Here is a 55,772-nt window from a genome sequence, read left to right as displayed (position 1 = left end):
CCGTAGAAGCTTGTAACAACTACTCGATTCTCAGCACCAAGCTCTTCAATTAAACGCCATAGTTTAGATGGCATTAAAGTTCCTTCATACGTATCTGGCGCATCTTTAATATCAATATTTACTAACATGTTTGGATAAGATTCTAGAAGTTCGCGTAAAGTTACAACGTCTATTTTTTCATCTCGATAAGGAAATTCCCCATCCAAATCTTCAAATTGATAACCGTGGTTTAATGCATTTATTTCTGCTAAAGTCATGTCTGCAACAAGTCCATAGCCATCTGTCGTACGATCAACAGTATCATCATGGAAAACGATAATTTCCTCATCTTTAGTTAAGCGAATATCTATTTCAAAGCCCTGAACACCTAACTGCATGGCTTTTTCAAAAGCAGGTATTGTATGCTCAGGTGCTAAATGAGCACCGCCACGATGTGCGAGAATAATTGGGTGATCAAATTGTAATGCTTGTTTACCTTCTCGTTGTTGAGGTTTAGAAATAGCTTTACTACCTGCCCAAGCCGCTGCACTTGCCGCTGCACTTGCCGCTGCGATTGCAAGCGCAATTTTTGTTTTCTTACCCATATTCGTCCTCCTTAACAATTAAATTAATATAAATAGTACTGACAATTTCACTTTTAAATTTTCAGTGAGCAAACAAAAAATTATAACTTAAACTAGTGCTCTATTAACTTGCATAAGTGAATGTAAAAATCTTAGTCAACGTTGTATGCTTTTCCATTATAACGGAAAATCAAGCGTTCTGTCAGCTAAACTCTGTTGCTATCATTTTCCGGTCTATGGTATTCTTTTATGTAAGAAATGAGGGGAATACTATGAACGAACGCCAAGGACTAATCGTTTACGTCCATCAATTAAAACATGCGAAGTCTCTTCGAAAATATGGTCATGTTCTTTATATTTCTCGGAGGCAAAAATATGTAGTTCTTTATTGCGAGCGAGAGGAAATTGAATCAATGTCAACAAAACTACAACGCCTTCCATTTGTGAAAGACGTTGTAAAGTCTTATCGTCCATTTGTTAAAACTGAATTTGAAAATGCGAAACCAGATAAAGCGAAAGAATATGACTATAAAGCGGGTCTATAATACTATGTTAAAGCCGGTATATAGTGATGAAGTCTCATTATTCCGATTAAGTATTGATAAAATAGTTTTGATTCCGAAAATATAGAAGAGTGCTTTATTTCTACAACAACCGCTTTTCTATCTAGTCGTTTAATACTTTCTTCAAACATTTTTTGTCGCTGTGAAGGCTGCTCTTCATTATAAGGGATGCCTTCTCGACAAATATAAATCGGCATGAATTTACTTTCACCGACTGGTTTTAAAGCGATTGCTAAAGAAGCAAACTTTTTTTGTTCTTTAGTGGATGTTAGTATAAAAGCTTGGTGGAAGCGATCTTGATTGGTTTTTACTATTTCAAGTAGCTCATAAACATCACCATAGCCTTCACCTAATTCTATAAATTGTTGTGGCATAAAAATTGCACATCCTTTCCAATACACATAGTATCATGCTGCGGGAGGTCAAGCACATGAAATTTGCAATGAGTTTTTTTTCCATTCTAGCACTAATCATTACCGGAACATTATTTTTTCAGTACCATGCCTATTCATCTGATTTAGAAGCAGGCAATGGCGAATTCCGTTATTCACAGGAGATAGAAATTGTCTATCGAGAAAATAGCTTGGATATTCGTCAACATTTTAAAAACTTACCAAACCAAAATGTGAAAATAAAGTGGCCGGAAAATGCAGTGAACCCTAGTTGCTTTATCGATAACGAAAAAAGCTGTGAGCGTTTATCAGAAGAAGTCTCTTATTTTAAAAAAGGAGAGACTAAATCACAATCTGTTTCATACATAATTCCGATTGAGGGTGGCTTAAAAGATAAAATGCTCATCCAAAATGCTTTTGCCACATTAACGAATGGTGAAGCATCTTATTCTGTAGTACATATTTCAACCGATAGTAAAATTGTTGGTCAGTGGATCACGGGATTGCCTTTAGTAGGTCAGCAAAAGCTATCACTTGTTAACTATACAATGTTTAGTGGAGATGGTACAGTTCGTGATATTTATTGGCAAACAGGTAATTTAAAAGCACAAGAGCAAAATTCTGTGTTATCTATTTATGCACGAGGAACTATTTCGAAGGATCTCTTGAAGTCACTGGAAAACATTAAGTTTTTGAATGATCAACACATTGCTATTATTCAAGAAAAAAATCCGGTGAAAGTTCATGATGACCGACTTTTATTTATGCCTGAGCTAACTGAACAAGCAGTTGCACAGGAAGTTATACTGTCACAAATAAAGTCACAATATAAGTTTAAAGATTCACCAACATGGTTGCCAGAAGTTGTGGCATCCTATTTAGTGAAGGATACGATTGGTTCCGATAAAGCAAAGAAAATTGTGAAGACGTTAAAAGAATATATGACAGCAGATCAAGAGTCAGCATGGCAAGAATCTTTGGATAAGCTTGGGGAAGAACCGATTTCTCCTGCATTAATGGACGATCTTTTATCAAAGGTATTAAATGCAAAAACGTCTTATTTTAAGTTGAATGCAGCCCAAGTAAACGGGACATATCCTCTTTTATTTGAGGATGATCGAAATGTTTACGTGAATGATGTTTTGAGAAAAGATGTTCATGTGATTCTTTCTGAAGGACAAGTATTGTATACTGCTGATACATTGTTACCGTATCTAGGATATACGGTTGGTGAAGGGAAAAATGGATATTATATCAATAGTGATAATCGCACCTTCCGATTCCCGAAAGAGCCTGGATTTTATGTATTTAATCAACGTAGATATTCTACAATTTCAGAACCAATTATAAAAATTGCCAATCATTATTATGTTGAAGAAGCTTGGCTACAGCGATTATTTTTAGTAGAATTACAAAAAAGTGATGGTCGTATTAATATTAAGATGTTAACACAAGAGGAAGAATAAATTTTTTGCAGCGGAGGTTCGTCTTTCGCTGCAAAAATACTTTTAACTTCTTTAAAGTGGGTGCCAAACACTCGCTGAATCGAAAGCGAAGCGACAGCAACAATGTTTTGACTGTGCGAAAGCAAAGCGACAGCAACAATAAGTAATAACAATTACGCCAAGGTGAAATTGTTATATGGAATAAGAAAGTACGGTGATTTGCCTATGAGAGTTGTAGCAGGAGAACGTAAAGGAATGCCGTTAAAGGCGATTGTAGGGAACACGACGAGACCTACAACTGATAAAGTTAAGGAATCCATCTTTAATATTATTGGTCCATTCTTTGATGGAGGTATAGCGCTTGATTTATTTGCTGGGAGCGGTGGCTTAGGGATCGAATCTTTAAGTAGAGGAGTTGAGCACGCCGTTTTTATTGAAAAGGATGCAAAGGCGTTCCAAGTGCTACAGGAAAATATAAAGAAATGTCGTTACGAGGATTGTTCTGAGCTATTTCGTATAGATGCGAAGCGTGCTGTGAAAGCGCTATTAAAACGTGATATTTCGTTTAAATTAGCATTTTTAGACCCTCCATATCACCACAAAGAATATTATGACTTAGTGCAGATTCTTGTCGACAATGATAAAATCCAACCTGATGGCGTAATTTTATGTGAGCATGCAAAAGAAGTAGAATTACCACAGAGGTTTGGTGATTTTGTATTAAAAAGACAAGAAACATATGGCGGAACGATTATATCCGTTTATCTTCATTCGTAGGGTATCCCAATACCTGCTGAATAGAGGAACTCGGGCTAAGAACTTCATCCTGTGAAAACGCAAGAGTGGCCACGTCATGCAGCCAAGGTGAAATGGATCGTTATGCAAAAGAAAGAGGGGAATAGATTGTCAGAGAAAATTGCTGTAGTTCCTGGGAGTTTTGATCCGGTGACATATGGTCACTTAGATATTATTAAACGAGCGGCAGATGTATTTGACACAGTTTATGTTGCTGTATTAAATAATTCATCCAAGCAGCCATTATTTTCAGTAGAAGAGCGTATGGCATTAATGGCTGAAGTGACTAAAACATTGCCTAATGTACGTATTGAAAGTTCATCTGGACTATTAATAGACTATGCCAAGGAAAAAAAAGCAAAAGCGATTGTCCGTGGTTTACGTGCTGTTTCGGATTTTGAATACGAAATGCAAATTACTTCGATGAACCGTTTTCTTGATAAAAACATTGAAACGTTTTTCATCATGACAAAAAATCAATATTCATTCTTGAGCTCAAGCATTGTCAAAGAGGTTGCGAAATACGGTAGTGATGTAACCGAGCTTGTTCCTGCTTGTGTTGTAGAAGCTTTGAAAGAAAAGTATGGTTTTAATAAATAAAAGAAACAAAGAGGATGTCTTATTTTTAAGACATCCTTATTTTAGTTTGAGGAGCAATTTGTTTCCTACGTATAATGTTGAACCATGCAGATGATTATTTATTTTAAGAAAAAAAGAGCATAAATAGTAGGTACAATGATTATGCTAAGTAGGCGGAATTTTATATAGGGTCGAACAGACAGCTTGGCTGATTTTGCAATGACGAAAATTTGTAAGTGAATGCTTATACTTTGCATGGTCAACAACATAACAACAAGTAATGGCAAATACGAAAGATTTGGAAAAGCTGAGACGGTCATTTTAAGACCGTTTGTAACTTCAAGAATTGCGGCTATGGAAAGCTCCGCTGCATAGGGAAGTTTAGGTAGCAGTGAATCTAAGCCTTGTTGGACAATCGTCTGGATGGTAGTGAAAAAAATTATCGTCGTTCCAACTAATAGTATTGTCGGGGCTGTTTCTTTTATGCTTTCAGAGAATGGTGCTGTATTCAAAGCTGTATTGTGTATTGAGATGCTAGGAGGATCTGTTTTACGAAATAAAAAGTAACCAGTTAGTAAGCAGCAAATATTAAAACTATGTAGTAAACATAAAAACAACCATCCGAACGTATTACTGTGTAGTAAATCAAGGCTTACAAAGCCTAGCACAAAAAGAGGGCTTGGTGCATGACATACGGCTAATAAAAAATTTGCTTCTTTAGCGTGTAATTGCCCACTGTTTTTTAAGTAAACAATGGTTGTTGCTCCAGACGGATATCCTCCAAGTGCACTAATAATGTAGGCTTGTACGTATAAAGAAGCTCTTTTTGTTTTTGTGCGCATAGGAGCCGTTAAACGGAGAAGCCATTGCGTTAAAATAAGATAAGGTAATAAATACGGGAATAGAGCATCCATAAAAAGGTTTAAACCTAAATCAGTACCTGTATGAGCTGTTTGTGGGAATAACAAGAGTAATAGAATAAGAACTATGCAAATCGCTATTTGAATTGTCGCGTACATGTTATCATCTCGTTTCAACTTTTTGTCATTCACATAGGCAAATGCTAAAATCAATATATGTAAAAAAGGCAAAAAAATGAACGTAAGGTTTTGCAAGCGTCCTAGGAGGTTTTTTCTTATGAAGAAAAAAATTAGTATTTATGCAATGTTATTAGTCGTGATTTGTTTTTTAATGTTATACCGATTAGACGCTTATATTATGAAGCCTGGAAGTGCTTATGATGTCAGTGAATTTGTTAACGTTGAAAATAGCCACACGAATGATAAAGGTTCCATGAGTTTAATGACGGTGGCTATGCAGCAAGCTACGCCTTTTTCGTATCTTTGGGCAAAAACTCAAAAATACCAAAAATTAATGGATATTACCCAAGTTCGAAATCCGTTAGAGGATGAAGAAGAATATAATGTTCGACAGCTTAAATTAATGACTGATTCTCAATTTAATGCAAAATATGTAGCTTTTCAAAGAGCTGGCCTTCAAACAAAAATTCTTTTTAACGGTGTTTTTGTATTAAATGTCCTTGAGGGCGGTGCTTCAGAAAATTTATTAAAAGCTGGTGATGAGATTATTGAAGTTGATGGACAAAAAATTAGAAATCAACAAATGCTTGTAGATCTTTTAAAGCCGAAGCAGCTTGGAGAGAAAGTGACAATTCAATTTATACGTAATAAAAAAGAACAAGAGGTAACGATAACATTAAAGGAAATCCCTAGATCAGAAGAAACAAGGGCTGGTTTAGGTATTACTTATGCTGAAAGTAAATCTATTGAAACAAATCCAAATGTGTCTATGAAAACTGAGGATATTGGAGGTCCTTCTGCTGGACTAATGTTTACTTTAGAAATTTTAGACCAACTTCTCGAAGAAGATTTAACGAAGGGCTATGCTATAGCTGGGACAGGGGAGATGCTGGTTGACGGCACTGTTGGAAGAATTGGTGGGATAGACTATAAAGTCATTGCTGCTGATCGTGATGGTATGGAAATCTTTTTCGCGCCAGATGATGAAATTACTCCAGAAATGAAAGCCAAATATCCTGAACTAGAATCTAATTATGCAACAGCAGTAAAGGTAGCAAAAGAAATAAAAACAAAAATGAAAATAGTTCCGGTTAAAACTGTGGATGATGCAATCGAATATTTAAAACAGTTACAGCCGAAATAAGAAACAAAAAAGGTGCTAGAAGAATCTCTGGCATCTTTTTATTGTGTTGAAAATCTTTGTAAAAAAAAGTAAACCGCTGCACGTAGATAAAATATTTTACTTTCGTACAGAAAATATTTATTTATGGCTCTTCACCAAAGCGAGTAGCCAGGAATGGAAATCACCCTCATTTAAAGCGGTGCGACATTCCTGAACAATTTTTTTAACAACATAAAAAGATGCTAGAGGAATTTCTGGCATCTTTTTATTGTGATCTCGTATTACTTAAAAACGAATGGGTGGTGTTTGATAATCTTTAGGTAAACTTTCCCCTTTTGATCTTTGCTCTATACTTAAATTGTATACCTCTGCTGCATGGATATCTACAGCGAGCATAGCATCATCTATAGCTGCAACACGACTGATTAAAGGTAAAGGTATGTCTTTTTTATGCATGCCCAAATACGCTTGTCCCTGCTTACTCATACCAAGTAAACGTATACTAGAAGGCGCATCAAAGCTTTGCAATTGTTCCTTTGTAAATCCAGTATAAATATGCGTGAGCATACGTTGAAGTCGTGTCCAAGTATAGCGTTTAGATTTAATTTTCTCCATAAAGCTACCGAAAGAATGACTCGTTTTCGCTGCTTTAATAAGTGCATTCTCAATGCCTTCTGTTACCTCGGCATAGCGCGTCAGTTCACTAGGTGTGTGCCGAATAAGTGTAAACTGTAATAATGGCCAAAAAGTTTCCCAACTTGCAAATTCACCATATTTTTCTTGCCAATCCGCTAAATGAACGAATGATGCTTTAGGTAGAAACTCTTGCACATTTTGTAGAGCGCTTGTTGTTGCTAGTGCCTTGCGTATTCCTGTGGCGCTAGCAATGGATGCACCTTCTTGTATAGCGTCATGATAACCTGCAACGATGCGAGGGATCGTTAAAGGTTTAATGTTACTACCTAAAGTTTTGGCAGCCTCAATGTAGTGAAAACCGAGTATATTGTTCGGTTGACCTAAATCAATGTATGCAGCAGGGAACTTTTGAGAAAGCTGTTCATAGGCGTAATGTAGACTTTTAGGATAGCTTGCACCCGTTTTAAGGCTTTCTTTAATAAGAGCGTTATATTCAGTGCGGTGATTATTAATGAGCTGAAACGTATTCATAAAGGGTTGTATGGAGCCATCTTCGCTTCCGAAAGCAAAAGAATCGCAACCAATTCCAGAAAGTAAGGAAATGGCTCCTTTTGCGAAATCAGTTGCAGGTGCGGTACTATATACGTAAGGTAGTTCAATGACAATATCGACACCACCTGCGAGAGCCATTTTTGTGCGTGTCCATTTATCGACCATGGCTGGTTCACCACGTTGCAAAAAATCCCCGCTCATGACAGCGATGACAATATCCGCTTGTGCTACTTTCTTCGCCTGTTCCAAATGATAGGCATGTCCATTGTGAAAAGGATTGTATTCAACAACTATTCCAACTGCTTGCAAATGTAAGCCCCCTTTATCTATATCATTTGCTTCTCGTTCTAAGGAGCATTTTTGCTTATAAAGAACGGTTTGGAGCAAATACACATTTAATAATATATAATTATAGGTGGGTTTTATTGTGGTGACAAGAAATTATCTTGACATCTATTTTTACACATTATATAATCAACAGTGTTGTCTCGAGGTGATTAAACGAATGAAATGGTCAATTCATCAATTATCTAAATACCGCCAAAACGGGATGCCAATCGATGCCTATGTCCAGTTGGACGAGGTGATGGAGCGAAACCAGGATATTCGAGCAATTTCGCCCGTTCATGTAAAAGGGCTATGTACTTTCGGTGCATCGCAAATGACATGTCAGCTAACAGTGACAGCGACGTTAACACTTCCATGTGCACGCACGTGGGAAGATGTTGAGTTTCCTATCGAAGTTGATACAGTTGAAATTTTCAGCTGGGTTGACGAAGAAAATCGTGGGGAAGATGGCGGAGATATTCACTACATAGTTGGTGAAGTAATCGACATGAAGCCGGTTCTTGAGGAGTTAGTGCTTCTTGAAGTACCTATGCAAGTGTTCAAGGAGAATACCGAAGGGCAAGTGCATAGTGGTAAAAACTGGTCTTACGCAACAGATGAAGACGTTCAGCTACACAAAAAAGCTGACGAAAAAAAAGTGGATCCAAGACTGGCTGATTTAGCTAAGTATTTTGATCAAACAGACGAATAGACGATCTGTAAGGAGGTGCCATCAATGGCTGTACCATTTAGAAGAACTTCTAAAACTGCAAAAAGAAAGCGTCGTACGCATTTCAAACTATCTGTACCTGGTATGGTAGCTTGCCCAAACTGTGGTGAAGCAAAATTATCACACCGTGTTTGCAAAGCTTGCGGACAATACAAAGGTAAAGAAGTAGTAAGCAAATAATTCAGTGTTTGCTCACGTCAAAGGCTAGTAAAGAGACCATGGCTCTTTACTAGCCTTTTTGTTGACTAGAAAAGACGGAATCTTTCGGCAATAATGAAAAGATATATAGTACTATAATAATTGTATGATACAATTTATCCATCGGGACAAAGGGGGAAATGGTATGGCATATATAATTGATAACAAAGATGGTATTATGACGTTTACGATTAATCGGGAAGAAAAAAGGAATGCGGTTAATGATGAGGTTATGGATGGGCTTCAAGAAGTTATTACATATATTCGACATCATGATGATGTCCGTTTTTTAGTCGTGACGGGTGCGGGAGATAAATCATTTTGCTCAGGGGGCGATTTATCTGAATTTCATTCGCTTGAAACGGAGGATGAGGCGTTCGGGATGTTGAGTAAGATGGGCAAAATATTATACGACCTTGCGACTTTGCCTGTGCCGACGATTGCGTTAATTAATGGAACAGCGGTTGGTGGAGGTTGTGAGATTGCAACAGCTTGCGATTTTCGTCTAGTGGCAAGTCATGCGAAATGTGGTTTTATACAGGGGACATTAGCAATTACGAGCGGCTGGGGAGGCGGTACATACTTATTCGAACGTGGATTACGCCATGACCGTGCAATGAAGATGCTAGTCGATGCGAAGCCTTATCCAGCAGAATTACTATATGAAATTGGTTGGGCAATGCGCGTTTTCGAAGGTTCGAAAGAAGAGGCGTTGAATGATTTTATCGAACATATGCGTAAAATTCACCCTTCTGTTCATAAGGCTTATAAAGAAATTGAGCTTCGAAAGTGGCGTGAGCGTAATATGTATGAACGTGTTATGGAGGAAGTTCGTACATGTGCGAAATTGTGGGAAAGCGAAGCTCACCACGAGGCAGTTGCTAATTTCCTAGCAAAGAAAAACAATAAATAATGTATAACGGCAGTGATTATAATAAAACATAATCATTGTCTTTTTTATTTCGATGATTCTATTTTGCTCGCCCATGCATATAGTAGTAAAAAATGCGAGGGTGATAGATTATGGAATTGAAAAAAAGAAAAGATCAATGGACAAAGGAAGACGATGAAAGATTAGCAGAAATCGTGTTGCATAATGTGCAAAATGGCAAAACACAGCTAGAGGCTTTTGAAATGGCTGCTAATGAACTAGGTCGTACAAAACAGGCATGTGGTTTCCGTTGGAATAAAACATTACGTAGTCAATATAGTCAGTCGCTACTAGCTGTGCGAAATCAGCCGCAACAATCTATGCGAAGTCATTTGAAATTGGCATTAACAAGTTTCGATGAATTAACAGAGGCCTATCAAAGTCTCGAAATAAGACACCGTGAATTACAAAATGATCATGAAAAATTAGTGAAATGGTTACAGCAAGGATATTCTTTAATGAAAGATTAAAGTAAGGAAGCAGATGAGGGTTACAAGTGCGGTAGAGTAAGTTACTTAGAAAGAATATAAGTTAGATTAAAACATAATGCTGCGTTAAGTGAATTTATAGGTAATAATTTATCTGTACCGAATGCGAAGCGCCAGGTACAAATCACACACCTTGAAATGTAACGAAAGTTAAGAAGTTAGGTGTGAGAGTAACTGCCTGTAAAAGTCCGATTGGTGAAGGCTTATGGTTAGTGGAAAAAACCCGCTGATTAAAGTTTCACTTTATATATTGTCGTAAACACTTAGCCAATCTTGTATAATAAAAGAACCTGCATGGGAGGTGCCTTAGGAATCATTCTAAGGCACCTCCTTCTGTAGAGTGGGGTAAAATAGATTGTATAATGATGGATGGTAGTGGCTGCCAAACATTCGCTGAAATAAGGTGAAGCATCGGTGGATGTCACGGAATCGAAATGGAGTTATTAGGGGATGTTAGTATCGCATCCATGCGATAACGGCTGACTGACCTGCATCGGTAAAAACGCCACATCCTGTGGCATTACCGAAATGACCGATATCGTGTTGGCTCTCAAGTAGGTCTGAGCGCAAAGTCGATTTCGGACGCAATTATGCTGAGAGAGGGCGTTCTCTTATGTTTGATCGTTCGTTGTAAATGTAGGAGGTGTGATGTATTTTGGGTGTAACGATTATTGGTGCCGGGGCAGTAGGGCAATTAACGGCAAGTTTTATAGCTGAGTCTGGTATATCTGTAACGTTGGTTGCGAGAAGGCAGGAACAGTTAGATGAACTTCATGCAAAGTATTTAACACGAGTGAATGTTGATGGAACGAAAACTGTACAAAAAGTTGCTTCAACTACGAAATTAGAGGAACTACCGCGACAAGATTTAATTGTAATTGCTGTTAAATACGGTCAATTACAAGAGCTATACAAACAATTATCTGCATTACCGAGTACGGTACCGTTGTTGTTTATGCAAAATGGATTGGCGCACTTTAACGAGGCACTACGTTTGCCGCAAAAGAATATTGCTTTTTGTTCTGTAACATTTGGTGCTCAATTGATCAATCAGACAACTGTGCAACATAGAGGTGTAGGTGCTTGTAAAATTGCAATAGAGCGAGGGGATAGTAATGCGTTTGCCGATTTGTTACAGCTAAGAAATTCCTTATATCCAGTTGAACTAGTTGCTAATGCGGAACAAATGTTATTTGAGAAAGCTGTATTCAATTGCTTAATTAATCCATTAACGGCTATACTGCAACTGAAGAATGGAGAGTTAGTTACGAATAAGCAAGCGTTTCTATTAATGCAAACTCTTTATCGAGAATTTACGGGAGCTTTTGAAGGCATAGAACAAACTATACCTTTTTTCAAGGTGATAGACTTATGTGAACAAACAGCAAGTAATACATCCTCTATGCTAGCGGATCGGGTGCAAGGAAGGAAAAGCGAAATTGACACGATTGCAGGAGTAATACTAGAAAAAGCTCTAGCGAATGGTCACGATTTGCCAACTTTACGTACTTTATATCACCAAGTACTTGCGATAGAGGAGAGCGGTGAAAGACGTTGAAAGATTTTTTACATATTATGATAAGTGTCATTATTTTTTGTCCATTCCTCCTTTTTATGATTGTCTATTTATTTGGTCGAAAGGTTAAAATTCGAGGCACTCATGCTTTTGGAGTAGCATCGGACGTGACAACATTGTGTTTGTATTTTTCAGTACCGCTAGCAATTAGTGTGCTGTGGAATGTCGATGTTAGCGCACTATTAGTTACATTGACGGTAGTGATGGCAATAATTTTTACATATATTGATTGGCGAACAAAAAAGGAAATTGAAGTAAAACCGCTACTTAGGAAAATTTGGCGCTTTCAATTTTTAGTACTAAGTACGGCGTATATTGTTATTTGTTTAGTAGGTGTTATACGATCTGTTATAGAATATTTACAGGCAGTCTAAGCATTTTCTTTTCATGTTGAAGCCATAAGCGTTAAAATAATAGCATTATAAATTGTTTTTTTTAGTAATAACTCTAGATGTGCAAAAATATGAAGTGAAATTCCAAAGTACTTAAGCGTTTGAGGTTTGTTGAAAATTGTACCTTAACTTTTTTCTGGGAGTTTATTTTATTTTGCTTATTAAAGAGTAAGAAGATGATTTAGGTAGAGGAGTTTGTGTTAAATGAAACTGGAGTCAATCCAAGTACCCATAAAAAATCGTTTGCTAGCAGATTATTGGTCACCGAATACTGCCATCCATGAGTTTTTTGAATACGAATATAACGATAAATCTTTTGAGAAACGTGCGCAATATCTAGATCAGCAGGCGTATGATCAAAAAGAATTAACGGCCATCATACGTCAATTTATGGAGCCTCTTGGTATTTCGAAGAAAGCGAATGAACATTTGCAACAACTAGAGCAAGGAGCTGTTACGGTTGTTGGTGGGCAACAAGCGGGTATCTTAACAGGCCCTCTTTACTCGGTGCATAAGGCGATTTCGGTTATAGCATTAGCGAAAGAGCAAAGTGTAAAGCTACAGCGACCAGTTGTTCCTGTTTTTTGGATAGCTGGAGAAGATCATGATTTAGAGGAAATTAACCATACGTATACAGTGCATGGTGTAGATATTAAAAAACGTGCATACAGTGAACGCTCAAGACGTAAAACAATGGCTTCTGAAACAAGAATAAACAAAGAATCCATGACACAATTAATAAATACTATTGTGAAGGATATGGGTGAAACAGAATTCACTGAAATGCTTATTAAACAATTAGTAGATACTCTAAATAAGAGTGAAACGTTTACGGACTTCTTTGCGCAACTTATGAACCACTTGTTTAAAGATGAAGGTTTATTGATGATAGATGCAGCGGACTTTAAATTCCGTCAATATGAGAGTGGGAATTTTACCCGTATCATTCATAAAAATGAAGAAATTGCTAGAGTGGTAACGGAGAGGGAAGCGGAGCTTGAACGTGCAGGTTATGGCCAGCCTATTTTGGCAACAAACGAAGCGGCCAATTTATTTTATGTAGAAGATGAAGAGCGTCTTCTTTTAGAAAGAAAAAATCAGCATTTTGTCAATCTAGCTGCAAATATCAAACTATCTCGTGAAGAAGTTTTAAAAATTGCTGAAGAACATCCTGAGCAGTTAAGTAATAACGTTGTGACGCGTCCGTTAATGCAGGAAATGACATTGCCTGTGCTAGCATTTGTTGGTGGACCAGGGGAGCTTGCCTACTGGGCGACATTGAAGGATGCATTTTCGGTATTAGGCTTACAAATGCCGATTTTTGCTCCACGCCTTCATATTACACTTGTTACACGTCACGTAGAACAACTTTTACGTGAATATCGTTTAACTGTTGCTGAAGTTTGGGATGGTAAAGTATTGCAACTTAAAGAGCAGTATATTGCTGACGTACAGGACACTGAAGCGAAGCGTCAAATTCAAACGATGCAACGAGACCTTTTAGAAAAATATGATGCACTTCAACTTTATTTAGAAGAACAACAGCTATTATTAGATAAAATACTTGAGAAAAATAAAGAGAATCACCTAAAGCAATTTGAGTATTTACAGCAAAAGGTTGAACAAACTGTTCTTAACAAGCATGAAACGACGATCCGAAAATTTATGACGTTACAAAATGAGCTGTATCCAAATGAGGGATTCCAGGAAAGAACTTATAGTCCGTATCAATATTTTAATGAGTTTGGACCTATGTTAATTACTGAAATGTTGAAACAAAATTATAGCGTTGGCAATCACCACTATATAATTTATTTATAATCCAATATTTGTATCTATATACCTAATTAACAATTTGATACAATGTGAATTTGATGGATAATGTCGATATAAATAGTAAATAGAGAGCTATCCTACTAAGGATAGCTCTTTTTTTGAGTCATTTAGCATAGTTTCAATAATTTGTTAAAGGCCTAATCACACATTAATTGTTAAAATGTCAAGTTTTTTTTAAAAAAAGTGGAGGAAAGTGGGGGGATGTGGTACATTATTTAATAAAGTGGGGTGAATAGCATGTTCATGGGAGAATATCAACACTCTGTTGATGCAAAAGGACGATTAATCGTGCCCGCAAAATTTCGTGAAGCCTTAGGTGAAACGTTTGTTGTAACACGCGGACTTGATAATTGTTTATTTGGCTATCCTATGGATGAATGGCGAAAACTCGAAGAAAAATTAAAGGGCTTACCGATGACCAAAAAAGATACACGTGCATTTGCAAGGTTTTTCTTTTCTGGAGCAACGGAAGTAGAGATAGACAAGCAGGGGCGCATTAACATTCCTTCAACTCTAATGCAGCATGCACATCTTGTGAAAGAATGTGTCGTGTTAGGAGTTTCGAATCGGATTGAAGTATGGGCGAAAGATGCTTGGGAGACTTACTTTAGTGAGTCGGAGCAATCCTTTAATGAAATTGCAGAAAATATGATTGGCTTTGATTTTTAACTTTTTTAGACACTTAAGTGTCAGCTAGATGAAGTTAAGGCCTGAAGGGAGCGAGTGGTATGTTCGATCATACAACCGTGTTATTAAGAGAAACAGTTGATGGGTTGAACATCGATCCTGATGGTGTGTATGTGGACTGTACGTTAGGTGGAGCAGGACACAGTGAATATTTAGTACAACAATTATCTGAAAAAGGTCGTTTAATTTGCTTTGATCAAGATATGACAGCTATTAACAATGCAAAAATTCGATTGGCGCCATATATTGAACGTGTGACATTTGTTCATTCGAATTTCCGCTATTTAAAAGAAGAGCTATTGGCGATTGGTATTGAGCAAGTTGATGGTGTTTTATATGATTTAGGCGTATCTTCGCCACAGCTTGATACACCAGAACGAGGCTTTAGTTATCACCACGATGCACCTTTAGATATGCGCATGGATCAAACGGCATCCCTTACAGCATTTCACGTCGTAAATGAATGGGCATATGAAGATTTAGTACGTATATTTTTCCGTTATGGGGAAGAGAAATTTTCAAAACAAGTTGCTCGTAAAATCGAAGAGGCACGTAAGGCAGCACCGATTGAATCAACTGGCCAACTTGTAGAACTTATTAAAGAGGGTATTCCAGCAGCGGCACGCCGTAAAGGTGGACATCCAGCGAAGCGCATATTCCAGGCAATACGAATTGCTGTTAACGATGAGCTAGGCGCAGCAGAGGATTCATTAGTCGATGCGATTGATATGATAAACGTAGGTGGACGCATTAGTGTCATTACGTTCCATTCATTGGAGGACCGCCTATGCAAGACTATTTTTAAGGAAGCGTCATCATTACCGGAATTACCACCGAATTTACCAGTAATTCCTGATAACATGAAGCCAACTTTAAAGCTTATCTCGAGAAAGCCGATCGTTCCTTCTGATGAAGAACTAGCTGTAAACAATCGCGCCCGCTCAGCAAAGCTTAGAGTGGTAGAGAAAATTAACGACAAAGGGAGTGAGTAAATGGCAGCAGTTCGTGTAAGGCAGCACCAGCAACAGCAAGTGCAACAACCAATAACACCCCCTAGCCCACAACCCACTATCAAACGTCGTAAAAAATCGAACCAGAAGTTTGAAAAAACAATGCTAATTGCTTTAGTTAGCATTATCGCTGTAATGTCAGTACTAGTGTTAAATAAGCAAGCAGCCATTCAGACAACCAGCATGGACATTCAAAAAATCGAAACTGAAGCAGAAGAGATTACTAAACAGAATGTTGACTTGACAGTTCATGTAAGTGAGCTGTCTACATTCGACAACATATGGAACAAAGCTAAAGAACTCGGTTTAACTCAAAATGAGAAAAATGTAAAGGTAGTGCCGGGAGAATGAAAAAAAAGAGATTTCGATTCCAATGGGGAGCCTTTCTATTATTTATTTTTTATGGAGGGCTCTTTTTTCTATTGTTCACGAGAATGGTGACGTTACAAGCGACAGGTGAAGTGAAAGGTCAAGAGCTTGCGGCAAAGGCAGCTGCAAAATATAGCAAAGAAAGTGTAATAACAGCAAATCGGGGAAAAATTTTTGATGCAAAAGGACAAATTATTGCGGAGGATACACTTAGTTATCGACTAATCGCAATTGTCAATAAAGAGGCCACGACGAATTCAAAAAACCCTCGACATGTAGTAGATCCAGATAAAACTGCAAAAATATTAGCAGAATATATCCCTATGGACGAAAAAAAAATCTATCAACAGCTTACTAGAGTAAAAGATGATGGCGAAAAGCCTTATCAAGTTGAATTTGGCGGTGCGGGACGTGGATTAAGTCATGAGACGATGAGTAAAATTAAAGAAGAAAATTTACCAGGGATTTTATTTGTAAATGATTTAAAACGTTATTATCCAAATGGTATCTTTGCCTCACACTTAATTGGTTTCGCACTAAAAGAGGAAAATAAGGATGGTACGCTTACAACAAAAGGGAAAATGGGTTTGGAGCTTACCTACAACAAAGAACTAACTGGAAAAGACGGTAAGGTAGAATATGAGACAGATGCTTTCAGTTATTTATTACCGAATAGCGAAAAAATGGTGACGCCTGCCGAAAATGGTGATGACATTTATTTAACACTTGATAAAACAATTCAAAGCTTTTTAGAGGAAAAGATGACAGAGGTTGAAAAGGAATATAACCCTGAAGCGATGACAGCTATTATTGCGCGTCCAAAAACCGGGGAAATCTTAGCGATGTCACAGCGACCTACGTTTAATCCTGATACACGTGAAGGCGATAATATGAAGTGGCTGAACGAGGCTATTGAAGAGACTATAGAACCAGGTTCGACGATGAAAACATTCACGCTCGCTTCTGCTATTGATACAGGGGTTTGGGATCCAAATGCATACTATCCGTCAGGTCAATACAGAGTCCATGATCGTGTAATTAAAGATTATAATAGAGTTGGTTGGGGGTATATTAGTTATTTACAAGGCTTCCAACGTTCATCCAATACTGCAATGGCACACTTATTAAAGCTAATTGGTGAGGATAAATTTTTTACCTATTTAGATCGATTTGGTTTTGGTAAAAAAACAGGTATTGATTTACCGAATGAAGCATCAGGGAAACTTTTATCGAATTATCCAGTGGAACGAGTGACAACAACGTTCGGTCAAGGTTCTACGGTAACGCCGATTCAATTAATTCAAGCATTGACAGCGATTGCGAATGACGGGAAAATGATGCAACCGTATGTGATTGATCGTATTGTTGACCCTTCGACAGGAAAAACGATTAAAAAGCATGAGCCGATTGTCAAGGGAAAACCAGTTTCAGCCGACACAGCCAAGCAAGTAAAAGAAATCCTTGCCTCTACGTTAACAGCTAAGGATGGTTCGGCGAGCGACTTTATTCTTGATGAATATGAAGTTGCAGGGAAAACCGGTACTGCTCAAATTCCTTTAGGAAATGGTAGGTATTCATGGGGATCAAATGAATTTCTATATTCTTTCTTAGGGATGGCTCCTGTAGATGACCCTCAGCTCATTATGTATGTCTCCATAAAAAGGCCAAAGTTAAAGGGTGAAGCTGGTTCTATACCAGTTTCGAAAGTATTTAACCCTGTTATGTTAAATAGTTTAAAGTATTTAAATGTTAACCCGGAAGATGTAAAGCAAGTTGATGATACAAAAATACAAGATTACACAGGTCAAAGTGCTGAAGCTATACAAGTAGAGCTTCAAAATGATGGTCTGCAGCCAATTATTGTTGGTGGTGGCGGTAAAATTATTGACCAAAATCCTAAAGGTCCACAGAAACTTGTGAAAGGTAATTTTGTGTTTTTAAAGACAGCAGGCGATGTAGTACTTCCAGACTTCACTAACTGGTCGTTGCGTAATGTACTTGCTTTTAAGGCATTGGCAGAGTTAGAACAACTTGAAGTCGTTGGGGAGGGCTTTGTAGATAGTCAGAGCAAAACGGCAGGTACTGTAGTATCAGATCGTTCACCGATTGTCGTGAAGCTGAAAACGCCAGCTGAAAGCTTTATCAAAGATGTAGAAGCCCCAACTGAGGGTGAAACTGAATAAAGACTGAATAGAAGCCCACTTTATTTCATACGTTGTAAAAAACAAGGTGTGATGTCGAATGAAGTGGATTTCTATCCATTCCAAAAAGCGTTTGCGTGTTTTATATGTATTGTTAATGTTTGTAGCCGTTGCGATTGTTATTAGGCTTTTCTTCTTGCAAGTATTAGATCAAAAAGAACTGACAAAGAAAGCCGAAGAGAATTGGGACCGTGAAATTCCTTTTGCCAATGAGCGAGGGCATATTACGGACCGTAAGGGGAAAAATATTGTCACAAATAAGCTTGCACCAACTTTATATTTCATGCCTTCTCAAAGTAAGGATATTGAAGGTGCAGCGGCAAAAATTGCACAAGTTTTAGGTGTAGATGAACAAAAGCTTTTGGAAAAAATGAAGAAGAAAGTGTACTTAGTAAAGCTGGCACCTGAAGGAAAAAATATTCCTTATGAAAAAGCAGTGGAGTTACAAGCTATGCAGATTGAAGGATTATATAGTGGTGTCGATTATTCAAGGGATTATCCATACGGTACCCTATTATCTCGTTTTTTAGGTTTCACAGGCTATGATGCACAAGGTTTAGCGGGAATTGAATATGAATACGATAAGCTGTTACAGGCTAATTCTTCGGCTATACGAATCTTTACAGACGCGAAAGGGAATAATTTACCGAATGTAAAGAGTGCCTGGAAGGCTGGTGAAGATGGCGCAACGGTCGAGCTAACGATAGATGTAGATGTACAACAGGTCGTTGAACGTGAATTATCACAGGCGATGAAGCGTTATGATGCTGACCAAGCAATGGCTATTGCCATGAATCCAAACAATGGCGAAATTTTAGCATTAGCCTCATACCCTACTTTCAATCCAGCAGAATATCAAACGGTAGAGCCAGCAATCTACAATCGAAATTTACCTGTTTGGATGACATATGAGCCGGGGTCAACGTTCAAAATTATAACCCTTAGTGCTGCTTTAGAAGAAAATGTAGTGGATTTAGAGAAGGATACTTTTTATGATCCAGGCTATTCAATGGTTGCAGGAGCAAGATTGCGTTGTTGGAAGCGAGAAGGTCATGGATCTGAAACCTTCCTTGAAGTGGTAGAAAATTCTTGTAACCCAGGCTTTATTGAATTAGGTCAGCGAATAGGTAATGAAAAACTACTACAATATGTTAAAGATTTTGGTTTTGGTACAAAAACAGGTTCTAACATTGCTGGTGAGTCTTCAGGGATTTTATTTTCCAAGGACGCTTTTGGACCTGTTGAGCAGGCTACAACTTCATTTGGCCAAGGGGTCGCCGTTACACCAATTCAACAAGTGCAAGCAGTAGCCGCAGCAATAAATGGGGGCAAGCTGTATACGCCATATGTTGTGAAAAAGGTTTTTAACCCTAATACTGGGGACGTTATAAAAGAGACTAAACCAGAAGTTAAAAAACAAGTTATTCGTGAGGAGACGTCTGCAAAGGTTCGAGGTGCATTAGAATCTGTTGTCGCAAAGGGCTCAGGACGTCAAGCTTACCGAGATGGATTACGAATCGGTGGTAAAACAGGTACGGCACAAAAAGTAGAGAATGGCCGTTATAAAGACGGCGAATATATCGTATCGTTTATTGGCTTCGCACCTGCGGATAATCCGGAAATTGTCGTTTATGTAGCAGTAGATAACCCGAAAAAGGGAACACAGTTTGGCGGTGTGATAGCAGCTCCAATCGTTGGTCAAATTATTGAAGATATTGCACCTTTTGTTGGCATTGAAAAATCGAAGGAACAGCTTGAAAAAGATTATCGATGGGGTGACCCAATCACTATGAAGGTACCAAGTTTTATTGGTCAAACGAAGGACGATATTGCCAAGCAACATTATCCATTCCGCATTGTATGGCATGGGGAAGGGACTAAAATTGGCAATCAGCTGCCTGAAGTGGATAGTGTTATCAAACAAGATGGCACCATTCATCTTTATTTAGAAAACTAATTAACTTTACCTTTAAAAAATGGGAAAGAACCACTATTATTATGAAGGGTAGTAATAAATACATGAAAGTTTGTGCTTTTTTCTTCAAGAAGAAAGTGAAACAAGATTTAAAGGAGATTTTTCAATGAAACTCGCAACAACGCTTACCATTTTAGCTCTTGCTTTTATAGTAACAGTTATCCTGGCACCAATTATTATTCCACTTCTTCGCCGATTAAAGTTCGGTCAAAGTATTCGTGAAGAGGGGCCAAAATCCCATATGAAGAAAGCTGGTACTCCAACAATGGGAGGCATTATTTTCTTAATTGCCATTATCCTCACTACTGTTGGAGTAGGTAGCTATTTAGATTTATTTACAACACAAACCATCGTACTGCTACTAGTATTAGTAGGGTTTGGGTTGATCGGCTTGTTAGATGATAGCTTAAAAGTTGTTTTTAAACGTAATTTAGGACTAACATCACTTCAAAAGCTTATTGGTCAAATTGTCATTGCAGTCTTGGCTTATTTCTTACTACATGGATCGTTTGATACATCAATTGCAATACCATTTACAGATTGGACGATCGATCTTGGTATTTTCTATGTAGCCTTTTTAATTTTCTGGTTAGTTGGCTTCTCAAATGCAGTGAATCTAACAGATGGCATAGATGGCCTTGTAGCAGGTACTGCATCCATTGCCTTTGCAGCATTTGGTGTTATTGCTCTGTTCCAAGAGCAAGCTGATATCGCCTTATTTTCATTCGCAGTAACAGGTGCATTATTAGGGTTTTTACTTTTTAATGCGAATCCTGCAAAAGTATTTATGGGAGATACAGGTTCTCTAGCATTAGGTGGAGCATTAGCTATGGTCTCTGTTTTAGAAAAAGCAGAATTCTTACTGTTATTAATTGGATTAGTGTTTGTTATTGAAACATTATCCGTTATTTTACAGGTAGGTAGCTTCAAACTTCGTAAAAAACGTATTTTTAAAATGAGTCCTATTCATCATCATTTTGAATTATCAGGTTGGTCAGAATGGAAGGTAGTACTTGTCTTTTGGTCAACGGCTTTAGCAGTAGCATTGATTGGAGTTTTATCGGAGGCGTTCTTATGAAAAAATTTACAGATTTACAACATAAAAAAGTCCTTGTTTTAGGTCTAGCTAAAAGTGGTGTGGCTGCAGCTGAGATTTTACATGAGCTTGGCGCCTTTGTGACGGTGAATGATTCAAAACCATTTGACGAAAGCCCAGATGCGCAAGGTCTATTGCAAAAGGGGATTACAGTTATTTGTGGGCGTCATCCAGAAGACTTACTAGATGAGGGCTTTGAAATAGTTGTGAAAAATCCAGGAATTCCTTATAGCAATAAAATAGTAGCAGATGCAATAAGCCGTGAAATCCCTGTTTGGACAGAAATTGAGCTTGCTTATTTAATTAGTGAAGCGCCATTTGTCGGTATTACAGGGTCAAACGGTAAAACAACTACGACAACGTTAATTTTCGACATGTTGAATAACGGTAGTTTAAAACCGTTAATTGCAGGGAATATAGGAACAGTTGCGTGTGGTGTTGCAAGAGAAGCACAAAAGGATAATGTAATTGTGACAGAGTTATCATCTTTCCAATTAATGGGGACTAAAACGTTTAAGCCGAAGATTGCTATATTAACTAATCTTTATGATGCACATCTTGATTATCATGGGACATTTGATGACTATGCTGAGGCAAAATTTGGTGTTACACGTAATCAAGATGAAAGCGATTATTTTATTTATAATGCAGATCAGCCGGTTGTTGTTGGCTATGCAACAAAATCAAAGGCTCAAAAGGTACCATTTAGTTCTAAGCGACGCACGGATGAAGGAATTAGTGCGGATGATACAACAATTTATTGGCAAGGAGAGCCTTATTTAGATCGAGCGAATATCGCTTTGCCTGGTAAGCATAACTTAGAAAACATTTTAGCAGCTGTCGCAGCTTGTATTTTAGTTGGCTGTGACAAAGCTAAAATGGAAGAAGTGCTAGCGAAATTTGGAGGCGTTCGTCACCGTACTCAATTTGTGCGTGAATGGAGCGGACGCAAAATTTACAACGACTCCAAAGCAACAAATTGCTTAGCTACAAAAAGTGCTTTAGATGCATTCCAAGCACCTGTTATTTTACTTGCAGGTGGATTAGATCGAGGACATTCGTTTGAAGAATTGCGTCCATGTATGAGCCATGTAAAAGGTGTTGTTGCCTTTGGAGAAACAGGACTACGTTTTGTAGAATTTGCAAAATCATGTGGTGTACAGCAAACTGTCATTGCCCAAAATGTTGAGGATGCAGTACACTATGCTGCGCCGATGTCAGCAGAAGGCGATGTTATTCTGCTATCTCCGGCTTGCGCAAGCTGGGATCAATATGACAGCTTTGAAATAAGAGGCGATGTTTTTATTGATGCTGTAATGAAGCTGTAATGAGCCTGTAATTATTTTAGAATATACTTGACTTGGAAGGATGGCATTACTGAGAGGGAAAGAAAGCTATTTATTGCTCGTCACAACATTGATGCTTTCAATAATCGGCATTATTTTCGTCTATTCTGCAGGTACCTATTGGAGTGCCGTTCATTATAGTGGAAAAATGCCGTTTTATATGAAGCAAAGTCTATACTTTGCCGTAGCTATTGTAGTGTTTTTAATCACTGTTCGATTAAATATTTTGAAAGAGCAGTCCTTTTGGAAAATGGCCTATATATTTTCGTTAGTTTTACTAGTCCTTGTACTTATACCGGGAATTGGACTTGTACGAAATGGCTCTCAAAGCTGGATTGGCGTAGGTCCTCTAACAATTCAGCCAGCTGAACTAGCGAAAATTACCGTCATTGTATACATGAGCCATATTTTAGCGCAGCATAAAACGGGTACGTCGATTATTAATTGGCGGCATGGATTGATCTTATTATTGCCCGTTGTACTTATTATGCTACAGCCCGATTTTGGTTCAGTTTTTATTCTCGTTGTTTCTGTGTTTTTATTGTTTTTTGTGGCAGGGTATCCTTTAAAGCTTTATGCAATGTTTATGATTGCTGGGATTGCTGGATTAGTAGTCTTGATTGTCACAGCGCCATACCGACTAAAGCGAATTGAAGCATTTATTGATCCGTGGGTCGATCCTTTAGGAAGTGGGTTTCAGGCTGTGCAGTCGTTAATGGCTATAGGTCCGGCTGGGATTTTCGGGCATGGCTTTGGACAAAGTAGGCAAAAGTTTTTATATTTACCCGAACCACAAAATGACTTTATTTACGCAATAATCCTTGAAGAGGTCGGATTATTTGGTGGGCTTGTTATTTTAGCACTTTTCGTACTGACGATTTATGCAGGCTATAAATTTGCAGTGCAGGCTAAAACAAGAACATCTTATTACGCGATCATTGGACTTGTAACAATGTTAGCCGTACAAGCATTTCTAAATATAGCAGTAGTGATTGGTTTAGTGCCTGTAACAGGTGTCACATTACCTTTTATCAGCTATGGAGGAACATCTTTAGTAACAATGTGGCTAATAATAGGTATTATTTATCAATTAGCGAAATAAATATAAAGGAGGAGTACTTTTTGGAGAAAGTAATTGACATAGAAGATCGCATACCTACGCTAAAAAAGCGACGAAAAAAGCGTACAAATCGGAAATTTATAGTGCTAATATTACTTTTCTTTATCGTGTTAGCAGTACTCCTTTATTTTCAATCTCCTTACAGTAAAATCAACAAAATTACAGTCAATGGCGCTCGATTAGTAGAAGAACAATATTATTTGAAGTCAAGTACTCTTGCAACTGGGAAGTCAATGTGGGGATTTAAAGAAGAAGAGGTAGAGAAATTATTACTAAAGGATAAATGGGTGAAAGAAGCACATGTTAAACGTAATTGGCCTCAAGGCGTGGCAATAGAAATTAAAGAATGGAAAAAGGTTGCGTACTTAGCTGGTGACGGTACTTATTATCCATTACTTGAAAATGGCAAGCGCTTTGATCAAGCTGGAGATGAAATCCCGATTGATGCACCTGTATTTATCGGCATATCTGGCGAAAAGACAATTAAGAAACTTGTAAAGCAGTTAGCGCAATTAAATCCAGAAGTATTAACTCTCATTTCTCAAGTCAATACTGACAGCAATAACTCAAACCCTAATGCAGTCAAGCTCTATATGAACGATGGCTATGAAGTTCGAGCTGTTATTCAAACATTAGCAGAAAAGCTAAATCATTACCCTTCACTTGTGGCACAAATTTCAAATTTGGAGAAGGGAGTTATCGATTTAGAGGTAGGCTCGTATTATCGTCCTTTCAATAATGAGTACAACCAAACAGCTATTGATATAGATACCGATGCGGCCGACCAGGAAGTGGAAAAAGATGAACAAGAAAAAGAATAGCAAAGAAAATTTCTTTTCAAGAAAACAATTTCAGTTGCTTATTGTTTGTGTGACTATGGGGTTTATCATTGGCTATTCCTACAACCAGGCAAAAGATAATCGAGATGCAGGTTCGACCAATCCAAAGCTTTTGGAGCAAGAGGATTCATATCGTGAGGAGTTAATTGCACAGCAAGAGCGCAATAAAGAATTATCAGAAGAAGCGAATGCTTTGCAGGAAAAAATTCGTAAGTATGAAAAATCATTCGTCGCTAGCAAAAAGGATTATACAAAGCTTGTTGAAGAAGCAGAGGATTTACGTTTGTTGTTAGGCGATTTAAATTCAGAAGGAAAAGGGATACGTATAACTCTTCAAGATGGTGATTACGATCCAAAATCTGCTAATCCTAATGATTATATCGTGCATGAAAGCCATATTTTTAAATTACTCAATGAGCTTAAAATTTCTGGCGCTCAAGCAATTGCTATTAATGGTCAACGTGTTTTGGCGAATTCTTATATACGCTGTAATGGACCAGTCATTACGATTGATGGCAAGCAACATCCAGCTCCATTTGTCATCGAGGCTGTAGGAGATTCAGCAACATTTAAAGCTTCCTTAAACTTAAAAGGTGGCGTTGTGGATCAATTATTAAATGACAATATTGTTGTATCATTTGAAGAAGAGCAAAAGCTAACGATGCCAAAAGCAAAAGTAGAAAGTTAAACGATTTTTCTAATTTAAGATCTAAGGCGTAAATCTGTGAGGGGTTACGATACGTCTAGGAGGGGCTATTTTGAAAAAAAATATGTATACCCGAATAACGATCGTGCTATTTATTATCGGTTTGATGATAGCGGTACAATACAATACCATAAAGCAACCAGCTGAGCGAGATACACGAGATATTTGGGCCATAAGAGAGGAATTAGCAGAAGAAAAGCAAAGGCATTCCACATTATTAGCAGAAATTCGTTCACTTAATGAAGTAGTGGGTCGCTATGAGCAATCTGAGAAAGCAAATTTACAGTCGGCATTATATCAAACGCTGAATCGTTTAAAGCAACAGGCCGGGTTAACGGAAGTGACAGGGCCCGGAGTTGTACTTCGTGTTGAACCAGCGCCCGAATTAGTAGAAATGGGGTATGAAATCAAAGAAATTTCGCCTGATTTACTAACCCAATTACTAAATGCTCTGTTTAAAAACAATGCAGCGAGTGTCTCGATAGATGGAAATCGAGTTGTCCAGACTACAGCCATTCGAGACATAAATGGAAAGACGACAGTGAACAGTGTACCACTGTCCGCTCCACCCTTTGAAATTTATGTTGGGACAAGCTCATTTAAGGAAGCACAAAAAATGTACAATTCATTACAGGCTTCCACATTTATTGATTCCTTTTATTTGGACAACTTTAACTTAATAATAGAGGAACCAACAGAGCATTTAATAATCCCAGCATTTGATCAGCCATTGACAAATGATTATTTAACAGAGGTGAAAAAAGGAGAATAATATATGTGGCTACCATTTTTAGGTTTGATATTTGGACTTGCCCTTGGCTTGTTAACAAATATGCAAATACCCTCTATTTATGAAAATTATCTGTCAATAGCTGTTTTAGCAGCCTTAGATACATTATTTGGCGGTATTCGTGCTCAATTACAGCAAGTATATGACGATAAAGTATTTGTATCTGGATTCTTTTTTAATATAATTCTGGCAGCGGGATTAGCCTTTTTAGGTGTGTATTTAGGGATAGATTTATATTTAGCGGCCATTTTCGCTTTCGGAGTACGTTTGTTCCAAAATATAGCAATTATTAGGCGTATTTTACTAACTAAGATAGATGAGAAACGTCACAAAAGGAACAAAAATTCCATAGAATGAGAGAAAAGTTGAGCTAAATGCTCGATTTGCTTAGACATTATGCCGAATTTACAATAGAATGAGAATAAGAGCATTTTTTCGAGGAGGTGCAGCGAATTGAATCAGCAAGATTTATATATTTCTCTTGATATAGGATCATCCTCTATCAAGGTATTAATAGGTGAAATGAGCGATGGTCAGTTACATGTAATTGGGGTCGGAAATGTAAAATCGAATGGAGTTCGAAAAGGTGCGATTGTTGATATTGATGCAACAGTTCAATCAATTCGAAAAGCAATAGATCAAGCTGAACGAATGACAGGATATCAAATTAATGAAGTCGTTTTAGGTGTTCCAGCTAACCAGACGATGTTACAGCTGGTTAAAGGTGTAGTCGCTGTAAATAGTGAAAATAGAGAAATTACAGATGATGACTTAGATAGAGTAGTAGAATCTGCACAAGTCATGTCAATACCTCCTGAACGTGAATTAGTGAATATTATTCCAAGACAGTTTATTGTGGATAATTTAGATGAGATTAAAGATCCACGAGGCATGATTGGCATCCGTTTAGAAATGGATGCCACAATGATTACTACTTCAAAAACACTTTTACACAATGTTCTACGTTGTGTAGAACGTGCAGGTCTAAGCATTCGAGAAATATATTTGCAACCATTAGCAGCAGGTTTTTTTGCATTATCGGAGGATGAAAAAAACCAAGGAACCGCGTTTGTTGATCTAGGAGGCGGTTCAACTACTATCTCAGTATTTGAAGAGGGGTTATTAACACATACAGGTGTCATTCCAATTGGTGGCGATCATATTACAAAAGATATTTCAATCGTCTTAAAAACACCAACGGAACAGGCAGAGCAAATTAAACATCAATTTGGACATGCCTATTATGATGATGCATCTGATGAAGAACTATTCGAAGTACCGGTTGTAGGGACAGATTCAACAGATCAGTACAGCCAGCGCTATATTTCGGAAATAATTGGCGCTCGTTTGGAAGAATTATTTGAATTAGTCATTGACGAGTTAGCCCGTCTAGGTGTTAGAGATTTACCAGGTGGTGTTGTTTTGACTGGAGGCGTTGCAAAGCTTGACGGTATTGCTCAACTGGCACGTCAAATTCTGCAAACTCGTGTTAGAATATATACACCTGATTATATTGGCGTTAGAGAGCCTTCATTTTCGACGGCAGTTGGACTTATTCGTTACGCCTATTTAGAAGATGATTTTTATGGAAAAAGTGCTAATACGCAACCTATTGAATATGCAGTTGTAGGATCTCCTGCAGCCACATCTAAGAAGCAAGAATATGCTACACCTTCAGAGCCAAAAGGAAGCGTAATCGGAAGAGCAAAAAAATTATTTGATAAGTTTTTTGATTAACTTCTTTCAGCAGGTGTCCAAACACCCGCTGAAAGAAGTTAAAGCCTACGGCGGATGTCACGGAATCGGAAAGGAGTTCTACATCGGATGTTAGCCTAAAACATCGCATCCATGCGATAACGGCTAACTGACCTGCATCGGTAAAAACGCCACGTCCTGTGGCATTACCGAAATGACCGACATCGTGTCGGCCCTCAGCAGGCCTAAGCACAAAGCCGATTCCGGACGCAATTATACCGAGGCATAATTGATCTTGAATGCGTAATGAATGATACAGAGTCGAGTTACCGTGGGAGGAAAAAGAAATGTTAGAATTTGATACAAGTGTTGATCAACTTGCAGTAATAAAAGTCATTGGTGTTGGTGGCGGCGGTAACAACGCTGTCAATCGAATGATAGAACATGGTGTACAAGGTGTTGACTTTATCGCAGTAAACACAGATGCACAGGCCTTAAATTTATCGAAGGCAGAAATAAAGCTACAAATTGGTACAAAACTCACACGTGGATTAGGTGCAGGTGCTAATCCTGAAGTAGGGAAAAAAGCAGCAGAAGAGAGCCGTGAACAATTAGAGGAAGTTCTTCGTGGTGCAGATATGGTATTCGTTACAGCTGGAATGGGCGGAGGAACTGGTACTGGTGCCGCGCCAGTAATCGCACAAATTGCTCGCGATTTAGGAGCTCTTACAGTCGGTGTTGTAACGCGTCCATTTACGTTTGAAGGTCGCAAACGACAAACACAAGCTATCGGTGGTATCGGTGGCATGAAAGAGTCTGTTGATACTTTAATCGTTATTCCGAACGACAAGTTATTACAAATTGTTGATAAATCTACACCAATGCTAGAAGCATTCCGTGAAGCAGATAATGTTTTACGACAAGGTGTACAAGGTATTTCAGATTTAATTGCAACGCCAGGTCTTATTAACTTAGACTTTGCAGACGTAAAAACTATTATGTCTAACAAAGGTTCAGCGTTAATGGGTATTGGTATTGCTACAGGTGAAAATCGTGCTGCAGAAGCGGCTAAGAAAGCTATTTCAAGTCCATTACTTGAATCATCAATTGATGGCGCTAAAGGTGTCCTTATGAACATTACTGGTGGCTCAAATCTTAGCCTATTTGAAGTACAAGAGGCTGCTGATATTGTAGCATCAGCATCAGATGAAGAAGTAAATATGATTTTCGGTTCGGTAATTAACGAAAATCTAAAAGATGAAATTATTGTGACAGTAATTGCAACTGGTTTCTCAGAGGAAGCTTTACAGCAACAGCGTAATACTCCACGACCGACGTTAAATGCAAACAGACAAGCTACACAACAACAGCAAGCTCCGATTCGTGAGCAACGTCAAGAAGTGCATGTGCATCAAGAACAACCACGTCAAAATCAACAAAATTATGTACAGGATGACACGCTTGAAGTACCGGCATTTTTACGCAATCGTAAAAATCGCGGATAAGTCAGCATCCACTTTAAAAAGCTCGTATTTTACATTATGTGAAATACGAGCTTTTTTGTGTTGTTGAAACTGCAAAACGAAGGGGTGATTTCCATTCCGACTGGACGCTTTGCCGCTGACGCTTCGCTTTCGCGCAGATAAAACATTTGTAGCTGACGCTTCGCTTTCGCACAGATAAAACATTTGCTGCCGCTACGTTAGCACTACGCTTTCGCACAGAAAACATCCGCTTCGCTGCAGGGTCTCGGGCCAACAGATGTCTTTTGCGCGAAAGCGTGAGTGCAACGTAGCGACAGCAGCACGATGTTGGTCACGAAGGCGTTATCACAGGATGTGATGATTTTAGCCTTCGTTCCTCTAATGCTGATCCCCGAGGAGTCGCCCAATCTCCACTCCAATCAACCATTTTACATAGAATGTGTCTATTTGTATATCACTCTAATTTAAAGTGTGATAAGTGATAAAAAAACTAAAGTAACAAATGTTTCTAGTGCAAAAGCGAAGTGTTAACGAAGCGGATTGATGCTCACCCTCTAGGAAAACGAGTAGCCTGGAACAGAAATCATCCTCATTTAAAGTGTTACTACATTATAAAAATTCCCTTGATATTTTCAGTGACATAAAAATTAATTATGTTCAAATGTGTAGGGAAAGGATGTATTTTGTCAAAACATTTTTATGAAATGATGCGATTGTTTGACAATATTTGTGGGTGTAACATGCTAACTTTGTAAGTAGGAGGCGGCTGTTATGTATGGAGAATGGCTGGTGCTCATTAATACACTTTTTAATCTAGCGATACTTACGTTTACAGCGAGAGTAACAGGGGTTTTTGTAAAGAACACGAGATTATTAATGAGTTCTATTTGTAGTAGTTTTGTAGCTGTAATAGGTGGTCAAATGCTGTTAATGACGATACTGAGCTTTATCTTACTAATCGGCATAGCTTTTCGCTTTAAGATTCGAAGTTTTCAAAAGCAAGGACCGATTGTTTTAACAGCAACAATCATTATTGGTGGATTATTAACAGCGTTACAACCGTATTTAAAAAATCTTTCTGCTGTCCATTTTATAATTATTTGCCTACTATTAGCAGTTGGTAACCTTGTTGCTTTTTATAAGCAATGGGGATTTGTAAAGCTTGAGCGGTTAAGTGGTCAGTTTGTGTTTGATACGAATTTAAAAATTTTTGATATCACGATACCGCTTTCTGCATTTGTAGATACAGGGAATCAAGCAATTGAGCCACTATCAGGAAAACCTGTTCACTTTGTCTCTTATGCAGCATTACGCTCACATTTACCTGCAGCATTTTGCAAATCATTAATAGAATGGCAAGAAACTGATCCGTATAATGTATCCATGTTTTCAGAAGATTATCAGCGTTATATTCGATTTATTCATGTTAATACAGTGCAACAGCAGTCAGTTGTACTAGGTTTCCGCTTTGATGAGTGGCATATAAAAGGGGAGCACTCACAAGTGAAAACGAATGAATATATCGTATTAACAAGAAAGGCTAAAAATTTTCCGCACAGCACAGCAGCAATTTTACATTTTTCAGCGCTTTCAAATAACTCATAGAGGGGGAGAACTATTGCTTCTTAGGCTACTTGCTAGCTTGAAAAAATTTTGGAGTAAGTTTCGGAGTCGTGAAACGTACTATATAGGGGGAAATGATTCATTGCCAGTGCCATTAAGTCGAGAAGAAGAAGTTACAGTCATTGCATCCTTTATGAATGGTGATTTAAGAGCTAGAGATACACTAATTGAACGTAATTTGCGTCTTGTTGTTTATATTGCTAGACGTTTTGATAATACGGGAACACCGATTGAGGATTTAATAAGTATTGGCTCGATCGGTTTAATTAAGGCGATTGAAACGTTCAATACTGATAAAAATATTAAGCTTGCCACATACGCATCACGTTGTATTGAAAATGAAATTTTGATGCATTTACGTAAAACAAGTCGCATGAAGGGTGAAGTTTCATTAGATGAACCATTAAACTCAGATGCTGATGGAAATGAATTGTTATTGTCTGATATTTTAGGAACGGAAGAGCATATTATTTTAGACAATGTAGAGAAGAAAATTGAGCGTCAACATATGTTTCATGCGATCAATTTACTAGGCGCGCGTGAAAGATATATTATGGAATGTCGTTTCGGCCTCAATGGAAAAATTGAAATGACTCAAAAAGAAGTTGCTGATCATTTAGGTATTTCGCAATCATATATTTCCCGATTAGAGAAGAAAATTATTCAAGATTTACGTGAAAATCTGAATCAGCCAATATCTTAGAGAGGGAAATTTACCCTACCTAAAATTGGTCATAGCTTTTGTGCATATTCTCGTTTCTCTCGGACAAACTGATGTAACGGTTTAGTCAGAGAATAACATCCGGAGGAATCGAATATATGCGAACTAAAGTAGATCTTTGCGGCTTAGATACATCGACTTTGCCAATTTTAAAGCACGAGGAAATGAAGGAACTATTTATTCGTTTACAAGCTGGAGAAACTGAGATTAGGGAAGAGCTTGTAATGTGCAATTTAAGGTTAGTGCTCAGTATTGTCGGTAGATTTGCCTATAGGGGTGAACAGGCAGATGATTTATTTCAGGTAGGCTGTATTGGCCTCATGAAAGCCATTGATCATTTTGATTTGAAGCATAATGTACGATTTTCAACATATGCTGTGCCAATGATCATAGGTGAAATTCGTCGCCATCTGCGTGATCATCATGCATTGCGCGTTTCTCGATCTCTAAGAGATATTGCATATAAGGCGATGCAGGCAAAAGAGCAATGGATAACCGATAATTTACGAGAACCAACGATTGAAGAAATTGCTGAAATGATTGACATGAAAAAGGAAGATGTTTTATTTGCTTTAGATGCCATTCAAGACCCAGTTTCCTTACAGGAGCCTATTTATTCAGACGGCGGAGACGCTGTTTATATGATGGATCAATTACGTGATGATGATGTATCAGAAGATCAATGGGTTGCCTACGTGTCGGTAAAGGAAAGTTTACAAAAGTTAGATGATCGTCAACAAATGATTGTTGCAAAGCGTTTTTATTACGGTGAGACACAAACTGAAATTGCAAAAGAATTGGGGATTTCTCAAGCGCAAATTTCACGTCTAGAAAAAAATGCTATTGAAACAATGCAGAAAGATTATAAGTAAAAACACAATGCGCACCCGAATCTCGGTGCGCATTTTAATTTATGTCACAATGAAATTAAAATGTCATATTAGGTGGATGTCGATAAAAAGTAAAAGTAGGGTGATAAAACGTGAAAGTTAATCGATAAAAAGTAAAAGTTGGGCGATAATCTTTGAAAGTGTTTCGATAAAATTAAAAAGTTGAGATATCGTTTTGTCAAAGAGCCAAATTAATTTAACTATGACAGTTTTACAACATTCACTTAATCATTTCATTTTCATTTAAACAACAATAAACACATAAATATAAAGAGAAAACATAGTTTGTTGAGATAAAAACGATGTTGAGAGTAATTGATTTAGGAGGGATAAAATGCGTTTCTCGATGTTACAGCAAAAAGAAGTAATTGAAGCAGGGAACGGACGCTTTTTAGGATTTGTGGTAGATGCAGAGGTATCCAAAGAAACAGGCTATGTAACGGCTTTTATGATTGCAGAGCCCCGAAAATATTTAGGCCTTTTTCGCGGGGAAGAATCGGTTAGGAAAGTGTATATGAAAGATGTACTTGTAGTTGGAAAGGATGTCATTTTAGTAAAAGCGATATCCTAAAAGACAAAATTATTATGCATATTAAAAATCTAAGCATTTTAAAGCATTGCCAGGGTAAAATGTACTTTCACATAGGTCAGGCTATTCATTGATAATTCAAGCATTGCTTGTTACAATATAAGAAACTATTGTTGTAAAGTTGGGAAAAACATTGACAAAAATCTTAACAAATTTGAAGAAAATTAATGATCTTATACAAGCAGCAAAAAAACGTGCAAATCGTGAAGCAGAGAAAGTTCAAATTATTGCAGTGACAAAAGAAGTTTCTGTAGAAAGAACACAAGAAGCAATTGATGCAGGCCTTATTCATTTAGGAGAGAACCGTCCTGAAGGCTTAAATCGTAAAACTGAAGCTATTCAAGCCGATGTACATTGGCATTATATTGGTTCTTTACAAACACGTAAGGTCAAACAGGTCATTAACAGTTTTGATTATTTACATTCACTAGATCGTTTGAGTTTAGCGCAAGAAATTGAAAAAAGAGCAGACAAACCTGTTAAATGCTTTGTACAAGTTAATGTATCGGGCGAAGAGTCAAAACATGGTTTATCGATTGAAGAAGTCCTACCTTTTATTGAATCATTAAAAAGTTTTACGAAAGTTCAAGTCGTTGGTTTAATGACAATGGCACCGAATACAGCTGAGGATACAATTATTCGCTCTGTTTTTAAGCAATTAAAACAATGTCAACAGCAAATAGCCGAGCAAGGATTCGCACATGCACCTTGTACCGAGTTATCAATGGGCATGTCTAATGACTTTGAAATTGCGGTAGAAGAAGGGGCTACTTTTGTACGAGTTGGAACGGCTCTTGTTGGAAATGAAAGAGGGGAACAGGATGAGCATGAAAAATAAAATTAAAAATTTCTTTTATCTTGAGGAAGAAATAGAAGAAGAAATCACTCAAGCTCCTATTCAACAGCAACAACCCGTACAACAACAACAGCAACAGATCCAATCGGTGAAGCCTAAAAAAGTTATGAAGGAGCGTAAGGCACCGGTTCAGGAAATTTTTCCGCAAAGTACCACATCTACAAACAATATTGTCAGTTTGCAGTCAGCAATGAATTCTAAAGGTTCAAAAGTTGTATTAGTTGAACCTAGAGTTTATGCAGAAGCGCAGGACATTGCAGAACATTTAAAAAATAGGCGTGCAACGATCGTCAATTTACAACGAATTGAGCGAGAACAAGGTGTACGGATTATTGATTTTTTAAGTGGCACAGTGTATGCACTCGGCGGTGATATTCAAAGAATCGGCAAAGACATTTTCCTATGCACACCTGAAAATGTAGAAGTATCTGGCGAAATTTCGAATTTTATTTTAGACGATAATTAATAGCGAGGATTGTAGTTTATATGACATTTTATTTAATCTTGAAGTATGTGTCTATAGCATTTTATGTATATTCACTAATGCTAGTCGCATATGTGTTAATGTCCTGGGTGCCTGCTGTTCAAAACACATCTGTTGGACGTATTTTAACAAAATTATGTGAACCTTATCTTGGAATTTTCAGAAAGTTTATTCCGCCAATCGGCATGATTGATATTTCACCTATCGTAGCAATATTTCTCCTTAACTATATTCAAAAAGGGCTGTTTATTGTTATTTTAAAAATTTACGAAATGTTTATTTAAAAAAAATCCTCACGAACGGTGGGGATTTTTTATTTATGGGGAATACTACATTTAACAAAAATAGTTGCATATTTAGTGGTGATTCCTAGAATGCATAAGAATAAGTAGGGATCGAGGTATGAACTATCCCTGCAGAAAGCGTCCTACTAGCGTATAATGTGCAATCAAGTACATATTTTTATGAAATATCAAAAGCCTGGATAACGTTTGTTGAAACGTATCTATGTATATAAGTTGATCTTCGTTTCGACTGGGCGACTCCTTGGGGATCATCGAACGCCCCCAGGAAGCTTTGCTCTGTGCGAAAGCGAAGCGGCAGCAAATGTTTTATCTGTGCGAAAGCGTAGCGACAGCAACAACAAAGCGCCCAGCTGGAACGAAAATCAACCTCACGTTATGATTATGAGCATTTTATAAAATCCTTAAAATACCAATGAAATTGTACAAGTATAAGAGTGATAATAGAGGTGAGGTTATATGGAGCATTTAATACAGCATTTTAGAAAAGATGAACAGCCATTTATTGAACAGGTTGTGAGCTGGCAACATGAGGTAGAGGATCGATACGCTCCAAAGCTTACTGATTTTCTAGATCCTCGTCAACGTTTTATTGTTACATCGATTATTGGACAATATGACACATTGAAAACAGCTAATGCTGGGCTCTTTGATAATGCAGAAAGACAACGCATGTTGATTTATCCTACTTATTATGAGCCTGTGGAAGAAGATTTTCAGCTTACCGTATTTACGATTCAATATCCTGTGAAATTTGTCCAACTACGACATCCTGATGTTCTTGGAGCTTTATTATCTTTAGGACTGAATCGTGGCAAATTCGGTGATATTCGAGTGAATGAACAGCTAGTACAATTTGTAGTAGCGAATGAGGTAGCGGAATATGTACGCTTACATTTAACAGGCATCGGCAAAGTAAAGGTACATGTAGAATCGATTAAAGAGACAGAGACGCTGCTACAAAACGAGGAAGAGTGGTTAGAAGAATCTCATACTGTTTCCTCAATGCGTTTAGATGTTATTATTTCAACGATTTTAAAAACTTCTCGCCAGAAGGCACAAGCATTAATTACAGGTAAAAAGGTTCGTGTCAATTGGGCTGAACGGGATACAGTTGCCTTTGAATTACAAGAAGGAGATATTTTATCTGTACGTGGAAGCGGTCGAATAAAAATTATGATGACGGAAGGCCGTACAAAAAAAGATAAAATTCGATTACAAATCGGTCGATTGACCCAAAAAAGCTGAAAATCAAGTAAATTTCATTAATTTTTACTGCTAAGTTGTTGGAACAATTGTATAATAGAAAGTATGAATGTACATGTAAAGGAGAGAAGGATCGTATGCCGTTATCACCTATTGATATACATAATAAGGAGTTTACTAAATCCTTCAGAGGTTATGCTGAAGATGAAGTAAATGAATTTTTAGATCAAATTATTAAAGACTATGAGATTTTGTTACGGGAAAAGAAGGAAGTAGACAGACAACTGGAAATTTCCTTAGAACAAGCGAGACATTTTAATTCTTTAGAGGAAACGTTACAAAAGTCAATTGTTGTTGCGCAAGAGGCAGCTGACGAAGTACGAAGAAATTCTCAAAAAGAAGCTAAACTCATTGTAAAAGAAGCAGAAAAAAATGCCGATCGTATTATCAATGAGGCTTTAACGAAGGCTCGTAAAGTAACAATTGAAATTGATGAGCTGAAAAAGCAATCAAAAGTATTCCGTAATCGTTTTAAAATGCTTGTAGAGGCACAGCTTGATTTACTAAATGCAGATGACTGGGATCATTTGCTACAATATGATATTGACCTTACTGAAATTCAAACATCTGTCGAAGAAGCACAAGAAGCCGATCAAGTTTAATCTATTTAATTGTAGACATTGGGAAGCAATAAGTGAAACTTGACGTGAATGTATGATTTTCATATACTATGGTAATAGTAATTATTTTGAACACATATGCAAACAGGCAAAGACGAAGACAGTATTTGTTAGGCGTAGTTAAGCGATTTGGGGATAGTGTGAGCCCAAACAAGCAAATAACAATGAACATCACTTCGGAGCTAAATAACTGAATGTAGTAAGTTATTTCGTAGTGCACGACGTTAATGTGCTTTAAGTGGTAGTGAAATTTTTTGCTACAATTAGGGTGGTACCGCGAGTATAAGCTTCTCGTCCCTTTCAGGGATTGAGAGGCTTTTTTATGTTCAAATGACGGTTGGCTTCATTTCTATTAGTATGAAATGGCTAAATCCTATGTTTGAACTTATACATCCATTGTTAAAACGTGTTGATTTTGCCGATAACTAGAACTTGAGGGCATTTCCCGAAATGTATCTATGTAGCTGCCCAGTCGGAACGGAAATCAACCACACGTTATAATAATAAGCCTAATAACTGTCGTATGTGATTGAGCGCCTATGTGCATTTGTTTTTGTTTGTAAACATAAAGGAGGAATTGAACAATGGTTGAATACAAAGATACTTTATTAATGCCAAAAACAGATTTCCCAATGCGTGGAAACTTACCGGCAAATGAACCGAAGATGCAAGAAAAATGGGACGAAATGGACATTAATAAATTGCAGATGGAGCGTACAGAAGGACGTCCTGAATATGTGTTACACGATGGACCTCCGTATGCAAATGGTGATATCCATATCGGTCACGCTTTAAATAAAGTGCTGAAAGATATGATTACGCGTCATCGCTCTATGAATGGTTACCATGTAAACTATATTCCAGGTTGGGATACTCATGGTTTACCAATTGAGCAAGCACTTACGAACAAAGGTGTAAAACGTAAAGAAATGTCTGTTGCTGAATTCCGTAAATTATGTGAAGAGTATGCTTACGAGCAAATTGACAACCAACGTACACAATTCCGCCGTTTAGGTGTTCGTGGTGATTGGGAAAATCCATATATTACATTAAAGCCTGAATTTGAAGCACGTCAAATCGAAGTATTCGGTAAAATGGCTGAAAAGGGCTATATTTATAAAGGTTTAAAACCAGTTTACTGGTCTCCATCATCTGAATCTGCACTGGCAGAAGCAGAGATTGAATATCAAGATGTTAAATCGCCTTCTATTTATGTAAGCTTTGCGCTTAAAGATGCTAAAGGTGTAGTTCCAGCAGATGCTAAAATGATTATTTGGACAACAACGCCTTGGACAATTCCTGCGAACTTAGGGATTTCTGTAAACCCTGAATTTATTTATGTTGTTGTGGCAGTTGCAGATAAAAAATTCATCATTGCAAAAGAATTATTAGAAAAAGTTGCTAACGAACTTGAATGGGAAGCATATGAAGTTGTTCAAGAAATTAAAGGTGAAGCGTTAGACAGAGTTGTTGCACAGCATCCATTCTATGACCGTGAATCTCTTGTAATGGTTGGAGAGCACGTAACTGCTGAAGCGGGTACTGGCTGTGTTCATACAGCACCAGGGCACGGTGAAGATGACTATCATATTAGTAAACAATATGGTCTACCAATTCTTAGCCCAGTTGATAATAGCGGCTGCTATACAGATGAAGCACCTGGTTTTGAAGGTGTATTCTATAATGATGCTAACAAATTAGTCACTGAAAAATTAAAAGAAGTAGGCGCTTTAGAAAAACTTAACTTCTTTACACACTCATATCCACATGACTGGCGTACGAAAAAACCAGTTATTTATCGTGCTACACCACAATGGTTTGCGTCGATTGATGCATTCCGTGATGAGTTACTAGGGGCTGTAAAATCAACAGCATTTACACCTGCTTGGGGTGAAACTCGTCTTTATAATATGATTCGTGACCGTGGAGATTGGGTAATTTCACGTCAGCGTGCATGGGGCGTGCCAATTCCAATTTTCTATGCTGAAAATGGAGAACCAATTATTACACCAGAAACAATTGCTCATATCTCAGCTTTATTCCGTGAACATGGGTCAAATATTTGGTTCCAAAAAACAGCTAAAGAATTATTACCTGAAGGCTTCACACACTCTGGTAGCCCGAACGGTGAATTTACAAAAGAAAACGATATTATGGACGTTTGGTTTGACTCAGGTTCTTCTCACCAAGGTGTGCTAGTAGAACGTGGTATGAAGTATCCAGCTGATCTATATTTAGAAGGTTCTGACCAACACCGTGGATGGTTTAACTCATCATTAATTACTTCTGTAGCTATTAATGGCTATGCACCATATAAGGGACTATTAACACATGGTTTCGTACTAGATGGTGAAGGTCGTAAGATGAGTAAGTCTTTAGGGAATGTTATTATCCCGAAAAAAGTGATGGACCAATACGGGGCAGATATTCTTCGTTTATGGGTTGCATCTGTAGATTATACAGCAGACGTTCGTATCTCAATGGATATGTTGAAGCAAGTTTCTGAGGTTTATCGAAAAATTCGTAACACATTCCGTTTCTTACACGGAAATGTAGCTGATTTTGATGCGACGAAAGATCGTGTAGCATATGCAGACCTTCGTGAAATGGATCAATACGTTTATATGCGTTTACAAGATGTTTTAAAAACTGTTCGTGCTGCATATGATCGCTATGATTTCGCGGCTGTGTATCATGCAGTGAATAACTTTGTTGCTGTAGAATTATCTTCATTCTATTTAGATATTGCAAAAGATGTTGTGTACATCGAAGGTCATGACAACAAAGACCGCCGTGCAATGCAAACGGTTATTTATGACACATTAATGACATTAGTAAAAGTAATGTCACCTATTATCCCTCACACAAGTGACGAAATGTGGTCTTACTTACATGCTCAAGGTGTTGTAGAAGCGGTATCTGTACAATTAACAGACTTCCCAGAGGTAGAAGAACATGAAAACTTCGGAAGTCTACGCGAAAAATGGGTAAAAATTATTGATGTTCGTGATGATGTTTTAAAAGCATTAGAGGAAGCTCGTAATGCAAAAACAATCGGTAAATCACTTGAAGCGAAAGTGACAGTTTATGCGAAAGAAGATGTGGCAGCATTATTAAATGATGCAAGCATTAATTTTGCACAGCTTTCAATCGTTTCTGCCTTTGAAGTAGCATCAATAGAAGCTGCACCAGCAGATGCATTAGCTTTAGAACATGCTTCGATCGTTGTAGAAAAAGCAACAGGTGAAAAATGTGAGCGTTGCTGGTCAATTTCTGAAACAGTCGGTTCGAATGAAGCACATTCAACAGTGTGCGCGCGTTGTGCAGAAGTTGTAGAAACGTATTACGCTTAATTTAAAAATAAGAATCTGCATTCTATGTAATTAATAACGCAAGTCTCCTTGATGATGGGGGGCTTGCGTTTTTTATTTTATCACCTGAGGTCTAGCAGATTCTTTTTTGTCATGGAGTGATTTCTTAGAAGTTTGAAGCACTATTTAAATAATATTTCTTGTGTATTGCGGTAGTCAGTTGGGGATATACCGACATATTTCTTAAACGTAAGGCTGAAATAATTAGGTGTGTTGAAGCCACAGAGGAAGGAGATCTTTTCAATGGTGTAATCGTATTTTCGCAAATACGGTAGTGACTTTATGATACGTGTAAAAGCTACATAATCAACAAAATTACGGCCAATCTCTTTTTTAAACAATCTGCTAAAATGAGTAGCGCTAAAATTGCTATATTTGGCAACGTCACTGATTGCAAGTTGTTCATCATAGTGCTCCTCGATATATTGGATAGCTTTTTGGAGCTGTTCTTGCTTTGTTAAATCCTCATAAAATCGTACATGAACGCTTTGAACAGGAGGTTTCCTTCGAGCCTTTCGAGCTTGGCTATAGGATTCCTTGACGTGCATGGCGTCCTGAAAAACGCCACCAATCCCCATAAAAAGATGGATGCAATAATCTTTTTTTAACGTTTCAATAACCTCAAGTAAACAAGCTACCCCCTCCGACCAATGTTTAAATGATGTGTATTCATTAGGAATGCGCATAAGCAATAGTAAATAACGTTCAAAATGTAAAAAAGATATAGGTACTTTATTAGCAAAGTTTTGGTGGAACACATTGGTGATCACACTGCTTGCATCATGAGGGTAAGGTCGATCTTCATTCACATCTATATAACCCTGGATTAAAAACACGATATTTGGGATACAATGCCTCGATAAAAAAGAGGAAGACTGGATTATTTCCTGCTCACTTTCAACCTCTCCACGTATAAGTCGTTTTAAAAAAGCTTCTCGGAATGGCGAAGTATGGTCTTGCGAAATTTGCTGTGATAACTCAAGCATTGTAAGAGTACTTGCTTGTTTTGCTTGATAGGCCGTATAAAGCTTTTTAACAATTCGTAGAAATTTTGCTTTCTGTAACGGTTTAATGAGAAGTGCAGTCAAGTTAAGCTCAATGGCTATACCAGTTGAGTAGGTAAGGTGTTCTGCAACAATAGGGACGATTATACTATTAGGATAATTTCTTTTTAACCGGTTTATCTTTACCCAGTCAAATAAACGGTTAATTTCATAGACAATGATAGCGGAAATCTCTGTTTTAGGTTCTTCGCAATTAATAAAAGTATTAGGTAGGAATTCCTCTAGCCAGTAGCTCATTTGTTGTTGTTCATGTGAATTTTCAATGTACCAAACAATATTTAAAATGCTAACATCACCCTTCTATTATAAATGGGGAATAATAAAAATATTTTAACTTAAAATAGCATTTTTTTGTACTAATACAGCAATATTTTGTAACTATTTTATAGATTAAATAGAATAGAATAATTGTAGTGAATAATAATTTGAAATTTCAGACAATTATTCGCTGAAACAGGAAGGGAGAGCTGAAATATGGCAGAAGTAGGGAGTCATGATTATGAATACGTGGAAGCTGGAACTATCGATGTAAAGGATCTTCCACCACTAGATGCAACTACTAACAAAATTATGAAAGATGAGTTTACTACAGGATTTAGCTTAACGGTATTTTATTTCATTTTAATTTTTAGTATTCCGGTAATGAACTGGTTCGCTCCAGAGCTCGCTTTCAAGAAAATTTTGGGCGGTATGACAGTAACGTGGTTTGTGACAACCGTCGTGATGATGGTAATGGCTTTTATTATTGCATATGTGCATACAACGTTGTACGAGAAGCGCCTTAAGAAATACGAAATACTCAATAAGTAGTTTTAGCTAAGGGGGATATGTAGAATGATGAAAGCTCTATTAGAACCGAAGATGTTAATGACTATTGCTTTAATGGGGACAATTGTATACATTACGTACTTAACGAAAAGAAATGCAACGGCATCCGATTTCTTTGTTGGGGGACGAAGTTTTGGGTGGTTTACAAACGGTTCGGCAATTGGGGGAGACTATTTAAGCGCTGCTACATTTCTCGGGATAGCCGGTTTGACTTTCCAATTAGGGTATGACGGTGCTTACTATGCATTTTGCTTCTCCATTGGATTGACGTTGCTAGCTATTTTTGTGGCAGGCCCGTTAAGACGATTTGGAGCATTTACCGTTGCCGATTTTTTAGCTTATCGTTTTCATAGTAGACGAGCTCGGCTAGTAGCGGTAGCTGTGGTTTTGGCGATTTCTGGTTTTTATGCAGCGCCCCAATTATTAGGGGCGGCACAAATTTTAAGTATGTTTTTCGGGACTTCATATGAATTCGGCATTATCTTTACATGTATTGTAATGGTTTTCTATGTAGGAATAGGCGGTATGAAAGGAACAACAATCAACCAAGCTTTAGAGCTTTGGATTCGCCTTGGAGCGTTTGTTGTTATGTTGATTGCAGCAATTTACAGTGGTTTGCATTACGATAAGATTTTAGCTGCTATTAATTCATTCAGCGGTCCTATTACAGGAACATCACCATATGCTTTAGATGGAAATAATGTCAATTTTGATGGTGCCGCTTGGACGGGAACAGGTTTCTACTTCCCAACATTTTGGCAAACTATCAGTATGACAATTGGTTTAGCGCTAGGTACAATTGGTCTGCCACATATTCTACTTAGATTTTATACGAATCCAAGTGCGAAGGCGGCTCGTAAATCAGCATTGATGGCTATTGGGATTGCTAGTACGTTTTTCTTATTAGCAGTATATTTAGGTGTTGTAGGTCGTTCTATTTTTATCTCGGGTACAGCAAGTGAGGAAGTCATGCGTGATCTAGTGCTTGGTGGGAACAATATGGTGATTCCTACAACAGCACTTGCGCTAGGAGGTAAGTGGCTGCTTGGACTAGTCATAGCAGGTGCGTTTGCGGCCATATTCTCAAATTTATCAGGGTTATTTATTACAAGCTCAGGTGCATTAGCCCACGATTTATATGCAAGCGTTATGAAAAAGGATATTACAGAAAAACAACGAGTAGTTGCGGGGAAAGTAGCCATCGTTTTATTAGGTATTTTATATGGAGCATTGGGTTTATTAGTTAAGGATGCATCCATTGGCCATTTAGTGGCACTTGCTTTTACTGTTGCGGCGAGTACATTTACACCAATATTTATTTTAGGTATTTGGTGGAGAGGAATGACAGAAAAAGGAGCAATTGCGGGTTTACTCATTGGTCTTGGTGTATCGATGTGGATGATTTTTCTTCCAGGAACATTACCAAGCTTCTTACAATTTAAAATCCCAGGCATTATCACAGTGCCTGTAGGATTCTTATCCGTTATTATTGTGTCATTATTAGATCGAAAAGTACCGGCTGATGTTAATGATTTCATGAAGCGTGTGCATTCAAAAGAGTCTGAAACAGCTTAAAACGGTATAATATTGAATAAAAATTGATAAGCTATTGCCATTACTTATGAAGTGATGGCAATAGCTTTTTTTACTGAAGGGAAGTTGACGGCGGGAAAAAGAGCGGCCGGCGGATAGAGCAGTCAGAGTGATGGAAGGAAAAGCCGAAATGACGGAAAGAAAAGCCGAAGCGACGGATAAAACAGCTAGAGCGACGGATAAAACAGCTAGAGCGACGGAAAGAACAGTCGAAACTACGGAAAGCACACCCAAATCGAAGCAAAAATCAATCCTCCAATATGGTGATGATCCATATTTTCATGCTATATTAGTTATTCTGAGATGGGCTGTTATGGTAGAATAGGTTAGATGTTGAGCGAACGGAGGAGTGTCTGTGTATAAATATTATGGATTGGCCGCATTCGTGATTCTTTTAGATCAATGGACAAAGTGGCTAATTGTGAAAAATATGGAGTTTGGCGAACGAATTTCAGTATGGGATCCGTGGTTTGGGATATTGTCTCATCGAAATAGAGGAGCAGCATGGGGAATGTTAGAAGGCCAAATGTGGTTATTTAGCATTATCACGATAGGTGTTATTTGTGCCGTTCTATACTTTTATCATAAAGAGGCTAAAGGGAAACCTATTTTTCAAGTTGGTTTAATGCTTTTATTAGGCGGAGCTATAGGGAATTTTATTGACCGTATATTTAGAGGTGAAGTGGTCGATTTTGTAAGTGTATTAATTCCAGTAATTAATTATGATTTCCCGATCTTCAATATTGCGGATGCAGCTTTAACAATGGCGGTAGTAATATTAATGATTGGCATAATTATGGAAGATAAAAAAGGAAAGAAACAGGTGAAATAATGACGCAAGTATCATATACAATGGAAGAACAACAAAAGGGAGAGCGCATTGATAAGGCGCTTTCGAGTGTGCAATCAGAGTGGTCGCGTACACAAATTGGTAATTGGATTACTGATGGTATTATTAAAGTAAATGGAGAGACTGTAAAGGCGAAGTATAAGGTAAAAGTAGGGGATATTGTAGAAATCGATGTACCTGAAGCAGAGCCGTTAGATGTCATTGCTGAAAACTTAGATCTTGATATTGTTTATGAGGATGCGGATGTCCTTGTTGTAAATAAACCAAAGGGCATGGTTGTTCATCCAGCGCCTGGACATATGATGGGTACACTCGTTAATGGTTTAATGTATCATTGTAAGGATTTATCGGGTATCAATGGCATTATGCGTCCGGGAATTGTGCATCGTATTGATAAAGATACATCAGGATTATTGATGGTGGCTAAAAATGATGCAGCTCATGAATCGTTAGTGAATCAGTTAGTCAATAAAACAGTGACACGTAAATATACTGCGCTCGTTCACGGGCATATTGCACATGATAAAGGAACAATTGATGCACCTATTGGTCGAGACCAAAAAGATCGTCAAAAACAAGCTGTTGTTGACAAAGGTAAGCATGCAGTAACCCATTTCCAAGTTATCGACCGCTTTGGCGACTATACGCTAGTAGAGTGCCGTTTAGAAACAGGACGCACGCACCAAATTCGTGTCCATATGAATTATATTGGATTCCCACTTGTTGGTGACCCAAAATATGGACCAAAGAAGACAATCGACTTTGGTGGACAAGTATTACACGCGGGAGTTTTAGGCTTTGAACACCCTACATCAGGTGAATATTTGCAGTTTGAAGCGCAAATTCCTGCTGATTATGAGCAATTATTGCTAGATTTAAGAAATAAGGATTGACGTATAGATAAAGAAGGTCTATACTAACGAAAGTGAATGAAACAACTTAACTAAATATTCACCTTTAATGGCAGTCCAGAGAGGCTGAGAAGGTACATGTGAAAGTGTTGCGAAAAATTTGTGCTGCAAATTTTTTCAACATGCTATTTAAACACGTATATAACCCTCTCAGGCTATTCGCCTCGAGAGGTTTTTTTATGGACACATGACCCAATAATAGATAGAAGAGAGGAGGAAACTTACATGGCACAAAATGAGTTATTAGATGGACCATCTATGGCAAGAGCGTTAACACGCATTGCACACGAAATTATTGAACGCAATAAAGGGATCGACGAATGTATTTTAGTCGGAATTAAAACGCGAGGTGCCTTTCTTGCAAGACGCCTAGCAGAACGAATTGAAAAAATTGAAGGCAAACCAATTCGTACGGGGGAGCTTGACATCACTCTCTATCGAGATGATTTAACGACAAAGCATGATAATGAACAGGCACATGTTGAGCAAGTCGATATCGATTATGTGATCGTCAATCAAAAAATTATTTTAGTCGATGATGTACTCTATACGGGACGAACAGTACGCGCAGCGCTAGATGCAGTGATGGATCTAGGGCGACCAGGCCAAATTCAACTTGCAGTCCTGATCGACAGAGGACATAGAGAGCTACCAATAAGAGCTGATTATGTTGGTAAAAATGTTCCGACATCTGGAGCTGAACGTATAGTCGTAAATTTACAAGAAGTAGACGGAGAAGATTGCGTCATTATTTATAAAGAAGACTAACTTAAAGTGAGGAAACATTATGTCAAATGCAGTATTAGATGTTAAAGATAAACCGACCCCAGTCCAACTAGTGACATTAAGTTTCCAGCACATGTTCGCCATGTTTGGGTCAACGATCTTAGTTCCTCAGTTGGTTGGTCTTAGTCCAGCGATTGCCCTTTTAACAAGTGGGATTGCTACATTGTTCTTCCTATTGATTACGAAATTTCAAGTACCTGCTTATTTAGGATCATCATTTGCCTTTATTGCGCCGATTTTACTAGTGGCAGGTGGTTTAAATAAAGATGGTTCTAGTGTAAATCCAGGTCATGCAATGATTGGTGCTATGGCAGTAGGGATTACATATGGCATCGTATCCCTTATCATCTGGAAAAGCGGCTATAAGTGGATTATGAAAATTTTACCTCCGATTGTGGTAGGCCCTGTCATTATGGTAATTGGTCTTGGACTATCAGGGACAGCGGTCAATATGGCGATGAATGTAGATGGTGAATATAACTTTTTACACTTCTCAGCAGCGCTAGTGACTTTATTTACAGCCATTATTTTCACGATTGCCTTTAAAGGCATTTTAAGCACAATGCCAATCTTAATTGGCTTAATCGTAGGATATGTTTACTCAATGATAATCGGCATAGTTGATTACTCACCAATTGCGAAAGCTGATTTCTTTGCACTACCTGACTTCTTAATTCCAGGTGTTCACTATGAGTTTGAAATCACAACAACGCTGCTCCTAACGATGGTGCCAATCGTTATCGTAACGATTTCCGAGCATATTGGTCACCAGTTAGTATTAGGTAAAGTGGTCAATCGGGATTATATTAAAGAGCCAGGCTTACATCGTTCGTTATTAGGGGACGGACTTGGTACATTTATTAGTGCACTAATCGGCGGTCCGCCGAAAACAACTTACGGTGAAAATATCGGTGTCCTTGCAATCACTCGAGTTTACAGTGTGTATGTCATTGCAGGTGCAGCAGTCGTAGCCATTTTACTGTCATTCTTCGGGAAAGCAATGGCAGTTATTGCAACAATTCCAACAGCTGTACTTGGTGGGGTTTCCATCTTACTCTTCGGTATAATTGCAGCAAGTGGATTACGAATGTTAGTGGATAACCATATCGACTTTGGTAATAGTCGTAACTTGGTCATCGCCTCAGTTATTTTAGTCATCGGTATCGGTGGTGCGAAGTTCGTTGTTTCAGAATCACTAAGTATCGAAGGTATGGCATTAGCAGCGATTATCGGTGTTCTTTTAAATGTCATCCTACCAGGTAAAAAAGAAGCGGACATACCAATACCGCACAATCAAAATGAAAATTCATAAAAGTACCTTTTAATGAATTGTCCAGAGAGGCAAAAAAAGGGAAGTTGTAGACAGTCTAAATGTAGGAGTGTATCCTGCTGTAGTTTGTCGCGCCTCCTTATGCCTCGTTGATAACATCAACGAGGCTTTTATTTTACAGAACGTTATACATAAACGTTCATGAGACACACCCTACGGAGGTTACAATGAAGAACTTATTATCGATGGAGCATTTAACAATAGAAGAAATTAACCACATTCTAGATCGTGCGCAAGCTTTTGAAAATGGTGAGACATCATCATTATCTCGAGAATACAACGTAGCAAACTTATTTTTTGAGCCGAGTACACGTACGAAAACGAGTTTTGAAATGGCGGAACGAAAAGTCGGCTGTACAGTTATCCCTTTTGATGGCAGCTTTTCGAGCGTCTCTAAAGGAGAGACACTGTACGATACAGTAAAGACGTTAGAAATGATTGGTATAGACGCAGTAGTCATTCGCGCGAAGGAAGATACGTATTACAATGAACTACTTGAAGGCATCGATGTGTCAATTATTAACGGAGGTGACGGCACTGGTCAGCATCCGTCTCAATCACTATTAGATCTTTATACAATCAAAAAAGAGTTTGGTTCTTTTGAAGGGTTAAATGTGACAATCGCTGGAGATATATGCCATAGCCGTGTAGCGAAATCGAATGCGTTAGCGTTACAACGATTAGGGGCAAATGTTCATTTCCTTTGTCCAGAAGAGTGGCAAGGTAGTTTCGAAGCGCATCATTCTTGGGATGATTTAATCGAAATAAGCGATGTGATTATGTTACTTCGTGTGCAGCATGAACGTCATAAAGTAAATAAAAGCTTCTCAAAAGAGGGCTATCATGAAGAGTACGGTTTAACAGTTGAACGTGAGAAACAAATGAAAGAAAAGGCAATTATCATGCATCCAGCACCGGTCAATCGTGATGTAGAAATTGCTTCAGAGCTAGTAGAATGCGAGCGTTCTAGAATTTTCGAGCAAGTTCGAAATGGTGTTTATACACGAATGGCTATTGTAGAAACAATTTTAAAGGGGAGAGAGTAACATGACAAAAGTTCTTCAAAATGTACAAATGGTAAATGAACAAGGTGAGCTACAAACAGTAAATATCGCTATGGTAGACGGCAAAATTACTGAAATAGGTCAAAATGTAACTGTAGCAGGCGCAGAAGTAATCGAAGGAAATGGTTTAGTTGTTGCACCAGGCTTTGTCGATGTTCACACACATTTACGTGAGCCGGGCTTTGAACATAAAGAAACAATTGCTACAGGTTCAGCATCAGCAGCAAAAGGAGGTTTCACAACAATTTGCGCGATGCCAAATACAAAACCAGTACCAGATTCAGTAGAAAACATGCAACTAATTAACGGCCTTATTAAAGAAAGTGCAGCTATTCGAGTACTTCCATACGGCTCATTAACAAGGGACATCTCAGGTGAGGTTCGTACAAATATTGAAGAATTAAAAGCACATGGAGCTGTCGCATTTTCAGATGATGGTGTTGGGATCCAGCTAGCATCAACAATGTATGAGCAAATGAAGGATGCAGCACAGCACGATGTGGTTGTTGTCGCACACTGTGAAGATAACTCATTAATTTACGACGGCGTAATGCATGAAGGGAAACGTAATAAAGAGCTTGGTTTACCAGGAATTCCATCGATTTGTGAATCCGTTCAAATTGCACGAGATGTTCTACTGGCAGAAGCAGCTGGAGCACGCTACCACGTATGTCACGTATCAACGAAGGAATCTGTACGTGCAGTACGAGATGCGAAAGCAGCAGGAATTCGTGTCACAGCAGAAGTTTGCCCACACCATTTATTACTTGAAGAAATGGATATTCCAGCAGATGATGCAAACTGGAAAATGAATCCTCCGTTACGTGGAATAGATGATAAAGACTCACTTCACGCAGCGCTGCTAGACGGCACGATTGATTGTATCGCTACAGACCATGCTCCGCATACAGTAGAAGAAAAATGCTGTGGTATGATTGGTGCACCATTTGGCATTGTAGGCTTCGAAACAGCATTCCCACTGCTTTACACACAGTTTGTAGAAACAGGGAAATGGACTTTAAAACAGTTGATTGACTGGATGTCTGTAAAGGCAGCTCAAATTTTTGATCTACCATATGGCACATTAGAAGTTGGAGCTTCAGCAGATATGATTTTAATAGATTTAAATAAAGAGCAAACAATTGATGCAGAAGGCTTTGTATCAAAAGGACGCAATACACCATTCAATGGTTGGACTGCAAAAGGATGGCCGGTCCTTACAATTTTTGAAGGCAATATCGTATACCAGGAGGCAGAGTAATGAAAAAACGTTTACTTATTTTAGAAGATGGCACAGTATTTACAGGTACAGCGTTCGGTAGTGAGCGCGCTTCACAAGGTGAGGTTGTATTCACAACAGGGATGACAGGTTATCAGGAAACAATTTCAGATCCTTCATTCTACGGACAAATTGTAACGTTAACTTACCCTTTAATCGGTAATTACGGTATTAACCGTGATGATTTTGAATCAATCTCACCAGCTATTCGTGGATTTGTAGTCCGTGAATTAGCAAAAACACCTTCAAACTTCCGCTGTGACTTAACAGTAGATGAGTACTTAACATCCAAGGATATCCCAGGGATTGAGGGAATCGATACACGAAAATTAACACGCATTATTCGCAGTAAAGGTTCAGTAAAGGCTATTTTAACAGCGGCTGATGAAGAAGTGAATGTGGATGAAATCATAGCGAAATTACAGGCAACACCAGCGATTACAAACCATGTACATGAAGTATCACCGAAAGCGGCCTACCCATCACCAGGTCGTGGCAAACGCGTAGTATTAATAGACTTTGGTATGAAACATGGTATTCTTCGTGAGCTAAATAAACGTGATTGTGATGTGCTAGTTGTCCCTTACAATACTTCAGCAGCAGAAATTTTAGCTTGGCATCCAGATGGTATCATGCTTTCGAATGGCCCAGGTAACCCTGAAGATGTGCAAGAGGGTATAGAGACAGTACGCAATTTAATTGGAAAAGTGCCAATGTTCGGTATTTGCTTAGGTCACCAAATCTTCTCGCTAGCATGTGGTGCACGAAGCTTTAAATTACCATTCGGTCACCGTGGTGGTAACCACCCAGTAAAAGATTTACGCACTGGCCGTACTGATTTAACATCTCAAAATCATGGCTATGCAATCGACATCGATTCGTTAAAAGATACAGATTTAGAATTAACACATATCGCATTAAACGATGGTACTTGTGAAGGTGTACGACACAAGAAATATCCAGTCTTTACAGTGCAATATCACCCAGAAGCATCACCAGGTCCAGAGGATTCAAATCACTTATTTGATGAATTTATCGAAATGATGGAAGTAGAAGCAGGGAAGGGGAAACAACATGCCTAAACGTACAGATATTAAAACTATTTTAGTAATCGGATCAGGTCCAATCGTGATCGGACAAGCAGCAGAATTTGACTACGCAGGAACACAAGCTTGTCTTTCTTTAAAAGAAGAAGGTTACCGCGTTATTTTAATAAACTCAAACCCTGCGACAATTATGACAGATACAGAAATTGCCGACAAAGTATATATTGAGCCAATTACACTGGAGTTTGTATCACGTATTTTACGTAAAGAGCGCCCAGATGCTATCCTACCAACACTTGGTGGTCAAACTGGTTTAAACATGGCCATTGAATTAGATAAATCAGGAATTCTAGATGAGCTTAATATTGAAATTCTTGGTACAAAATTAGAGGCGATCCATAAAGCGGAAGACCGTGATCTATTCCGTAATTTAATGTATGAGCTAGGTGCTCCAGTACCTGAATCAGATATTATCCATAACTTAGACGAAGCGAAAAACTTTGTAGCGAGAATTGGCTACCCAGTAATTGTTCGTCCTGCCTTCACGCTTGGTGGTACAGGCGGCGGTATTTGCTACAACGACCAAGATCTAGAAGAAATCGTTACATCTGGTCTAAAATATTCCCCAGTAACACAATGTTTACTAGAAAAATCGATTGCTGGTTATAAAGAGATCGAATATGAAGTAATGCGTGATGCTGCTGACAACGCCATCGTTGTATGTAACATGGAAAACGTTGACCCAGTTGGAATTCATACAGGTGACTCAATTGTAGTAGCACCTACACAAACACTTTCAGATCGTGAAAACCAAATGCTACGTAATATCTCTTTAGATATTATCCGTGCACTAAAAATTGAAGGTGGTTGTAACGTACAATTAGCACTTGATCCATATAGCTTTAATTACTATGTGATCGAAGTAAACCCTCGTGTATCACGTTCATCAGCATTAGCGTCAAAAGCAACAGGCTATCCAATTGCTAAGCTAGCAGCAAAAATCGCAGTTGGTTTAACATTAGATGAAATCAAAAACCCTGTAACAGGTTCAACGTATGCTTGTTTCGAGCCAGCTCTAGACTACATCGTGGCGAAAATTCCACGCTGGCCGTTCGATAAATTCGAATCAGCAAAGCGTAATCTTGGTACACAAATGAAAGCGACTGGTGAAGTAATGGCACTTGGTCGTACATTTGAAGAAGCTATGCTAAAAGCAGTGCGCTCTCTTGAAACAGGTCAAGTTCACTTAGAGCTGAAACATGCAGAAGAAAACACGGATTCTTGGATTGAAAAACGTATTCGCAAAGCAGGTGACGAGCGTCTATTCTTCATCGGTGAAGCACTTCGTCGTGGTGTAACAATTGAGCAAATCCATGAATGGTCTGCCATTGACTTATTCTTCTTAAATAAATTCAAAAACATCGTAGATATGGAGCAAACACTTGCTGACAATAAAAACGATAAAGATGTATTACGTACAGCAAAACGTCTAGGATTTGCAGATAAAAAAGTTGCTGAGCTTTGGGAAACAACACCGGAAGAAGTATATGCATATCGTAAAGAAAATGGCATTATCCCAGTATATAAAATGGTTGATACATGTGCAGCGGAGTTTGAATCTGAAACACCATACTTCTATGGCACATATGAAGAAGAAAACGAATCGATTAAATCAGACAAGCCGTCAGTTGTTGTACTTGGTTCTGGTCCAATCCGTATTGGTCAAGGGGTAGAGTTCGACTACGCAACAGTACACTCAGTATGGGCAATTCAAGAAGCAGGTTACGAAGCGATTATTATTAACTCAAATCCAGAGACAGTATCAACTGACTTCTCGATTTCAGATAAGTTATACTTTGAGCCATTAACAATCGAAGATGTTATGCATATTATCGATCTTGAGCAACCAATCGGTGTAGTTGTACAATTCGGTGGTCAAACAGCTATTAATCTTGCTGATAAATTAGTGGCAAATGGCATAAAAATCCTAGGTACAACACTTGAAGATATCGACCGTGCAGAAAACCGAGACAAATTCGAGCAAGCATTACGCGACTTGGACATTCCACAACCACTAGGTCAAACAGCTGTATCTACGGAAGAAGCACTTGCTATTAGTGAACGTTTAGGCTTCCCTGTGCTAGTTCGTCCTTCATACGTACTAGGTGGTCGTGCGATGGAAATTGTCTACAACCAAGAGGAATTAAAACACTACATGGAAAATGCAGTAGAAGCATCTCCGGATCATCCAGTATTAGTAGACCGCTACTTAACTGGTCAAGAAATTGAAGTAGATGCCATTTGTGACGGTGAAAATGTATTAATTCCAGGTATTATGGAGCATATCGAACGTGCTGGGGTTCACTCTGGTGACTCTATCTCTGTATACCCTCCACAAAAATTAACACAAGCGCAAAAAGATACGCTTGTGGATTATACAACTCGCCTTGCAAAAGGTCTTGGCATCGTAGGATTAATGAACATTCAATATGTTATTTCACAGGGCGAAGTATACGTGATCGAGGTTAACCCACGTTCATCACGTACAGTACCGTTCTTAAGTAAAATTACAAACATTCCGATGGCGAATATTGCAACGAAAGCGATTCTTGGCAAATCAATCGTAGAACAAGGCTATCCAACAGGCTTAGCGCCTGAGCAAAAAGGTGTCTTCGTTAAAGTACCAGTATTCTCCTTCGCTAAATTACGTCGTGTTGACATTACACTAGGACCTGAAATGAAATCAACAGGTGAAGTAATGGGTAAAGATGCAACATTAGAAAAAGCACTTTACAAAGGCTTAGTTGCAGCAGGTATGGAAATTCGTACAGAAGGCACAGTATTATTCACTGTGTCCGATAAAGATAAAGAGGAAGCAATTGAACTTGCAAAACGCTTCTCAACAGTAGGCTATCGTATTGTCGCTACTGAAGGTACAGCCCAAGCGTTCGAAGTGGCTGGTGTACGCACAGATGTAGTTGGCAAAATCGGTGCAAAAGGTGAAACATTAATCGATTTAATTCAAAACGGTGAGGCACAGCTTGTTGTTAACACATTAACGAAAGGGAAGCAACCGGCACGTGATGGCTTCCGAATTCGCCGTGAGTCTGTAGAAAACGGTGTACCTTGCTTAACTTCATTGGACACAGCAGAAGCGATGGTCCGTGTTATTGAATCAATGACATTCACAGCAGAACAAATGCCAAAAGCGGAGGTAGTACATTAATATGATTCGTCAAGAGAAAATGACGGTCGTCTCTCAAAAGCAAATCGCGACAAACATTTTCGAATTGACACTTCGTGGAGAACTGGTTCAGGATATGACACCTGGCCAGTTTGTCCATGTAAAGGTGTCAGATTCAATGGAGCCGCTTTTACGTCGACCAATTAGTATTGCAAACATAGATAAAGACAACAACGAATTTACAATGATTTATCGCGCGGAAGGTCGCGGAACAAAAGTGTTAGCGACAAATCGTGAAGGGCAACTTGTCAATGTCCTTGGTCCAATCGGTAATGGGTTCCCGGTAGAAGCAGTAAAAGGGGGAGGCACAGCCCTACTAGTTGGTGGAGGAATCGGAGTACCTCCATTACACGAGCTTTCCAAGCAATTGAATGTACGTGGTGTAAAAACAATTCATGTCCTTGGCTTTCAAACGGAAGATGTATGCTTCTACGAGGAAGAATTCAGTGCCCTTGGAGAAACGCATTATGTAACGGTTGACGGCTCTAAAGGAACTAAAGGCTTTGTAACAAATGTTTTAGAGTCTCGAGCACCGGAGTTCGATGTCTTTTATTCTTGCGGTCCTCTACCGATGTTAAAAGCACTTGAAGGTTTCTATCCAGAAAAAGAAGGTTATTTATCATTTGAAGAGCGAATGGGCTGCGGTATCGGTGCTTGTTTTGCATGTGTATGTAAAACAACAGATCAGGTAGCAAAAGACTATGTCAAAGTATGCTCTGACGGTCCAGTTTTCACGAAAGGTACGGTGGCATTATGAGTCGTTTAAACATTCAATTACCAGGTTTAGATTTAAAAAATCCAATAATGCCAGCTTCCGGCTGCTTTGGCTTTGGACGTGAATATGCACAGCTTTATGATTTATCAAAGCTTGGCGCTATTATGATTAAAGCTACGACTGTGGAAACACGTCTTGGCAATCCAACTCCACGTGTCGCAGAAACAGCGGCAGGGATGTTGAATGCCATCGGTCTACAAAATCCCGGAATCGAAAAAGTAATGAACGAAGAATTAAAGTTTCTAGAAGCGTATGATGTGCCTATTATTGCAAATGTTGCTGGTACAGAGACAGCTGACTACGTAGAAGTAGCGCAACGCATTTCTGCTGCACCAAATGTGAAAGCATTGGAGCTTAACATTTCTTGCCCGAACGTTAAATGTGGTGGTATTCAATTTGGTACAGACCCTGCAACTGCACGTGAACTAGTGGCAGCTGTCAAAGCTGTTTCTGAAGTGCCTGTATACGTGAAATTGTCTCCTAACGTAACGAATATCGTAGAAATTGCACAAGCTGTTGAAGCGGGTGGTGCAGATGGCATTACAATGATTAATACACTAATCGGTATGCGTTTAGACGAGCGTACAGGTAAGCCAGTGATTGCCAATGGTACAGGCGGTTTATCAGGCCCTGCCGTAAAGCCAGTGGCGATTCGTATGGTCTATGAGGTGTATAAGGCTGTCAATATTCCGATAATCGGAATGGGTGGCGTGTCAGAAGCGCAGGATGTTATAGACTTTATGTCGGCCGGCGCATCTGCAGTTGCTGTAGGAACAGCAAACTTTGTGGATCACTT

At 38.3% G+C, this 55,772-nt stretch carries 54 protein-coding genes and 1 other annotated feature (1 of these 55 cut by a window edge); of the genes, 49 read left to right on the top strand and 5 right to left on the bottom strand.

Annotated features, from left to right (window positions below; all coding sequences use genetic code 11):
* On the bottom strand, window positions 1-584 hold a 584-nt coding region (locus AC3WSK_RS01655), incomplete at its 3' end, for a glycerophosphodiester phosphodiesterase family protein (protein WP_492534765.1).
* Window positions 585-835: 251 nt separating this feature from the next.
* Here AC3WSK_RS01655 and AC3WSK_RS01650 point away from each other — a divergent pair.
* Entirely contained in the window at window positions 836-1,108 is a 273-nt protein-coding gene (locus AC3WSK_RS01650; RefSeq protein ID WP_079559750.1) for a YlbG family protein, read from the top strand.
* 2 nt (window positions 1,109-1,110) lie between these two features.
* Here the strand turns inward: AC3WSK_RS01650 and AC3WSK_RS01645 are convergent, their stop codons facing one another.
* The gene (locus tag AC3WSK_RS01645; RefSeq protein ID WP_079559751.1) at window positions 1,111-1,500 is read right to left on the bottom strand and encodes a DUF7147 family protein; all 390 of its coding nucleotides are present in this window, start codon (window positions 1,498-1,500) and stop codon (window positions 1,111-1,113) included.
* 56 nt (window positions 1,501-1,556) lie between these two features.
* Here AC3WSK_RS01645 and AC3WSK_RS01640 point away from each other — a divergent pair, with 56 nt between their 5' ends.
* The 3 genes from AC3WSK_RS01640 (at window position 1,557) to coaD (ending at window position 4,358) form a co-directional block, all read left to right on the top strand.
* A complete protein-coding gene (locus AC3WSK_RS01640) occupies window positions 1,557-2,984 on the top strand; it encodes an RNA polymerase II (protein ID WP_492411558.1) in 1,428 nt (475 codons plus the stop codon).
* Between the two features lie 204 nt (window positions 2,985-3,188).
* Window positions 3,189-3,740 (top strand): 16S rRNA (guanine(966)-N(2))-methyltransferase RsmD, encoded by a 552-nt coding sequence (rsmD, locus tag AC3WSK_RS01635; protein ID WP_492411556.1) that lies wholly within the window; start codon window positions 3,189-3,191, stop codon window positions 3,738-3,740.
* Window positions 3,741-3,842: 102 nt separating this feature from the next.
* Window positions 3,843-4,358, top strand: coding sequence for a pantetheine-phosphate adenylyltransferase (coaD, locus tag AC3WSK_RS01630; RefSeq protein WP_170938874.1), 516 nt, complete (start codon window positions 3,843-3,845; stop codon window positions 4,356-4,358).
* Between the two features lie 98 nt (window positions 4,359-4,456).
* Here coaD and AC3WSK_RS01625 read toward each other — a convergent pair whose 3' ends face one another.
* Complete coding sequence (locus AC3WSK_RS01625) at window positions 4,457-5,356, bottom strand: hypothetical protein (protein ID WP_240518167.1); 900 nt, start codon at window positions 5,354-5,356, stop codon at window positions 4,457-4,459.
* Between the two features lie 118 nt (window positions 5,357-5,474).
* Here AC3WSK_RS01625 and AC3WSK_RS01620 point away from each other — a divergent pair, with 118 nt between their 5' ends.
* On the top strand, window positions 5,475-6,521 hold the full coding sequence (locus AC3WSK_RS01620) for a SepM family pheromone-processing serine protease (RefSeq protein ID WP_492411553.1): 1,047 nt from the start codon (window positions 5,475-5,477) through the stop codon (window positions 6,519-6,521).
* Window positions 6,522-6,785: 264 nt separating this feature from the next.
* Here the strand turns inward: AC3WSK_RS01620 and AC3WSK_RS01615 are convergent, their stop codons facing one another.
* On the bottom strand, window positions 6,786-7,997 hold the full coding sequence (locus AC3WSK_RS01615) for a nucleotidyltransferase (protein WP_079559756.1): 1,212 nt from the start codon (window positions 7,995-7,997) through the stop codon (window positions 6,786-6,788).
* Window positions 7,998-8,193: 196 nt separating this feature from the next.
* On the opposite strand from AC3WSK_RS01615, the gene AC3WSK_RS01610 reads away from it, so the two are divergent.
* The 31 genes from AC3WSK_RS01610 (at window position 8,194) to ileS (ending at window position 40,188) form a co-directional block, all read left to right on the top strand.
* The gene (locus AC3WSK_RS01610) at window positions 8,194-8,727 is read left to right on the top strand and encodes a YceD family protein (RefSeq protein ID WP_079559757.1); all 534 of its coding nucleotides are present in this window, start codon (window positions 8,194-8,196) and stop codon (window positions 8,725-8,727) included.
* Between the two features lie 24 nt (window positions 8,728-8,751).
* Window positions 8,752-8,925, top strand: coding sequence for a 50S ribosomal protein L32 (rpmF, locus tag AC3WSK_RS01605; RefSeq protein ID WP_010858320.1), 174 nt, complete (start codon window positions 8,752-8,754; stop codon window positions 8,923-8,925).
* Between the two features lie 163 nt (window positions 8,926-9,088).
* On the top strand, window positions 9,089-9,856 hold the full coding sequence (locus tag AC3WSK_RS01600; protein WP_079559758.1) for an enoyl-CoA hydratase/isomerase family protein: 768 nt from the start codon (window positions 9,089-9,091) through the stop codon (window positions 9,854-9,856).
* A gap of 110 nt (window positions 9,857-9,966) precedes the next feature.
* Window positions 9,967-10,344, top strand: a complete 378-nt coding sequence (locus tag AC3WSK_RS01595; protein ID WP_079559759.1) for a transcriptional regulator — start codon at window positions 9,967-9,969, stop codon at window positions 10,342-10,344.
* Between the two features lie 673 nt (window positions 10,345-11,017).
* The gene (locus AC3WSK_RS01590; RefSeq protein WP_492411549.1) at window positions 11,018-11,920 is read left to right on the top strand and encodes a ketopantoate reductase family protein; all 903 of its coding nucleotides are present in this window, start codon (window positions 11,018-11,020) and stop codon (window positions 11,918-11,920) included.
* On the top strand, window positions 11,917-12,312 hold the full coding sequence (locus AC3WSK_RS01585) for a DUF3397 domain-containing protein (RefSeq protein WP_079559761.1): 396 nt from the start codon (window positions 11,917-11,919) through the stop codon (window positions 12,310-12,312). Before AC3WSK_RS01590 ends, AC3WSK_RS01585 begins: the two co-directional genes overlap by 4 nt.
* Window positions 12,313-12,534: 222 nt before the next feature.
* Window positions 12,535-14,151, top strand: coding sequence for a bacillithiol biosynthesis cysteine-adding enzyme BshC (gene bshC / locus AC3WSK_RS01580; RefSeq protein ID WP_079559762.1), 1,617 nt, complete (start codon window positions 12,535-12,537; stop codon window positions 14,149-14,151).
* A gap of 252 nt (window positions 14,152-14,403) precedes the next feature.
* Window positions 14,404-14,835 (top strand): division/cell wall cluster transcriptional repressor MraZ, encoded by a 432-nt coding sequence (gene mraZ / locus AC3WSK_RS01575; RefSeq protein ID WP_079559763.1) that lies wholly within the window; start codon window positions 14,404-14,406, stop codon window positions 14,833-14,835.
* Between the two features lie 59 nt (window positions 14,836-14,894).
* Window positions 14,895-15,845: a 16S rRNA (cytosine(1402)-N(4))-methyltransferase RsmH gene (gene rsmH, locus AC3WSK_RS01570; RefSeq protein WP_079559764.1), complete on the top strand. Its 951-nt coding sequence runs from the start codon at window positions 14,895-14,897 to the stop codon at window positions 15,843-15,845.
* Window positions 15,846-16,214, top strand: coding sequence for a cell division protein FtsL (ftsL2, locus tag AC3WSK_RS01565; RefSeq protein WP_079559765.1), 369 nt, complete (start codon window positions 15,846-15,848; stop codon window positions 16,212-16,214). It abuts the gene before it with no gap.
* Window positions 16,211-18,415: a penicillin-binding transpeptidase domain-containing protein gene (locus AC3WSK_RS01560; RefSeq protein ID WP_492411546.1), complete on the top strand. Its 2,205-nt coding sequence runs from the start codon at window positions 16,211-16,213 to the stop codon at window positions 18,413-18,415. The genes ftsL2 and AC3WSK_RS01560 overlap by 4 nt, the downstream gene beginning before the upstream one ends.
* Window positions 18,416-18,473: 58 nt before the next feature.
* Window positions 18,474-20,390 carry a stage V sporulation protein D gene (locus AC3WSK_RS01555; protein WP_492411544.1) on the top strand — a complete coding sequence of 639 codons (1,917 nt, stop codon included), beginning with the start codon at window positions 18,474-18,476 and terminating at the stop codon, window positions 20,388-20,390.
* Window positions 20,391-20,514: 124 nt separating this feature from the next.
* Entirely contained in the window at window positions 20,515-21,486 is a 972-nt protein-coding gene (gene mraY / locus AC3WSK_RS01550; RefSeq protein ID WP_079559768.1) for a phospho-N-acetylmuramoyl-pentapeptide-transferase, read from the top strand.
* Complete coding sequence (gene murD / locus AC3WSK_RS01545; RefSeq protein WP_492411541.1) at window positions 21,483-22,832, top strand: UDP-N-acetylmuramoyl-L-alanine--D-glutamate ligase; 1,350 nt, start codon at window positions 21,483-21,485, stop codon at window positions 22,830-22,832. Before mraY ends, murD begins: the two co-directional genes overlap by 4 nt.
* Window positions 22,833-22,872: 40 nt before the next feature.
* The gene (gene ftsW, locus AC3WSK_RS01540) at window positions 22,873-23,952 is read left to right on the top strand and encodes a putative lipid II flippase FtsW (RefSeq protein ID WP_492411539.1); all 1,080 of its coding nucleotides are present in this window, start codon (window positions 22,873-22,875) and stop codon (window positions 23,950-23,952) included.
* 20 nt (window positions 23,953-23,972) lie between these two features.
* The gene (locus AC3WSK_RS01535) at window positions 23,973-24,791 is read left to right on the top strand and encodes a cell division protein FtsQ/DivIB (RefSeq protein ID WP_492411537.1); all 819 of its coding nucleotides are present in this window, start codon (window positions 23,973-23,975) and stop codon (window positions 24,789-24,791) included.
* Window positions 24,772-25,497 carry a DUF881 domain-containing protein gene (locus tag AC3WSK_RS01530; RefSeq protein ID WP_079559772.1) on the top strand — a complete coding sequence of 242 codons (726 nt, stop codon included), beginning with the start codon at window positions 24,772-24,774 and terminating at the stop codon, window positions 25,495-25,497. The genes AC3WSK_RS01535 and AC3WSK_RS01530 overlap by 20 nt, the downstream gene beginning before the upstream one ends.
* Before the next feature lie 70 nt (window positions 25,498-25,567).
* Complete coding sequence (locus AC3WSK_RS01525) at window positions 25,568-26,287, top strand: DUF881 domain-containing protein (protein WP_492411535.1); 720 nt, start codon at window positions 25,568-25,570, stop codon at window positions 26,285-26,287.
* Window positions 26,288-26,290: 3 nt separating this feature from the next.
* Complete coding sequence (locus AC3WSK_RS01520) at window positions 26,291-26,662, top strand: small basic family protein (protein ID WP_079559774.1); 372 nt, start codon at window positions 26,291-26,293, stop codon at window positions 26,660-26,662.
* 96 nt (window positions 26,663-26,758) lie between these two features.
* Window positions 26,759-28,042 carry a cell division protein FtsA gene (gene ftsA / locus AC3WSK_RS01515; protein WP_492411532.1) on the top strand — a complete coding sequence of 428 codons (1,284 nt, stop codon included), beginning with the start codon at window positions 26,759-26,761 and terminating at the stop codon, window positions 28,040-28,042.
* Window positions 28,043-28,347: 305 nt separating this feature from the next.
* Complete coding sequence (ftsZ, locus tag AC3WSK_RS01510) at window positions 28,348-29,505, top strand: cell division protein FtsZ (protein WP_079559776.1); 1,158 nt, start codon at window positions 28,348-28,350, stop codon at window positions 29,503-29,505.
* A 750-nt stretch (window positions 29,506-30,255) separates the two neighbouring features.
* Window positions 30,256-31,089 (top strand): sigma-E processing peptidase SpoIIGA, encoded by an 834-nt coding sequence (locus AC3WSK_RS01505; RefSeq protein ID WP_079559777.1) that lies wholly within the window; start codon window positions 30,256-30,258, stop codon window positions 31,087-31,089.
* 13 nt (window positions 31,090-31,102) lie between these two features.
* Window positions 31,103-31,810 carry an RNA polymerase sporulation sigma factor SigE gene (sigE, locus tag AC3WSK_RS01500; RefSeq protein WP_049668349.1) on the top strand — a complete coding sequence of 236 codons (708 nt, stop codon included), beginning with the start codon at window positions 31,103-31,105 and terminating at the stop codon, window positions 31,808-31,810.
* 116 nt (window positions 31,811-31,926) lie between these two features.
* On the top strand, window positions 31,927-32,700 hold the full coding sequence (gene sigG / locus AC3WSK_RS01495; RefSeq protein WP_049668350.1) for an RNA polymerase sporulation sigma factor SigG: 774 nt from the start codon (window positions 31,927-31,929) through the stop codon (window positions 32,698-32,700).
* Window positions 32,701-33,052: 352 nt separating this feature from the next.
* Window positions 33,053-33,289: a PRC-barrel domain-containing protein gene (locus AC3WSK_RS01490; RefSeq protein ID WP_079559778.1), complete on the top strand. Its 237-nt coding sequence runs from the start codon at window positions 33,053-33,055 to the stop codon at window positions 33,287-33,289.
* A 151-nt stretch (window positions 33,290-33,440) separates the two neighbouring features.
* Window positions 33,441-34,145 (top strand): YggS family pyridoxal phosphate-dependent enzyme, encoded by a 705-nt coding sequence (locus AC3WSK_RS01485; protein ID WP_240518168.1) that lies wholly within the window; start codon window positions 33,441-33,443, stop codon window positions 34,143-34,145.
* Window positions 34,129-34,629: a cell division protein SepF gene (locus AC3WSK_RS01480; protein ID WP_427482105.1), complete on the top strand. Its 501-nt coding sequence runs from the start codon at window positions 34,129-34,131 to the stop codon at window positions 34,627-34,629. The genes AC3WSK_RS01485 and AC3WSK_RS01480 overlap by 17 nt, the downstream gene beginning before the upstream one ends.
* A 20-nt stretch (window positions 34,630-34,649) precedes the next feature.
* Entirely contained in the window at window positions 34,650-34,931 is a 282-nt protein-coding gene (locus AC3WSK_RS01475) for a YggT family protein (RefSeq protein ID WP_079559781.1), read from the top strand.
* Between the two features lie 477 nt (window positions 34,932-35,408).
* On the top strand, window positions 35,409-36,197 hold the full coding sequence (locus tag AC3WSK_RS01470; RefSeq protein WP_427482107.1) for a YlmH family RNA-binding protein: 789 nt from the start codon (window positions 35,409-35,411) through the stop codon (window positions 36,195-36,197).
* A gap of 95 nt (window positions 36,198-36,292) precedes the next feature.
* The gene (locus AC3WSK_RS01465) at window positions 36,293-36,817 is read left to right on the top strand and encodes a DivIVA domain-containing protein (protein WP_053483381.1); all 525 of its coding nucleotides are present in this window, start codon (window positions 36,293-36,295) and stop codon (window positions 36,815-36,817) included.
* Between the two features lie 100 nt (window positions 36,818-36,917).
* Window positions 36,918-37,137, top strand: a binding site (T-box leader).
* Window positions 37,138-37,419: 282 nt separating this feature from the next.
* Window positions 37,420-40,188, top strand: coding sequence for an isoleucine--tRNA ligase (ileS, locus tag AC3WSK_RS01460; protein WP_427482109.1), 2,769 nt, complete (start codon window positions 37,420-37,422; stop codon window positions 40,186-40,188).
* A gap of 140 nt (window positions 40,189-40,328) precedes the next feature.
* Here ileS and AC3WSK_RS01455 read toward each other — a convergent pair whose 3' ends face one another.
* A complete protein-coding gene (locus tag AC3WSK_RS01455) occupies window positions 40,329-41,507 on the bottom strand; it encodes a helix-turn-helix transcriptional regulator (RefSeq protein ID WP_427482111.1) in 1,179 nt (392 codons plus the stop codon).
* A gap of 237 nt (window positions 41,508-41,744) precedes the next feature.
* On the opposite strand from AC3WSK_RS01455, the gene AC3WSK_RS01450 reads away from it, so the two are divergent.
* The 13 genes from AC3WSK_RS01450 to AC3WSK_RS01390 form a co-directional block, all read left to right on the top strand.
* Window positions 41,745-42,080: a hypothetical protein gene (locus AC3WSK_RS01450; RefSeq protein WP_197141788.1), complete on the top strand. Its 336-nt coding sequence runs from the start codon at window positions 41,745-41,747 to the stop codon at window positions 42,078-42,080.
* A 24-nt stretch (window positions 42,081-42,104) separates the two neighbouring features.
* Window positions 42,105-43,673 carry a sodium/solute symporter gene (locus AC3WSK_RS01445; RefSeq protein ID WP_079559785.1) on the top strand — a complete coding sequence of 523 codons (1,569 nt, stop codon included), beginning with the start codon at window positions 42,105-42,107 and terminating at the stop codon, window positions 43,671-43,673.
* Window positions 43,674-43,821: 148 nt separating this feature from the next.
* Window positions 43,822-44,016: a hypothetical protein gene (locus AC3WSK_RS01440; protein WP_427482114.1), complete on the top strand. Its 195-nt coding sequence runs from the start codon at window positions 43,822-43,824 to the stop codon at window positions 44,014-44,016.
* A 30-nt stretch (window positions 44,017-44,046) separates the two neighbouring features.
* On the top strand, window positions 44,047-44,523 hold the full coding sequence (gene lspA, locus AC3WSK_RS01435) for a signal peptidase II (protein WP_079559786.1): 477 nt from the start codon (window positions 44,047-44,049) through the stop codon (window positions 44,521-44,523).
* Entirely contained in the window at window positions 44,523-45,434 is a 912-nt protein-coding gene (locus AC3WSK_RS01430) for an RluA family pseudouridine synthase (protein ID WP_427482116.1), read from the top strand. The genes lspA and AC3WSK_RS01430 overlap by 1 nt, the downstream gene beginning before the upstream one ends.
* Before the next feature lie 216 nt (window positions 45,435-45,650).
* Complete coding sequence (gene pyrR, locus AC3WSK_RS01425; protein ID WP_427482149.1) at window positions 45,651-46,220, top strand: bifunctional pyr operon transcriptional regulator/uracil phosphoribosyltransferase PyrR; 570 nt, start codon at window positions 45,651-45,653, stop codon at window positions 46,218-46,220.
* Between the two features lie 19 nt (window positions 46,221-46,239).
* Entirely contained in the window at window positions 46,240-47,550 is a 1,311-nt protein-coding gene (locus AC3WSK_RS01420) for a solute carrier family 23 protein (RefSeq protein ID WP_079559789.1), read from the top strand.
* Between the two features lie 185 nt (window positions 47,551-47,735).
* Complete coding sequence (locus tag AC3WSK_RS01415) at window positions 47,736-48,614, top strand: aspartate carbamoyltransferase catalytic subunit (RefSeq protein ID WP_079559790.1); 879 nt, start codon at window positions 47,736-47,738, stop codon at window positions 48,612-48,614.
* Between the two features lies 1 nt (window position 48,615).
* Entirely contained in the window at window positions 48,616-49,893 is a 1,278-nt protein-coding gene (gene pyrC / locus AC3WSK_RS01410; protein WP_492411524.1) for a dihydroorotase, read from the top strand.
* A complete protein-coding gene (locus tag AC3WSK_RS01405) occupies window positions 49,893-50,993 on the top strand; it encodes a carbamoyl phosphate synthase small subunit (RefSeq protein WP_492411522.1) in 1,101 nt (366 codons plus the stop codon). The genes pyrC and AC3WSK_RS01405 overlap by 1 nt, the downstream gene beginning before the upstream one ends.
* On the top strand, window positions 50,986-54,183 hold the full coding sequence (carB, locus tag AC3WSK_RS01400) for a carbamoyl-phosphate synthase large subunit (RefSeq protein WP_079559793.1): 3,198 nt from the start codon (window positions 50,986-50,988) through the stop codon (window positions 54,181-54,183). The genes AC3WSK_RS01405 and carB overlap by 8 nt, the downstream gene beginning before the upstream one ends.
* A gap of 1 nt (window position 54,184) precedes the next feature.
* A complete protein-coding gene (locus AC3WSK_RS01395; protein ID WP_492411520.1) occupies window positions 54,185-54,958 on the top strand; it encodes a dihydroorotate dehydrogenase electron transfer subunit in 774 nt (257 codons plus the stop codon).
* Window positions 54,955-55,772 carry the 5' portion of a dihydroorotate dehydrogenase gene (locus AC3WSK_RS01390; protein WP_427482123.1) on the top strand. It continues 97 nt past the right edge of the window, so only the first 818 of its 915 coding nucleotides appear in the window; it begins with the start codon at window positions 54,955-54,957; its stop codon lies beyond the right edge, outside the window. The genes AC3WSK_RS01395 and AC3WSK_RS01390 overlap by 4 nt, the downstream gene beginning before the upstream one ends.

It is taken from the genome of Lysinibacillus sp. EB271-A1-10B, assembly GCF_058791335.1.
Note: the sequence above shows the minus strand (reverse complement) of the source record. Positions and strands in the feature narration are given on the sequence as shown.

What these genes read in the sequence shown, in the direction of transcription:
- sigG (WP_049668350.1), top strand. Translation starts at nt 31,927, where the DNA reads ATGCGAACTAAAGTAGATCTTTGCGGCTTAGATACATCGACTTTGCCA.
- mraZ (WP_079559763.1), top strand. Translation starts at nt 14,404, where the DNA reads ATGTTCATGGGAGAATATCAACACTCTGTTGATGCAAAAGGACGATTA.
- rsmH (WP_079559764.1), top strand. Translation starts at nt 14,895, where the DNA reads ATGTTCGATCATACAACCGTGTTATTAAGAGAAACAGTTGATGGGTTG.
- bshC (WP_079559762.1), top strand. Translation starts at nt 12,535, where the DNA reads ATGAAACTGGAGTCAATCCAAGTACCCATAAAAAATCGTTTGCTAGCA.
- AC3WSK_RS01600 (WP_079559758.1), top strand. Translation starts at nt 9,089, where the DNA reads ATGGCATATATAATTGATAACAAAGATGGTATTATGACGTTTACGATT.
- murD (WP_492411541.1), top strand. Translation starts at nt 21,483, where the DNA reads ATGAAAAAATTTACAGATTTACAACATAAAAAAGTCCTTGTTTTAGGT.
- pyrC (WP_492411524.1), top strand. Translation starts at nt 48,616, where the DNA reads ATGACAAAAGTTCTTCAAAATGTACAAATGGTAAATGAACAAGGTGAG.
- ftsW (WP_492411539.1), top strand. Translation starts at nt 22,873, where the DNA reads ATGGCATTACTGAGAGGGAAAGAAAGCTATTTATTGCTCGTCACAACA.
- AC3WSK_RS01625 (WP_240518167.1), bottom strand. Translation starts at nt 5,356, where the DNA reads ATGTACGCGACAATTCAAATAGCGATTTGCATAGTTCTTATTCTATTA.
- AC3WSK_RS01450 (WP_197141788.1), top strand. Translation starts at nt 41,745, where the DNA reads ATGGCAGAAGTAGGGAGTCATGATTATGAATACGTGGAAGCTGGAACT.
- rsmD (WP_492411556.1), top strand. Translation starts at nt 3,189, where the DNA reads ATGAGAGTTGTAGCAGGAGAACGTAAAGGAATGCCGTTAAAGGCGATT.
- AC3WSK_RS01415 (WP_079559790.1), top strand. Translation starts at nt 47,736, where the DNA reads ATGAAGAACTTATTATCGATGGAGCATTTAACAATAGAAGAAATTAAC.
- rpmF (WP_010858320.1), top strand. Translation starts at nt 8,752, where the DNA reads ATGGCTGTACCATTTAGAAGAACTTCTAAAACTGCAAAAAGAAAGCGT.
- AC3WSK_RS01455 (WP_427482111.1), bottom strand. Translation starts at nt 41,507, where the DNA reads ATGAGCTACTGGCTAGAGGAATTCCTACCTAATACTTTTATTAATTGC.
- coaD (WP_170938874.1), top strand. Translation starts at nt 3,843, where the DNA reads ATGCAAAAGAAAGAGGGGAATAGATTGTCAGAGAAAATTGCTGTAGTT.
- AC3WSK_RS01645 (WP_079559751.1), bottom strand. Translation starts at nt 1,500, where the DNA reads ATGCCACAACAATTTATAGAATTAGGTGAAGGCTATGGTGATGTTTAT.
- AC3WSK_RS01555 (WP_492411544.1), top strand. Translation starts at nt 18,474, where the DNA reads ATGAAGTGGATTTCTATCCATTCCAAAAAGCGTTTGCGTGTTTTATAT.
- ileS (WP_427482109.1), top strand. Translation starts at nt 37,420, where the DNA reads ATGGTTGAATACAAAGATACTTTATTAATGCCAAAAACAGATTTCCCA.
- AC3WSK_RS01440 (WP_427482114.1), top strand. Translation starts at nt 43,822, where the DNA reads ATGACGGAAAGAAAAGCCGAAGCGACGGATAAAACAGCTAGAGCGACG.
- AC3WSK_RS01430 (WP_427482116.1), top strand. Translation starts at nt 44,523, where the DNA reads ATGACGCAAGTATCATATACAATGGAAGAACAACAAAAGGGAGAGCGC.
- AC3WSK_RS01490 (WP_079559778.1), top strand. Translation starts at nt 33,053, where the DNA reads ATGCGTTTCTCGATGTTACAGCAAAAAGAAGTAATTGAAGCAGGGAAC.
- AC3WSK_RS01650 (WP_079559750.1), top strand. Translation starts at nt 836, where the DNA reads ATGAACGAACGCCAAGGACTAATCGTTTACGTCCATCAATTAAAACAT.
- AC3WSK_RS01445 (WP_079559785.1), top strand. Translation starts at nt 42,105, where the DNA reads ATGATGAAAGCTCTATTAGAACCGAAGATGTTAATGACTATTGCTTTA.
- AC3WSK_RS01465 (WP_053483381.1), top strand. Translation starts at nt 36,293, where the DNA reads ATGCCGTTATCACCTATTGATATACATAATAAGGAGTTTACTAAATCC.
- AC3WSK_RS01640 (WP_492411558.1), top strand. Translation starts at nt 1,557, where the DNA reads ATGAAATTTGCAATGAGTTTTTTTTCCATTCTAGCACTAATCATTACC.
- AC3WSK_RS01560 (WP_492411546.1), top strand. Translation starts at nt 16,211, where the DNA reads ATGAAAAAAAAGAGATTTCGATTCCAATGGGGAGCCTTTCTATTATTT.
- ftsZ (WP_079559776.1), top strand. Translation starts at nt 28,348, where the DNA reads ATGTTAGAATTTGATACAAGTGTTGATCAACTTGCAGTAATAAAAGTC.
- AC3WSK_RS01620 (WP_492411553.1), top strand. Translation starts at nt 5,475, where the DNA reads ATGAAGAAAAAAATTAGTATTTATGCAATGTTATTAGTCGTGATTTGT.
- AC3WSK_RS01610 (WP_079559757.1), top strand. Translation starts at nt 8,194, where the DNA reads ATGAAATGGTCAATTCATCAATTATCTAAATACCGCCAAAACGGGATG.
- carB (WP_079559793.1), top strand. Translation starts at nt 50,986, where the DNA reads ATGCCTAAACGTACAGATATTAAAACTATTTTAGTAATCGGATCAGGT.
- AC3WSK_RS01505 (WP_079559777.1), top strand. Translation starts at nt 30,256, where the DNA reads ATGTATGGAGAATGGCTGGTGCTCATTAATACACTTTTTAATCTAGCG.
- ftsL2 (WP_079559765.1), top strand. Translation starts at nt 15,846, where the DNA reads ATGGCAGCAGTTCGTGTAAGGCAGCACCAGCAACAGCAAGTGCAACAA.
- mraY (WP_079559768.1), top strand. Translation starts at nt 20,515, where the DNA reads ATGAAACTCGCAACAACGCTTACCATTTTAGCTCTTGCTTTTATAGTA.
- AC3WSK_RS01530 (WP_079559772.1), top strand. Translation starts at nt 24,772, where the DNA reads ATGAACAAGAAAAAGAATAGCAAAGAAAATTTCTTTTCAAGAAAACAA.
- AC3WSK_RS01480 (WP_427482105.1), top strand. Translation starts at nt 34,129, where the DNA reads ATGAGCATGAAAAATAAAATTAAAAATTTCTTTTATCTTGAGGAAGAA.
- AC3WSK_RS01475 (WP_079559781.1), top strand. Translation starts at nt 34,650, where the DNA reads ATGACATTTTATTTAATCTTGAAGTATGTGTCTATAGCATTTTATGTA.
- AC3WSK_RS01520 (WP_079559774.1), top strand. Translation starts at nt 26,291, where the DNA reads ATGTGGCTACCATTTTTAGGTTTGATATTTGGACTTGCCCTTGGCTTG.
- AC3WSK_RS01405 (WP_492411522.1), top strand. Translation starts at nt 49,893, where the DNA reads ATGAAAAAACGTTTACTTATTTTAGAAGATGGCACAGTATTTACAGGT.
- AC3WSK_RS01470 (WP_427482107.1), top strand. Translation starts at nt 35,409, where the DNA reads ATGGAGCATTTAATACAGCATTTTAGAAAAGATGAACAGCCATTTATT.
- AC3WSK_RS01420 (WP_079559789.1), top strand. Translation starts at nt 46,240, where the DNA reads ATGTCAAATGCAGTATTAGATGTTAAAGATAAACCGACCCCAGTCCAA.
- AC3WSK_RS01395 (WP_492411520.1), top strand. Translation starts at nt 54,185, where the DNA reads ATGATTCGTCAAGAGAAAATGACGGTCGTCTCTCAAAAGCAAATCGCG.
- AC3WSK_RS01595 (WP_079559759.1), top strand. Translation starts at nt 9,967, where the DNA reads ATGGAATTGAAAAAAAGAAAAGATCAATGGACAAAGGAAGACGATGAA.